General features: G+C 56.5%; 53 protein-coding genes and 1 pseudogene (1 of these 54 cut by a window edge). 22 read left to right on the plus strand and 32 right to left on the minus strand.

Annotated elements, in window-relative coordinates; genetic code table 11:
• Window positions 1-586: 586 nt before the first annotated feature.
• The 7 genes and pseudogenes from K7H21_RS29375 to tssB all read right to left on the minus strand — a co-directional run.
• Window positions 587-850, minus strand: a pseudogene (locus K7H21_RS29375) (Clp protease N-terminal domain-containing protein); the annotation flags it as partial.
• A gap of 165 nt (window positions 851-1,015) precedes the next feature.
• Window positions 1,016-1,507, minus strand: coding sequence for an Hcp family type VI secretion system effector (locus K7H21_RS15915; protein ID WP_001007312.1), 492 nt, complete (start codon window positions 1,505-1,507; stop codon window positions 1,016-1,018).
• Window positions 1,508-1,509: 2 nt separating this feature from the next.
• A complete protein-coding gene (locus tag K7H21_RS15920) occupies window positions 1,510-3,189 on the minus strand; it encodes an OmpA family protein (RefSeq protein ID WP_223035216.1) in 1,680 nt (559 codons plus the stop codon).
• Window positions 3,189-3,878, minus strand: a complete 690-nt coding sequence (gene tssL / locus K7H21_RS15925; RefSeq protein ID WP_142445356.1) for a type VI secretion system protein TssL, short form — start codon at window positions 3,876-3,878, stop codon at window positions 3,189-3,191. The genes K7H21_RS15920 and tssL overlap by 1 nt, the downstream gene beginning before the upstream one ends.
• Window positions 3,875-5,224 (minus strand): type VI secretion system baseplate subunit TssK, encoded by a 1,350-nt coding sequence (tssK, locus tag K7H21_RS15930; RefSeq protein ID WP_142473406.1) that lies wholly within the window; start codon window positions 5,222-5,224, stop codon window positions 3,875-3,877. The genes tssL and tssK overlap by 4 nt, the downstream gene beginning before the upstream one ends.
• A gap of 18 nt (window positions 5,225-5,242) precedes the next feature.
• Window positions 5,243-6,778: a type VI secretion system contractile sheath large subunit gene (tssC, locus tag K7H21_RS15935; RefSeq protein WP_223035217.1), complete on the minus strand. Its 1,536-nt coding sequence runs from the start codon at window positions 6,776-6,778 to the stop codon at window positions 5,243-5,245.
• A 40-nt stretch (window positions 6,779-6,818) separates the two neighbouring features.
• Window positions 6,819-7,310 (minus strand): type VI secretion system contractile sheath small subunit, encoded by a 492-nt coding sequence (tssB, locus tag K7H21_RS15940; RefSeq protein WP_142445359.1) that lies wholly within the window; start codon window positions 7,308-7,310, stop codon window positions 6,819-6,821.
• Between the two features lie 753 nt (window positions 7,311-8,063).
• On the opposite strand from tssB, the gene K7H21_RS15945 reads away from it, so the two are divergent.
• Window positions 8,064-8,627: a DJ-1/PfpI family protein gene (locus K7H21_RS15945; RefSeq protein ID WP_223035899.1), complete on the plus strand. Its 564-nt coding sequence runs from the start codon at window positions 8,064-8,066 to the stop codon at window positions 8,625-8,627.
• A gap of 92 nt (window positions 8,628-8,719) precedes the next feature.
• On the opposite strand, the gene K7H21_RS15950 is transcribed toward K7H21_RS15945, so the two are convergent.
• Window positions 8,720-10,336 carry a peptide ABC transporter substrate-binding protein gene (locus K7H21_RS15950; protein WP_223035218.1) on the minus strand — a complete coding sequence of 539 codons (1,617 nt, stop codon included), beginning with the start codon at window positions 10,334-10,336 and terminating at the stop codon, window positions 8,720-8,722.
• A gap of 189 nt (window positions 10,337-10,525) precedes the next feature.
• Here K7H21_RS15950 and mpaA point away from each other — a divergent pair, with 189 nt between their 5' ends.
• Entirely contained in the window at window positions 10,526-11,239 is a 714-nt protein-coding gene (gene mpaA / locus K7H21_RS15955; RefSeq protein ID WP_004121196.1) for a murein tripeptide amidase MpaA, read from the plus strand.
• On the opposite strand, the gene ycjG is transcribed toward mpaA, so the two are convergent.
• Entirely contained in the window at window positions 11,230-12,195 is a 966-nt protein-coding gene (gene ycjG, locus K7H21_RS15960; RefSeq protein ID WP_004121197.1) for an L-Ala-D/L-Glu epimerase, read from the minus strand. The two genes, mpaA and ycjG, sit on opposite strands and share 10 nt — an antisense overlap.
• 101 nt (window positions 12,196-12,296) lie before the next feature.
• Between ycjG and tpx the strand changes: the two genes are divergently transcribed.
• Entirely contained in the window at window positions 12,297-12,803 is a 507-nt protein-coding gene (gene tpx / locus K7H21_RS15965; RefSeq protein WP_004101479.1) for a thiol peroxidase, read from the plus strand.
• A gap of 43 nt (window positions 12,804-12,846) precedes the next feature.
• On the opposite strand, the gene K7H21_RS15970 is transcribed toward tpx, so the two are convergent.
• The 9 genes from K7H21_RS15970 to pspA all read right to left on the minus strand — a co-directional run bounded on the left by K7H21_RS15970 (window position 12,847) and on the right by pspA (window position 20,303).
• Window positions 12,847-13,902: an AbrB family transcriptional regulator gene (locus K7H21_RS15970; protein ID WP_049114321.1), complete on the minus strand. Its 1,056-nt coding sequence runs from the start codon at window positions 13,900-13,902 to the stop codon at window positions 12,847-12,849.
• A gap of 116 nt (window positions 13,903-14,018) precedes the next feature.
• The gene (tyrR, locus tag K7H21_RS15975) at window positions 14,019-15,560 is read right to left on the minus strand and encodes a transcriptional regulator TyrR (RefSeq protein WP_004121199.1); all 1,542 of its coding nucleotides are present in this window, start codon (window positions 15,558-15,560) and stop codon (window positions 14,019-14,021) included.
• A 285-nt stretch (window positions 15,561-15,845) separates the two neighbouring features.
• A complete protein-coding gene (locus K7H21_RS15980) occupies window positions 15,846-16,907 on the minus strand; it encodes a YcjF family protein (RefSeq protein WP_223035219.1) in 1,062 nt (353 codons plus the stop codon).
• Window positions 16,904-18,301, minus strand: a complete 1,398-nt coding sequence (locus tag K7H21_RS15985; RefSeq protein ID WP_004121201.1) for a YcjX family GTP-binding protein — start codon at window positions 18,299-18,301, stop codon at window positions 16,904-16,906. The genes K7H21_RS15980 and K7H21_RS15985 overlap by 4 nt, the downstream gene beginning before the upstream one ends.
• Before the next feature lie 100 nt (window positions 18,302-18,401).
• The gene (pspE, locus tag K7H21_RS15990) at window positions 18,402-18,716 is read right to left on the minus strand and encodes a thiosulfate sulfurtransferase PspE (protein ID WP_049114323.1); all 315 of its coding nucleotides are present in this window, start codon (window positions 18,714-18,716) and stop codon (window positions 18,402-18,404) included.
• Between the two features lie 33 nt (window positions 18,717-18,749).
• The gene (pspD, locus tag K7H21_RS15995; protein ID WP_004101464.1) at window positions 18,750-18,980 is read right to left on the minus strand and encodes a phage shock protein PspD; all 231 of its coding nucleotides are present in this window, start codon (window positions 18,978-18,980) and stop codon (window positions 18,750-18,752) included.
• A gap of 19 nt (window positions 18,981-18,999) precedes the next feature.
• Entirely contained in the window at window positions 19,000-19,359 is a 360-nt protein-coding gene (gene pspC / locus K7H21_RS16000) for an envelope stress response membrane protein PspC (RefSeq protein WP_004101461.1), read from the minus strand.
• A complete protein-coding gene (pspB, locus tag K7H21_RS16005; protein WP_004101459.1) occupies window positions 19,359-19,583 on the minus strand; it encodes an envelope stress response membrane protein PspB in 225 nt (74 codons plus the stop codon). The genes pspC and pspB overlap by 1 nt, the downstream gene beginning before the upstream one ends.
• 51 nt (window positions 19,584-19,634) lie before the next feature.
• The gene (gene pspA / locus K7H21_RS16010; RefSeq protein ID WP_004121203.1) at window positions 19,635-20,303 is read right to left on the minus strand and encodes a phage shock protein PspA; all 669 of its coding nucleotides are present in this window, start codon (window positions 20,301-20,303) and stop codon (window positions 19,635-19,637) included.
• Window positions 20,304-20,455: 152 nt separating this feature from the next.
• On the opposite strand from pspA, the gene pspF reads away from it, so the two are divergent.
• Window positions 20,456-21,445, plus strand: a complete 990-nt coding sequence (pspF, locus tag K7H21_RS16015) for a phage shock protein operon transcriptional activator (protein ID WP_195322500.1) — start codon at window positions 20,456-20,458, stop codon at window positions 21,443-21,445.
• Here the strand turns inward: pspF and K7H21_RS16020 are convergent.
• The gene (locus tag K7H21_RS16020) at window positions 21,436-22,827 is read right to left on the minus strand and encodes an MFS transporter (RefSeq protein ID WP_142473410.1); all 1,392 of its coding nucleotides are present in this window, start codon (window positions 22,825-22,827) and stop codon (window positions 21,436-21,438) included. The genes pspF and K7H21_RS16020 overlap by 10 nt on opposite strands.
• Before the next feature lie 25 nt (window positions 22,828-22,852).
• Window positions 22,853-24,022: a M20 aminoacylase family protein gene (locus K7H21_RS16025; RefSeq protein WP_004121206.1), complete on the minus strand. Its 1,170-nt coding sequence runs from the start codon at window positions 24,020-24,022 to the stop codon at window positions 22,853-22,855.
• Between the two features lie 169 nt (window positions 24,023-24,191).
• On the opposite strand from K7H21_RS16025, the gene K7H21_RS16030 reads away from it, so the two are divergent.
• The 14 genes from K7H21_RS16030 (at window position 24,192) to osmB (ending at window position 39,183) form a co-directional block, all read left to right on the plus strand.
• Window positions 24,192-26,498 carry a helix-turn-helix domain-containing protein gene (locus tag K7H21_RS16030; protein WP_112166413.1) on the plus strand — a complete coding sequence of 769 codons (2,307 nt, stop codon included), beginning with the start codon at window positions 24,192-24,194 and terminating at the stop codon, window positions 26,496-26,498.
• 169 nt (window positions 26,499-26,667) lie between these two features.
• Window positions 26,668-26,952: a hypothetical protein gene (locus tag K7H21_RS16035; RefSeq protein WP_049114326.1), complete on the plus strand. Its 285-nt coding sequence runs from the start codon at window positions 26,668-26,670 to the stop codon at window positions 26,950-26,952.
• Between the two features lie 364 nt (window positions 26,953-27,316).
• Complete coding sequence (gene sapA / locus K7H21_RS16040) at window positions 27,317-28,960, plus strand: ABC transporter substrate-binding protein SapA (RefSeq protein ID WP_004121213.1); 1,644 nt, start codon at window positions 27,317-27,319, stop codon at window positions 28,958-28,960.
• Window positions 28,957-29,922, plus strand: a complete 966-nt coding sequence (gene sapB, locus K7H21_RS16045; RefSeq protein ID WP_004121215.1) for a putrescine export ABC transporter permease SapB — start codon at window positions 28,957-28,959, stop codon at window positions 29,920-29,922. Before sapA ends, sapB begins: the two co-directional genes overlap by 4 nt.
• The gene (gene sapC / locus K7H21_RS16050) at window positions 29,909-30,799 is read left to right on the plus strand and encodes a putrescine export ABC transporter permease SapC (protein WP_004121217.1); all 891 of its coding nucleotides are present in this window, start codon (window positions 29,909-29,911) and stop codon (window positions 30,797-30,799) included. The genes sapB and sapC overlap by 14 nt, the downstream gene beginning before the upstream one ends.
• Window positions 30,799-31,791, plus strand: coding sequence for a putrescine export ABC transporter ATP-binding protein SapD (gene sapD / locus K7H21_RS16055; protein WP_004121219.1), 993 nt, complete (start codon window positions 30,799-30,801; stop codon window positions 31,789-31,791). Before sapC ends, sapD begins: the two co-directional genes overlap by 1 nt.
• 1 nt (window position 31,792) lies before the next feature.
• Complete coding sequence (gene sapF, locus K7H21_RS16060; RefSeq protein WP_004121221.1) at window positions 31,793-32,602, plus strand: putrescine export ABC transporter ATP-binding protein SapF; 810 nt, start codon at window positions 31,793-31,795, stop codon at window positions 32,600-32,602.
• A gap of 18 nt (window positions 32,603-32,620) precedes the next feature.
• Window positions 32,621-33,163, plus strand: coding sequence for a HutD/Ves family protein (locus tag K7H21_RS16065; RefSeq protein ID WP_049112426.1), 543 nt, complete (start codon window positions 32,621-32,623; stop codon window positions 33,161-33,163).
• A gap of 210 nt (window positions 33,164-33,373) precedes the next feature.
• A complete protein-coding gene (fabI, locus tag K7H21_RS16070) occupies window positions 33,374-34,162 on the plus strand; it encodes an enoyl-ACP reductase FabI (RefSeq protein ID WP_004121225.1) in 789 nt (262 codons plus the stop codon).
• A 182-nt stretch (window positions 34,163-34,344) separates the two neighbouring features.
• A complete protein-coding gene (locus tag K7H21_RS16075) occupies window positions 34,345-35,502 on the plus strand; it encodes a CMD domain-containing protein (protein WP_112166405.1) in 1,158 nt (385 codons plus the stop codon).
• Window positions 35,503-35,583: 81 nt separating this feature from the next.
• Complete coding sequence (locus K7H21_RS16080) at window positions 35,584-37,518, plus strand: exoribonuclease II (RefSeq protein WP_049112423.1); 1,935 nt, start codon at window positions 35,584-35,586, stop codon at window positions 37,516-37,518.
• A gap of 177 nt (window positions 37,519-37,695) precedes the next feature.
• Window positions 37,696-37,878, plus strand: coding sequence for a YciZ family protein (locus K7H21_RS16085; RefSeq protein WP_004121231.1), 183 nt, complete (start codon window positions 37,696-37,698; stop codon window positions 37,876-37,878).
• Between the two features lie 72 nt (window positions 37,879-37,950).
• Window positions 37,951-38,700 (plus strand): DNA-binding transcriptional regulator YciT, encoded by a 750-nt coding sequence (yciT, locus tag K7H21_RS16090; RefSeq protein WP_004121233.1) that lies wholly within the window; start codon window positions 37,951-37,953, stop codon window positions 38,698-38,700.
• 264 nt (window positions 38,701-38,964) lie between these two features.
• Window positions 38,965-39,183 (plus strand): osmotically-inducible lipoprotein OsmB, encoded by a 219-nt coding sequence (gene osmB / locus K7H21_RS16095; RefSeq protein WP_004139496.1) that lies wholly within the window; start codon window positions 38,965-38,967, stop codon window positions 39,181-39,183.
• Between the two features lie 97 nt (window positions 39,184-39,280).
• Here osmB and yciH read toward each other — a convergent pair whose 3' ends face one another.
• From yciH to pgpB, 5 genes are all read right to left on the minus strand, one after another.
• Entirely contained in the window at window positions 39,281-39,607 is a 327-nt protein-coding gene (gene yciH / locus K7H21_RS16100; protein ID WP_223035900.1) for a stress response translation initiation inhibitor YciH, read from the minus strand.
• Window positions 39,607-40,344 (minus strand): orotidine-5'-phosphate decarboxylase, encoded by a 738-nt coding sequence (gene pyrF / locus K7H21_RS16105; RefSeq protein WP_154902487.1) that lies wholly within the window; start codon window positions 40,342-40,344, stop codon window positions 39,607-39,609. Before pyrF ends, yciH begins: the two co-directional genes overlap by 1 nt.
• Window positions 40,345-40,534: 190 nt before the next feature.
• Window positions 40,535-41,704 carry a lipopolysaccharide assembly protein LapB gene (lapB, locus tag K7H21_RS16110; RefSeq protein ID WP_004121242.1) on the minus strand — a complete coding sequence of 390 codons (1,170 nt, stop codon included), beginning with the start codon at window positions 41,702-41,704 and terminating at the stop codon, window positions 40,535-40,537.
• Between the two features lie 6 nt (window positions 41,705-41,710).
• Window positions 41,711-42,019 carry a LapA family protein gene (locus K7H21_RS16115; RefSeq protein ID WP_014229014.1) on the minus strand — a complete coding sequence of 103 codons (309 nt, stop codon included), beginning with the start codon at window positions 42,017-42,019 and terminating at the stop codon, window positions 41,711-41,713.
• A 135-nt stretch (window positions 42,020-42,154) separates the two neighbouring features.
• Window positions 42,155-42,922, minus strand: coding sequence for a phosphatidylglycerophosphatase B (pgpB, locus tag K7H21_RS16120; RefSeq protein ID WP_087829252.1), 768 nt, complete (start codon window positions 42,920-42,922; stop codon window positions 42,155-42,157).
• Window positions 42,923-43,083: 161 nt separating this feature from the next.
• Here pgpB and ribA point away from each other — a divergent pair, with 161 nt between their 5' ends.
• A complete protein-coding gene (gene ribA / locus K7H21_RS16125; RefSeq protein WP_004121245.1) occupies window positions 43,084-43,674 on the plus strand; it encodes a GTP cyclohydrolase II in 591 nt (196 codons plus the stop codon).
• A gap of 57 nt (window positions 43,675-43,731) precedes the next feature.
• Here ribA and acnA read toward each other — a convergent pair whose 3' ends face one another.
• The 4 genes from acnA to topA form a co-directional block, all read right to left on the minus strand.
• The gene (acnA, locus tag K7H21_RS16130; RefSeq protein ID WP_004850158.1) at window positions 43,732-46,404 is read right to left on the minus strand and encodes an aconitate hydratase AcnA; all 2,673 of its coding nucleotides are present in this window, start codon (window positions 46,402-46,404) and stop codon (window positions 43,732-43,734) included.
• 395 nt (window positions 46,405-46,799) lie between these two features.
• Window positions 46,800-46,967: a YmiA family putative membrane protein gene (locus K7H21_RS16135; RefSeq protein ID WP_004121247.1), complete on the minus strand. Its 168-nt coding sequence runs from the start codon at window positions 46,965-46,967 to the stop codon at window positions 46,800-46,802.
• 245 nt (window positions 46,968-47,212) lie between these two features.
• Entirely contained in the window at window positions 47,213-48,187 is a 975-nt protein-coding gene (gene cysB, locus K7H21_RS16140) for an HTH-type transcriptional regulator CysB (RefSeq protein WP_004121248.1), read from the minus strand.
• Window positions 48,188-48,518: 331 nt separating this feature from the next.
• Window positions 48,519-51,116: a type I DNA topoisomerase gene (gene topA, locus K7H21_RS16145; protein WP_049112416.1), complete on the minus strand. Its 2,598-nt coding sequence runs from the start codon at window positions 51,114-51,116 to the stop codon at window positions 48,519-48,521.
• Window positions 51,117-51,526: 410 nt separating this feature from the next.
• Here topA and K7H21_RS16150 point away from each other — a divergent pair, with 410 nt between their 5' ends.
• A complete protein-coding gene (locus tag K7H21_RS16150; RefSeq protein WP_004101388.1) occupies window positions 51,527-51,778 on the plus strand; it encodes a YciN family protein in 252 nt (83 codons plus the stop codon).
• 56 nt (window positions 51,779-51,834) lie between these two features.
• On the opposite strand, the gene sohB is transcribed toward K7H21_RS16150, so the two are convergent.
• The gene (sohB, locus tag K7H21_RS16155) at window positions 51,835-52,881 is read right to left on the minus strand and encodes a protease SohB (protein ID WP_032741869.1); all 1,047 of its coding nucleotides are present in this window, start codon (window positions 52,879-52,881) and stop codon (window positions 51,835-51,837) included.
• Window positions 52,882-53,135: 254 nt separating this feature from the next.
• Here sohB and K7H21_RS16160 point away from each other — a divergent pair, with 254 nt between their 5' ends.
• Both K7H21_RS16160 and cobO read left to right on the plus strand, forming a co-directional pair.
• Window positions 53,136-53,897, plus strand: coding sequence for a YciK family oxidoreductase (locus K7H21_RS16160; protein WP_004121257.1), 762 nt, complete (start codon window positions 53,136-53,138; stop codon window positions 53,895-53,897).
• Window positions 53,894-54,484: a cob(I)yrinic acid a,c-diamide adenosyltransferase gene (cobO, locus tag K7H21_RS16165; RefSeq protein WP_004121259.1), complete on the plus strand. Its 591-nt coding sequence runs from the start codon at window positions 53,894-53,896 to the stop codon at window positions 54,482-54,484. Before K7H21_RS16160 ends, cobO begins: the two co-directional genes overlap by 4 nt.
• On the opposite strand, the gene K7H21_RS16170 is transcribed toward cobO, so the two are convergent.
• Both K7H21_RS16170 and K7H21_RS16175 read right to left on the minus strand, forming a co-directional pair.
• Window positions 54,456-55,430: a helix-turn-helix transcriptional regulator gene (locus K7H21_RS16170; RefSeq protein ID WP_142445369.1), complete on the minus strand. Its 975-nt coding sequence runs from the start codon at window positions 55,428-55,430 to the stop codon at window positions 54,456-54,458. The genes cobO and K7H21_RS16170 overlap by 29 nt on opposite strands.
• 16 nt (window positions 55,431-55,446) lie before the next feature.
• A protein-coding gene (locus K7H21_RS16175) for a beta-glucosidase family protein (RefSeq protein WP_004121262.1) crosses the window boundary here: on the minus strand, window positions 55,447-57,405 show its 3' portion. It continues 399 nt past the right edge of the window; only the last 1,959 of its 2,358 coding nucleotides appear in the window; the start codon falls outside the window, past its right edge; the stop codon is at window positions 55,447-55,449.

Raw genomic sequence — 57,405 nt, forward strand, 5'->3', positions numbered from 1 at the left:
ACAGGGCTTTTCCCTTTGCCGCCAGAATGGAGCGTTTATCACCTTCCACTTTTTCAGGGTTGGCTAAAAATCCCGGCATGTTCCGGTCTGTACTCAGCACCTCCAGATGCGCGAACCACTCTTTATCCAGCAGGTTATTTCCTTCACCAGGCGATTCCATACATCCCATAAATCCGACAGGCGTTCCGGCACTGGCCTTCCATTCTTCCGTTTCGCCCGTTAGCACTACAGAGTCAAAAACGCCTTTTTGTTTCGCTCTCTGCATCCACTCCGGCATCAGCCCCTGTATTTCACCATCCGGCTCCACCAGTTCCGGATCCAGCGTTACCCAGTACTGTTCTTTGCCCTGAACATCATCTTTCAGTAAACGGACCAGACCAAAGGTTGTCAGGGTGGCTATGCCATTCTGCGTGACGTAAAAACGCCCCGTCCGGGAGGATACAAAACGGTCGCCCGCCTTCAGGCTCTTTCTCGTTTTTGCCGGAGCAGGATATGTCCCGGACTCCCCTTTGTCCGGCGCCCCATCGGGTAACCCATTTTGCCCGTTTTTATACTGGCGTAACAGTATGCCACTGTGAAGGGACGCAGAGAGCTCTGGTCGGGTGCGAACTGAACGAGGCTGCGCATCCAGCCAGCTCAGGAGTGACTGCCAGACGGCATCCATGTCCCATTCATAGCGGCGAGCGAGAACGGTCAGATCACCTTCTCCCTGCTCCAGCAACTTTAACAACCAGTGCTCTGGCGTAATTTCTGCATGTGCTCGGGTCTGACATAAAGAAGCCGCCCCCTCCAGTGCTCTGGCGCAATAAGGGTTAAGTCGTCGTAGCAGGACTGCTGAATGATGTTCCATGTCGTTCCCTCTTGTTCAGGCACGCTACCGCCCCTGGCCGTCAACCAATGCCCATAAGGTTCATGCCGATAAATTGTGAGACTGTTCTGCAAAGAGTCCGTCTGACAGGCGCTGTGCGGAGCAAAACAAAAATGGCGGACAGAGAGGAGTCTGTCCGCCAGGGGCTTACGCCGTGGTACGTTCGTTCCAGGAATCGGAATGAATGATGTTGCCGTCTTTGTAGGTCCAGGTGATTTTTTCGTAGCGCAGCTCGATCTGCTCAAGGTGGTTATGCTTCTCGAAGGAAGCATCCTTGATGTCGTGCATTTTCGGTGCGACTTTCACCAGCTTGACGTTTTCCAGTTTGGTGTTGAAATATTCAACTTCCTGACCGGCGTCGTTGATTTTGTACCACTTGAACTCAGCAGACTTCAGGGTCTGACCGGTGGTCACCGCTTTGTACAAATACGGGCTGGAAGAGTCGATTTCTTTGGTAAACAGGAACGGCGTGTGTATACGGGTTCCGGTCAGTTTGCCAGTGTTGTTATCCGTCGGGATATACAGGGTGTGTTCCTGAGCAACAACTTCGATGCTTCCTTCGCGATCTTTCACATCTACGGAACCTTTGATGTCAGCGCCGCCGTCGTCTTTCAGCCACAGATAAACTGGGATTGCCATGTTTACTTCTCCATTTCTTGAGTTGAAACGTCACGTACATCCTGTGACGTGTGCTTTGCGCCTGGCAGACGACAGGCGTCAGCCTGCGGTACCAGGCTGATCTCGACACGCCGGTTATGCGCGCGACCATCAGGCGTATCGTTTGATGCAATCGGTCGGCTGTCACCGTAACCCTGCACGGCAAAGCAACTTTCCGATACGTCCCCGGTATCACGCATCCAGTTACGGACGGCCTCAGCCCGTTGTAAAGACAGGGTCTGGTTGAGCTGAATGCTACCGGTATTGTCTGTGTGGCCGCTGACCACGATCAGCCAACCTGGCTTGGTTTTGATCCCCACCAGTGCGTTGACGAGTATTTTGGTTGAGCCATCTTTGAGCGCCGATTTGCCGGAATCAAACAGCGACATGCTGTCGAGTCGTACAATTTTCGTTACCGGTTTCGGTTTAGGGGCGGGTGGAGGTGTCCAGGTATCGATAGCCTGCTGCAAGGCCAGCCACAGGCGTTGCCCCGGGTAATAACCCAGGCTGTAACGTAAAGGCTCTCCCTGACGCTGCCAGCGTTCAAGCAGGAGCGCATCCTGTTTCAGCGCGGCCAGTGATTCCGCTTTAGGCCGGTAATGATCCATGGGAATGGCATTCCAGCGCTGTAAATCGGTACTCACCTGACGGATAAGGTCACGATTATTGAGCGCAGAAATACCCAACGCCGTCAGAATGCACAGCAACATCAGCAGAACCAGATGACGGGTACGCTGCCCCCCCTGTACCATCGACGCAAACGGCGCCAGAAGGGGCAGAACAGAATCCGGGAAAAAACCTGTCGGAACTGAATGCCCGGATTCTCGGGAAAACTGCAAGCAGGTGCGGGAATAGAGCCAACCATACCAGACGGACTGAATCTCTGGATTGACTACGCCGAGGCGCATGGCCACGGAAAATGCGCGCACAGGCGGCATCAACCGGTCAGGTTTCTCCAGCTCATCAGTCAGGGTACTACGAACAAAGGCAAATGCCTGACTGACCGCTGGCAGCGCCAGGATATTGTCTTCCGCCTGCTGCCAGTCGATAAAAGCCTGCTGCGAATCATTTACCGGACAGACAATCGGCTTATCATCCCGAACGATTATCCAGGGCGTTTCAGGCCCGGAAAATTCTGCACTCAACACAACAGGCAGTGTGAAACCCGTCAGGGATTTAATCTGTTTACACTGCTGGCGGAGCGTTTTCAGTGTGGAACGAAGAACGGCGTCATCCTGATGATGATCTGGCAGGCAGCGGTACATCACCGAGAGCTGACCGACCTGGCGCGGGAATTGCGTCTGGATACTGCGGACAACGTCGGTTAACCGGTTGACGTCACCGGCCCGCAGCCACCATCCCTGGGCTGTTTTACGCAGAGGACTTCCCGGAAACAACGCTTCCAGCATGTCACCACACACCAGTACAACGGGTCCCCGGGTGTCGTGTAATGGCAGTTCAGCAGCCGGGAGGGTAACGTCGGATACTGGCTCCTCACGCCGAAGATTTTTAAAAACATACCAGCCTGCCAGAAGGAGAATCAGCAGAGTGATCAGGCCTTTAAAAACGTTGCCAGCCGGGATGAAATACCACAGCAACCACAGCACCGTGGCAACGGCTGCTAAGGTGTGCAGGGCTACCGGAATGATGACTGATCTACGCATTAGCCGTGCAGCTCCGGTATTTGTGCTGACAACAGAGCCTGAAGCCACAGATGGCCCCCCCACCAGATAACCCCGGTAAGAATGACGGCGAGCACTATCCAGAACCAGACTGAGCGTATCAGACTCCAGCGATGTTTCCCCATCCGGTGAACAACCAGAGACAGGTCTGCATCAGGCGGAGAAACCCGCTCGGAAAGGGCTTTCACTACCTCATCCCGCTGCGACTGGCTGACCGCCTTCAGGCTGTATAATCCTTGAAAGCCCAGCGCAATCACACGGTGATAGCAGGTTAAAACGGCCGGATTCGGTGAGGGCTGACGCAGAATCTCTGCAATGCGATCCCATAACGCTTCACCTGCCCGGAGTGAGCCAAAAAAACGGGCCTGCAGCGGAGCTTTACGCCAGGCCGCCTGGCCTTCATCAACTTTCGGCGCCTCCCCCTGTTCGCCTTGTTCGGGCTTGCGGCTCATCACCGTTTCGTCCAGCAGGGCACATTGTGCGTAGGAAATATGCTCCACACTGGCGTCGTCATAACCAGCACGCTCCAGCGCTTCCCGCACACTTTCAACCTGTTTAACGCATTTATTGTAAAGCGCAGTACCATCAAGCGTGACGGCGCCTTTCTTAAGCATGGTGACGGTGAGCCACGTCTCCGTCATCAGCTGGTCGATATCGATATCCTGTCTCATGAGCGCAATACCGCAAACAGTTCTAGTTCCAGGGCACCAAGTAACTCAGGCACATAGAACATACACACCCCCTGCTCCTGCATTTCATGCGCAGCGGGGCTTTCCATATCAAGGGCGAAGTACTGGTTTTCCATGCGTACAGGTAACGCTGCCGGGACCCTGCTCACCGGGATCAAAGGGATCCCCTTGAGTGCCACACCATAGATCTCGCGGACATCATCAGGTGAACCCGCCTGACAGAGTGCAGGGAATTTCTCGGCGACCTGCCAGGCCGGAATATCCGAGCGCACAGAGAGATAAAGGTCGGCCTCTTCACGCAGGCGGATATCGTGGAGGCTGGCCTTCCAGGTCTGTCCGTCCGGTCGGGACATTTCCAGAGCAATGACCCGGGATGGCAGACTCGCTTCCAGCAAACCCGTTATCAGGTCAAACAGCGGTGGAAATGCGTTGGCCGGTTCCTCGTGGTCATAGCCCGGTATGGCGTCAAGATCATGGTCCAGAGAAAAAGTCAGCATACTGCCTGCCAGACGAGCGAGCTCCGCCCACACCTGTTCTGGTGAACGGGAAGGAAAACGTTCGTATTCTGTCAGCACTCTGGCGTGAGAATTCAGTGCATTCAGCAACCAGAAAAGGGAAACATCGGCGACGGCAAAATCGGCGAGCCTTTCGTTGCTTTCACGACGCATAGTCATCAGACGCTGGCGTCGGGAGCGTAACTGGCGATTGAGCAACACCAGACGTTCGCGAAGGACCGGGCTTGCCCCAAATGAGGCGACTGGAGGAATAAAAGACGGATCCTGTCGCCACGCATTTTGCCCATCCCGGATCAGTCTTGCTACCGGGCAGACTTTCCAGGAATCATTGCTTTCATGGGCAAACCGGATGGTGAAATTAAACCGGGCAACGGCCATGGACTCTTCTTCAGAGCCAAAGGCATCCTGCAATGTCACCCACTCTTCGCGATAGCGAAGCGGCCGATCTGAATTGACGCCTTCCAGTTCAATGTTGATCACACCTGGCTGCATGTGAGGCAGGGCAATGACGACAGTTACCGCATCACGGCCAGCCAGCTGGCTGGCATCTAACTCACGCGGCGCCGGAGGCAGATCGCTCCTTTGCGCATCAATAAGAGTTCCATCTTCTAGCCAGAGGCGTAACTGCGTAATCTGGATCAGGCCGGACGAAAGAAGAGTGTCATTAAACTCAATCTTTTCCACACCCCAGGGGAATGGGGATGCCAGCGCTGATACGCCGGCACTGCGAAAAGACTCCCATTCAGCCTGCTGCTGGAACTGTTGAGGAGACAATAAAGCCCCCTCATTCCACAGTGGACGATAAATTTTCATCCCTGATTTCCCCTCGCCTTACGATTTGGCTTTCGGCATTTGAGAAACCAGCGACAGGTTGACGTCCATCCCTTCCACCTGGAAGTGCGGCACCGCGAACAGCTTCACGCGGAAGAATCCCGGGTTGTCCTCAATGTCTTCCACCACCACCTTCGCGTCGCGCAGCGGGTGAGAGGCCTGCAGCTCGTCGCCCGGGTCGGTCATCTCGGTGACCAGGCCGCGAACCCAGGTGTTGAGCTCCAGCTCCAGCAGACGACGATCCTTGGTGGTGCCGATATTTTCTCGCTGGATAAGCTTCAGGTAGTGCGCAATGCGCGACAGCAGGAAGATGTACGGCAGGCGGGCATTGATGTGGCTGTTGGCGGTGGCGTCGGCGGTGTCGTACCGCGCCGGCTTCTGGGTGGAGTTCGCCGAGAAGAAGCAGGCGTAGTCGCGATTCTTGTAGTACGACAGCGGGATAAAACCGAGGCTGGCGAACTCAAACTCGCGGGTTTCCGGGATCATCACCTCTGACGGGATCTTCACCTGGTTGCCGGTGCCCAGATCATAAAGGTGGATCGGCAGATCTTTCACCGCCCCGCCCGCCTGCGGGCCGCGGATCTGCACGCACCAGCCATTATTGATAAAGCTTTTCACCATGTTGGCGGCAAAGGAGAACGACGCGCTGGTCCACAGGTATTTCTCGTGGTCCGGGCCTTTCACCTGCTCGACGTAGTTGAAGCTACGCACCGGCACGGTGTCCGGACCATACGGCAGCCGGCCCAGCACGCGCGGCATCACCAGACCGATATAGCGCGCATCGTCAGTGTCGCGAAAGGATTTCCACTTGATGTATTCGGCGCGGTCGAAGTAGTTGACGATATCTTTGATGGCGGCGACCTCTTCCATGGAATCTTTCAGGAAGAAGGCCGGACCGACGGCGCCGATAAACGGCATATGCGCCGCGGCTGAGACTTTAGAGATGTTGCGCAGCAGCGCCACGTCCTGCGGGCTGGCGTCGAACTCGTAAGCGGAGATCACCGACCCAATGGGCTCGCCGCCGGGGGTGTCGTACTCTGCGGTGTAGGTGTGCCAGTAGAGGCCGCTCTGGATCAGCTCCGGCGCGTCTTCGAAGTCCTGACGTAGATCGTCTTTCGAGACGTCCAGAATTTCGGTTTTCACGTTCTGTCGGTAGTCGGTGCTGTCCACCAACTGCTTCAGACCGCGCCACTGGGATTCCACTTTCTGGAACGCTTCGTGGTGCATGACCGCATCCAGCTGGCGGCTAATCTGGTAGTCCAGTTCCGCGATATGGCGATCGATCAGGGTTTTGTCGAGCTTCTCCACCGGCTGGCCGGACTTGCGGATGCAGTCCATAAACACCTGCATCGCCGCCGTCAGACGTTCGCCCGCCGGGGCGTCAGACAGCGCGGCATCATCCAGAAAGTTGTTAATATCCCCCAGGCGGGACGCCGGGGTCAGGTTGATTTTTTCAAACAGGGAGGCGTAAACGCCCTCTTTTTCCAGTACAGCGGTCTGCCCATGCGTAGAGGCGGTTTCAGTATTTACAGACATCAGCATATTCCCGGTTAATCCATTAAATAACGCACGCCGTTTATTTCGGGGCCAGTGCACTCATTTCATCGCGTAATTCCTGAGACAGCGCCGGGTCTTTGAGTATCTTTTCGAGCTCTTTTCGGAAAGTGGCGTTATCCAGAAGGTTGGATTTGAGGTCACGTAATAAATTACGCATCGCCAGCATGGCGCGAAGCTGCGGAATTTGACGGGCAACCTGCTCAGGCTCGAAGTCTTTCATATCAGCAAAGTTCAGCTTAATGCTTTCCTCCGTGCCGTCTCCGGCCAGCGTGTTCTGCACGGTCAGGTTTATTTCCGGGTTGAATTCCGCAAGGACGCTGTTGAAGTTATTTTTGTTGATATTGATTTTTTCTCTGTCAGATAATGGTCGGTCCTCTTTACCATTACTGAAATCACCGAGGGTGAGAAGCTTCAGCGGCAGCTCGACTTTTTTCTGCGCGCCCCCTGTATGCAGAGCCAGCTTTAAATTAATGCGTGCCTTTGGCACTTCATTCTGGAAACTATCAGCCATAGCGGTCCCTTCCCTTGAGGAATATTTGTTAAAAATAACGACGTTTGATGACAAAGCCATAGTAGAGCAAAGCATCAGAAAATATCAACCCGTCAGTTCGAAAGTCCAATATAAGACTTCCCTTAAGGATTTTAATCAAAATGTAAAAACCAAAGTATCAGACGAACAAAACCAATATGAAATACCCAGCGTTTACTTACAATAAAGAAAGGATTTACGCCCGCCTTATGAATAGATAATGAATTCACATCTCAACACATCTGTTCAATTGATGAAAATCAATGTGTAACGGTAATAATTATTATTCCATCGCTGAAAATACGCCTGACAAAAGAAATAAAGATCGAATTCTTTTTTTATCGTTTGCAAGCCATGAATGTTCCCCTGAACCAGACGTTAATATAGTCATAAAAAATGTCAGACAGGATTGGTATAAAAACCACAAATAATCCCCCTCAAATATTCCCCTTTGATTATTAGACCTGACAAGGCATTAAGACTCAGTGAGCGCAATGAAATATTAGTAATCCATTCACCCGGTATATTTAAATACGGCAGACAATAATGCTCATCGCTCATTAATCCCTTCCCTGCGCCCGTTCGAAAGCGGCGCGCCCGCCTGCCGCCAGCCAGGTCGTAAAGGATTACAGCTGCGGATTCATTGTTTTGTTGTCCAGAGCCGAGTTGCGGTTCGCATTCCCTCTCCCGCCAGGCTATATCTTAGACACCTTTCTTCATACAGGAGTGAATATGATGGGCAAAAAGATTCTGATGCTGGTGGGCGATTACGCCGAAGATTACGAGACCATGGTGCCCTTTCAGGCACTACAAATGATTGGTCATCAGGTTGATGCGATCTGTCCTGACAAAATCAAAGGCGACTACATTATGACCGCCATCCATGACTTTGACGGCGCCCAGACTTACAGCGAGAAACCCGGCCACCGCTTTGTTCTCAACGCCGATTTTGCAAGCGCGAAAGAAGCGGATTATGACGCGCTGTTGATCCCCGGCGGACGGGCGCCAGAATATCTGCGCCTGAATGCGGAAGTACTTAAACTGGTGCAGGCATTTGACGCAGCGCGTAAACCTATTGCTGCCGTTTGCCACGGCCCTCAGCTGTTGGCGGCTGCGGGGGTATTAAAAGGCCGCACCTGCAGCGCCTATCCGGCCTGCGCGCCGGAAGTGCGGCTCAGCGGCGGACATTTTGCCGACATCGGTATCGATCAGGCGCATATTGACGACAATTTGGTGACCGCCCCTGCCTGGCCCGCCCATCCGCAATGGCTGGCGAAATTTGCCGAATTGCTGCGGTAAAAAAACAACCGGATAACTGCCTCGATGAAGATTATTTGAAGGAGGAGCTGGCGCTAAAATCGCGCCAGCTACGGGTTTAAATGTCAGTACCATCAGTGCTTCACGATATACATTGTGCGGCTATAGGCCACGTCCTCCGGATTGGCTATCGGATACCCTTTCAGCCATGGTTTAATCAGACGCCCGTTGGTGTACTGATAAACCGGCGCGATGGGCGCTTTCGCCATAATGATTTTTTCCGCCGCGTTGTAATCGTCATTGCGCGCTTTTTCCGACGTTTCCAGCGCCGCCTGGGTCAGAATTTTGTCGTAGGCCGGATCGTTGAAACGGGAGATATTGCCGCTATGGGTTGAGGTCAGCAGCGACAGGAAAGTCGACGGTTCGTTGTAATCCCCCACCCACGAGGCGCGGATCACATCGAAATTGCCGGTATTGCGGCTGTCGATATAGGTTTTCCACTCCTGGTTTTGCAGCTTCACGTCGACGCCCAGATTTTTCTTCCACATGGAAGCCACCGCAATCGCGATCTTCTGGTGGTTCTCCGAGGTGTTGTACAGCAGCGTCAGCTTCAGCGGACGGTTCGGACCGTAGCCCGCCGCCTGCAGCAGCGCTTTCGCCTGGGCATTCAGTTCGGCCTGGCTCATGCTTTCGATTTGCGTCGGCTGCGGAGTAAAGCCTGCGGTCACATCCGGAGTAAAGCGCCAGGCCGGTTTCTCGCCGGTACCCAGAATTTTCTCCGCCATCAGACGACGATCGATAGTCATGCTAAGCGCCAGGCGGACGCGCTCATCGGCGGTTGGCCCTTTCTGAGTGTTAAAGGCGTAATAATAAGTTCCCAGCTGCGGCGGAGTATAAACCTGCCCCGGTATATCCTTCAGCAGCTTCTGATACAGATTTTTCGGGAACGACTCGGTGATATCGATATCGCCGGCCAGATAACGTTTGGTGGCCGCTGATTCCTGGTTAATGGGCGTAAATGTGACCTGCTGGATCACCGTTTTGTCGTTATCCCAGTAGTGCGTATTGGGGACCACTACCAGCTTTTCATTCACCACGCGATCTTTTAGGACATACGCGCCGTTGCCAATCAGGCTTCCCGGACGCGTCCAGTTGTCGCCGCTCTCCACGTTAGCTTTTTGCACCGGATAGAAAGCAAAGCTGGCCGTCAGATTGCTGAACCACGGTAGCGGTTTATCCAGCTGCACGCGCAAGGTACGCGCGTCAACGGCGGTAACGCCGAGGGTATCCGGCGCGGCTTTACCATCAATAATATTTTGCGCATTAGCGATTCCGGCCAGCGCAGCAAACCAGGCAAACGGGGATGTGGTTTTGGGATCAACCAGCCGCCGCCAGCTATAAACAAAATCCTCTGCCGTTACCGGCGTTCCGTCGGACCAGCGGGCGTTATCGCGCAGGGTAAATGTCCAGACGCGATTATCATTGCTCTGCCAGCGAGTCGCCACGCCCGGGATCAGGTTGCCTTTCTCGTCCTGATTGACTAAACCTTCAAAAAGATCGCGGATAACCTGAATTTCAGGCAGACCGACGGCTTTCGCGGGATCTAAGGAGGCGGGCTCGTCTTTAATATGCCGCACCAGCACCTGGTTTTCGGCTAAAACAGTGCCCGGCGGGACATCAGCCGCCCAGGCAAGAGAAGAGACGCTGGCTAACCACAGCGCGCCGCATGTCAATGTGACAGGATACTTCATAAGATCCCCTTTAAAATAAAAAAACCAGAGCTGGCAGTGCGATAATTATTTGTTTCATCACCTGAAATTGCAAACGGCTTGTGAAAGAAAGTTGACGTCTATGCTGATTTCACTATCGCTGGAAACTATTTGATTCCGGGACGGTTTTACACAACACTGCTGAAAAATAACCTGATAACAGGATGCCCTATGCCCGTTTCTCGTCCTCGCCCTCAGCGCGGTGATTTTCCGCCAGGAACACAACGCTACGGCCAGTCTCACCTTGGCGCGCCGCTGCTGTGGTTCCCGGCGCCGCTGGCCGATAGCCGTAGCGGCCTGATCCTTGCCGGAACCCACGGCGATGAAGGCTCATCCATAGTCACGCTTTCCTGCGCGCTGCGTACGCTCAAACCCGAGCTGCGCCGTCATCATGTGGTGCTGGCGGTCAACCCGGACGGCTGCCAGCTGGGGCTGCGCGCTAACGCGCGCGGGATCGACCTGAACCGGAATTTTCCGGCGGCGAACTGGAAAGAAGGCGAAACGGTTTATCGCTGGAACAGCGCGGCGGAACAGCGCGATGTGGTTCTGCTCACCGGCGAAAAACCCGGCTCAGAACCGGAAACCCAGGCGCTGTGCCAGCTTATCCACCAGATCCACCCCGCGTGGGTGGTCTCGTTTCACGATCCGCTGGCCTGTATTGAAGATCCCGGCCATAGCGAACTGGGTCAATGGCTCGCCGATGCGTTTAGCCTGCCGCTGGTGGGCAGCGTCGGCTATGAAACGCCCGGCTCCTTTGGCAGCTGGTGCGCGGATATCGGCCTGCCCTGCATTACCGCCGAATTCCCGCCGATATCCGCCGACGAGGCGACGGATAAATACCTGGCGGCAATGACGGACCTGCTGCACTGGCACTCTCAAAGATGAAGCACGCCGGTGCTGAAATGCAGCGCCGGCTCGACGTCCACCGCCAGCCAGGTCGGGCCATCGAGGTCGGCAAAACGGACCTGTGGCGCCAGCGCTAGCGCCGCGCTGATGGCTCTGGAAGTACACAGCATACAGCCCAGCATCCGCGCAAATCCCAGGCGCTCCGCCTCCTGCGCCAACAGCAGCGCTTCGGTCAGGCCGCCGGTCTTATCAAGCTTGATATTGACCATCTCATAGCGGCCGCGCAGCGCCGCCAGGCTGTCGCGAGTATGGCAACTCTCATCGGCGCAAATGGGCAGCGGGTGGATAAAATTCTCCAGCGCCTCGTCGGCCCCAGCCGGGAGCGGCTGTTCCAGCATCGCCACGCCGATATCCGCCAGCAGCTGGCAACGCTCGGCCAGGCCATCGCCGCGCCAGGCTTCGTTAGCATCCACGATGAGCGTGGCCTGCGGAACCGCTTCACGAATGGCAATCAACCGCTCGCTAATCAGATGATCGTCAAGCTTCACTTTCAGCAACGTAGCCCCTTTTTCCCACAGCGCCGCCGCGCTGGCCGCCATCTGCTCCGGCGTGCCGATAACCACCGTTTGCGCCGTCACCACCCGGTTGGGCAGCGTCACGCCCAACAGCTGCGCGATGCTCTTACCCACGCTTCGCGCCTGCCAGTCCCAGAGCGCGCAGTCCACGGCGTTACGCGCGGCCCCTGGCGGCAGCAGGCGCTGGATCTCCTCGCGGGAAACGCCGCGCTCAATCTGTTCGCCAATTGCCATAATCTGCGCCATCACCGAAGCAATACTCTCCCCGTAACGAGGATAGGGCGTGCACTCGCCTGTACCCTTGACACCATTCTCTTCAATTTCCACCACCACGACTTTTGCCTCGCTGCGGCTGCCGCGGGCAATCACAAACGGGGTATGTAACGGCCAGGCTTCTTCATAGACTCGCAGATTTCGCATTCCCTGAACCTCGCAGGTAAGTATTAAAAGGATTTGCCGTGCTGCTGACGGATGTCATACACTAGCCGCGACGTTAACTATATGTAAACAGGAAGATAACCATGTCACAAACCGTGCATTTCCAGGGCAACCCCGTTTCTGTTCAAGGCACCATTCCGCAGGCAGGCGCTAAAGCGCAGCCGTTTACGCTGGTGGCCAAAGATCTCTCTGACGTCGCGCTGAGCCAGTTCGCAGGCTCCCGTAAAGTGCTGAATATTTTCCCAAGCATCGATACCGGCGTTTGCGCGGCATCGGTACGTAAATTCAACCAGCTGGCGTCTGAACTGAACAACACCGTCGTGCTGTGCATTTCCGCTGACCTGCCTTTCGCTCAGTCTCGCTTCTGCGGCGCTGAAGGCCTGAACAACGTTGTGACTCTGTCCACCCTGCGCGGCGCGCAGTTCCTGGCCGACTACGGCGTCGCTATCTCCGCGGGCCCGCTGGCCGGCCTGGCGGCGCGCGCTGTGGTCGTGATTGATGAAAACGACCAGGTTGTTTACAGCCAGCTGGTGAATGAAATCACCGAAGAGCCGGACTACGACGCCGCCCTGGCCGCGCTAAAAGCGTAATAACGCCACAGGCCACGTAAGCCCTCGTTAACCGGGGGCTTTTTTATTCCCGCGCCGCATAGCGGGAGATAAAGCGCGCAATCGCCGGCCCGGTCAGTAAGATGGTGAACAAGCGCAGCGTCTGCATCGCCATAATAAACGACATATCCGCTCGCGTACCGGCGGCGATAATCGCCACCGTGTCCAGCCCGCCCGGACTGGTCGCCAGATAGGCGGTCATAAAGTCCAGCGGCAAAACCTGCGTCAGCCCAAAAGCCATCAGCGCGCACAGCAGGATCAGGCCAATAATCGATGCGAGGATCTGCGGCAGAGTTTTGAGCGCCAGCAGGAAAATCTGTTTATTAAACTTTAGACCAACGCTCCAGCCAACGGCGGCATAAGCCAGCGCCAGCAGCCACTCAGGAAGTTCAAGCTGCAGCCAACCTTCCCCCTGCGCCAGCGCCCCGATCACCATCGGGAAGAGCATCGCGCCGGATGGAAAGCGCAGCCGCAGCCCCAACCACCCTGCTGCCGCCGTCAGCAGCAGCGTGAACGGTAGCTGCCAGCTTATCGGAGGAAACCAGGCGACCTGCTGAGTCATCTCCTGCGCTTCACCGCCGAGCGCGACGCGAACGACCAGCGCCGCGGCCCCCGCGACAAACAGCACCCGCAGATACTGCATCAACGCCACCAGCCGGACATCTGCGCCGTACTCCTGGGCCATAATCACCATCGCCGAAGCGCCGCCCGGCGAACTCCCCCACGCCCCGGTGGCGCCAGGCAGATCGCTGTAGCGCACCAGCAGCCATCCCGCCAGCGCGCTGATAGCGAGCGTAGAAAAGAGAATCAACAGCACCAGCGCCCAGTTCGCCAGCAGGACGCCGAAAATGGAGGGCGTCAGGCTGCGGGCGATCATGCAGCCGATAATCGCCTGGGCGGCGATAAAAAAGGGACGGGGTACACGAATTTCCGCGCCGCGCAGGCTGAGGATGATTCCGGCAATCATCGGCCCCAGCAGCAGTGCGGCGGGAAGATGAAACCAGAACAATATAAAAGAGAGCGCGCTGGAGAGTACCAGCAGTTTCATCCATTGAAAAAAATCACTACGCCAGATCCGCATGCGTATTCCTGCCAAAAAGAGGGTAAAGACGAAGTATATACAGAATCATTCTACACCTGGACCCCGCCCTTTTCTGGAAATACCAACCGCCTGCCCGGGCAGACGGTTGGTGAGCATTACTCGTCGCCTTTTTTCTGGCTCAGGCCATATTCGCGCAGCTTATTGGCGATCGCGGTGTGCGAGACGCCAAGACGCTTGGCCAGTTTACGCGTGCTGGGGAAGCTGCGATAAAGCTGGGTGAGCACCGAGCGTTCGAAACGGCGGGTAATGTCATCCAGAGACCCCTCCATCGCTTCTTCGCCAACCGCCAGCGAAGAAACGTCGTGGTCCGGCAGCAGGATATCCTGAGGGCGCAGCTCAAACCCGTCCAACTGAGTCAGCGCGCGATAGATCGCGTTTTTCAGCTGACGCACGTTGCCCGGCCAGCTGTAGCGCGTCAGTACGCTATTTAAATCGGCTGAGAGTTTTGGCCGCGGAATGCCCTGTTCATCGGCAAAGCGCGCCACGAACAGTTCGGTCAGCGGCATGATGTCCTGCGGACAGTCGCGCAGCGGCGGCAGATACAGCGTCAGCACGTTCAGGCGATAATAGAGGTCTTCGCGGAACAGCCCCTTTTGCACCAGCTCCACCAGGTTTTTCTGGGTCGCGCAGATCACCCGCACATCAACGTGGACCTCATGATCTTCACCGACGCGGCGGAAGGTGCCATCGTTGAGGAAACGCAGCAGTTTGGTCTGCATGCGCGGCGACATTTCGCCAATTTCATCCAGCAAAACCGACCCGCCGTTAGCCTGCTCGAAAAAGCCCTTTTTCCCCTGGATGGCGTCGCCGAACAGCTCGCTTTCCACCGCGTCTTCCGGGATAGAGCCGCAGTTCAGCGCCAGATAAGGTTTCCCCGCGCGCGGGCTCGCCAGATGGCAGGCGTGGGCCAGCAAATCTTTCCCTGTGCCAGTATCCCCGACGATCAGCAGCGGCGCGCTGAGCATGGCCAGCTTGCGTGCCTGCTCGACGACGTGGCGCATTTTCGGACCTACGGCGAGGATCTGGCTAAAGGCGCTGGTATCCTGAATGGTCATGGTTTGCAGCTGGCGCCCCATACGGACCGTCGAACGCAGCATCGCTACCGCGCCGGTTAGCACCTTCTCGCCGTGCTCGCCTTCCAGGTAGACCGGGGTGATCTCCAGCAGAAAGTTCTGTCCGTTGACCACCACGTGTTCCGCATGCGACTCCTGAGGATCGTTCTCCAGCCAGCGCTGGACGTTAAAATCGGTAATCAGCTGCGCGACCGGATGGCTGCGCAGCTTATCCTGGCTCTGGCCAAACAGCTGGCAGCTGGCTGGGTTAGCCAGTTCGACTTTTCCTTTGGTATCCAGAGACAGCACCGGCTCCGGCATCGCCACCAGCAGCGCGCTGAGCGCCAGGTGTTCCCGCTCTGACGGCATCCACGCTACGGTGCGCACGTCGGTGACGCCGGCGATACGACGAATTTCCGCCATCAGGCTGCTGAAGCTGGCGAACTCCAGCTCGGCGAAATTGAGATAAATTCGGCCAATAGGGTCAATGTCGATACCCCGCAGGTCGATACCGCGCAGCACCAGTAAATCGAGTAATTCACGAGTCAGACCAAGACGGTCTTCACAAAAGACTTCAAGACGCATAGGTGTTTTCACCCTAAAGAGGCCAATGACGGATGAATAATAGGACAGTTATTTGCTGGCGTGAAGCCAGCTGTCAACAATTATTGACAGTGTGGCGGAAAAATGGCCTTTCTGCCGTAAAGTTATGCGCTCAGACGAAAAATGGCGATGAGATGAGCGGCTATCATCGCTTCTGTTTTTCTCCCCGGCTTGCGCTACGCTTAGCCGGGCTACAGGTTACAGCCTTCTGTGAAACGGTAGCCCGGCTAAGGCGTTCACGCCGCAAGCCGGGAATGCTTAAGCGACTTATTTTTCCACGCCGCTTTTACTCTTCTGCAACGTCTCTTTTAGCTGGCCGATCAGCTCGTGGCGAAAATCCCCCAGCCGCGGTTTATCGTCGGCGATCCACGGCAGCGGACGGCAGAGTTCCATAGCTTTAATTCCCAGCCGCGCGGTCAGCAGACCGGCGCCAATCCCCTGCGCCGCGCGCGCCGATAGCCTGGCCGCCAGATCCTGCGACATCCAGTCCATCCCGACTTCCCGCACCAGTTCGCTGGCGCCGGCAAAAGCGATATTGAGCAGCACCAGACGAAACAGGCGCAGGCGGCTATAGTAGCCCAGCTCAATACCGTAGAGGGTGGCGATGCGGTTGATCAGCCGTAAATTGCGCCAGGCGATAAACGCCATATCCACCAGCGCCAGCGGACTGACGGCTATCATTAGCGTCGACTCTGCCGCCGAACGGCTGATTTCACGCCGCGCCTGCGCATCCAGTACCGGCTGCACGATCTGCGCATACAAGCTCACCACTTCACGATCGTTCTGCGTTTCGTGGATTGCCGCATACCAGCGCTGCAGGGCCGGGTGCGATTGATCGAGCCCCGCCTGCTGGGCCAGCTTCTCGCAAAAGGCGCGCCCTTTGCCGACCGCATGGCTGTGCATCAGATCCCGCGCCTCATCGCGCTCGTGGGCGCGCTGGCGTAGTCGCCACAGCCGGCGCCACTCGGTTGCCACCGAACCGACGCCCGCGCCGACGATCAAGGCGCCGGCAGCGCAGCCGCCAAGGGCTATCCAGTCCTGCGTTTGCCAGGCGGTCATCGTCCACTGCACGCCCTGCGCCACCACGCTGACGCCAAAAATAGCCAGCCCGGCGCTGACCATCTTTCGCCACAGGCTGCGCTTAGGTCGCAGCGCTGACTCCACTACCGCTTCCGCCGCCCCCTCTTCTTCTTGCAGAACGTCAAGCCGCGCAGGAGCGAATTTCGCCGCGTCGGCGCCGTCAAACGCGCGCGCGGACTTCAAAATTTGCGCCTTTTCCTCCTCCAGCGGGCCGTCGAAATCGATACGCGGTTTTAAGGGTTCGGTCATCGCAATTTATCTCCGATCAAAAATTCCAGCGCCGCATCGAGGCGAATATGCGGCAGCGGTTTATCAACGTCCATCACCTGCGGGCGGAAGTTTTCAAACTGAAAGCCCTGCTGTTCCCAGAAGGCCTGGCCCGGCAGGCGGGCTGGCACCTCGCCGGGGTAGACGGTTAGCGGCTGGCCGTCGCTCAGCCTGTGGCCTCGCAGCGCAGGGATCTTTTCGCCGTTCACCTCAATAAGCCCGCTCTGCGTCGCCTGAATCGACGCCAGTCCCAGACAATCCATACTGATACCTTCGAATGCCGCATTTTGCCAGGCATCCTGTATCAGCTGCTGCAGCAGCGACACCATATTGCTGTGCTGATCGACGGTCACATGATCCGCTTTGGTCGCGGCGAACAGCAGCTTATCGATAACCGGTGAGAACAGGCGACGAAACAGCGTACGCTGGCCATAGTGAAAACTTTGCATCAGCTGCGTCAGCGCCAGGCGCATATCGTTAAATGCCTGCGGCCCGCTGTTAAGCGGCTGAAGGCAGTCCACCAGTACGATTTGCCGATCGAAGCGCAGGAAATGATCTTTATAGAAGCCCTTTACCACTTTCTCGCAGTAGTATTTAAAACGCTCGCGCAGCATTCCGGCATTGGTATGTTTGCCCGCCTGCGCCAGCTTAGCCTCACCGGCGGCATCCACATCCGGCCAGGGAAAGAACTGCAGTGCCGGCGCGCCGGCCATTTCACCGGGCAGCACAAAGCGCCCTGGCTGAATAAAGTGCATCCCTTCGCGCTTACAGGTATGCAGATAGTCGGTCCATGCCGCAGCGATCTCCGCCAGACGGGTTTCATCGGCGGGCGCCAGCGGATCCAGACCTTCGCATAGCTGTCGCCAGCGTGCCGACCACTCCGCCCTCTGCCCCTGCAGTAGTCCGGTCATCTGCCGTGACCAGGTCAAATAGTCCTGGGCCAGCATCGGCAGATCCAGCAGCCACTCGCCGGGATAATCGACAATTTCCAGATACAGGGTTGAGGTTTCTTTAAAATGGCGCAGCAGCGAATCGTTAGAGCGATAGCGCAGAGCGAGGCGGATTTCGCTGACGCCACGGGTGGGCGTCGGCCAGACCGGCGGCTGACCGTAGAGCTGGGCCAGCCCTTCATCATAGGTGAAGCGCGGAATACCAAAATCCCGCTGCGGTACGCGCTTGACGCCCAGCAGGCGCTCTTCTCTGGCCGCGCTAAGCAGCGGTAGCCGCGCGCCGGCGTGAATATTCAGCAGTTGATTGACCAGCGCGGTGATAAAGGCGGTCTTGCCGCTGCGGCTAAGGCCGGTGACGGCCAGACGAAGATGCCGATCAACCCCACGATTGATCAGCGCGTTAAATTCTGTTTTGAGTCGCTTCATCGCCATCCTGTTGTGCCTGAAGAACGAGGGAAATAAACATGAGGGCTAAAGAGATAATTATCAATAGATTGCATTAGCCCCGCTGCGACGGGGCCGACGATTATTTGCTGGCGCTTTTCGGCCTGGCTATCCCACTGAGGCCGCCGGCGTTAACCACCTGCGTGTAGCCCATTTCGCTCAGCAACTGCTGAGCCTGTCCCGATTGCCGACCAACGTTACAATAAACGTGAATGGTATCGTTTTTATCCGGTACTTCCGCCGCAATCCGCGTTTTTAAATCCGCCAGCGGAATATTCACCGCCCCGACGACGTGCTCTTTTTGATACTGCTGCGGAACGCGGACGTCAATCCAGTGTTCCGCCGCGAAGACGGGTAAGGCCATCGCCAGCGCTAAACCCAGAAGGAGTTTTCGCATGTTATCATCCTGATAGTGTGAGTGTTTAGGCACTCATAACATACGCCATCCGCGACGTTTAGAAAACCGCTGCGCCGCCCGGCTGAGCATAGGTTCCAGAACAAGCATCAGCAGCATTTTCAGCGGCCGACGCGCGACGGATTTTACCGCCCAGCCTGCGACGCCCGCCGGGCCGTAGCGCAGCGCGGTGAGCAGCACCAGTTTGCCCGCGATTTTCAGACCCGGTTTGACTTTTTGCCCGGCCTGCTGCCATTTCATGTTCATCATTAACCTCAACTTTCAGTTATAGCTGGCGGAAACGACTGCGCAGCGAAAAGGTATCAGAGGTGACGTAGCGCTCCATTTCACGCAGACGACGCTCACCCGCTGCCAGTTCCTTATCCGCGGCGGCCAATAGTTCTCCGCTGCTCGGCGTTTTTTCACCATACAGCTCGCTTTCCGGCATCGGATCCAGCGCAAACGAGAGAATGATGTAAGCCACCACGACAAACAGGAACAGGCCAAATATCATTGCCAGTACGGTAATCAGGCGTACCAGCTTAACCGGCACGTCCAGATACTGCGCGATGCCGGCACAAACGCCTTTCACCATGCCCTGCTGCGGAATGCGCCACAGTTTTTTACTCAGATCCAGTCCGCCCATTATTTCTCTCTCCAGTTCGGGTGCTCAGCATCAAGAATGGCTTCCAGCGCCTGAATACGCTCGCGCATGCGCTTCGCGTCATCGGTCAGCTGCAGCAGGCGCTGCTGTTCATTCTGCGAAAGGCTGCCGCTGGCGGTGCGGTTGTTGTAATGCAGCCAGAGCCAGACCGGCAAAACAAACAGCACAAACAACGTCAAAGGGATGGCGAGAAAAAGCATGCTCATGTGAACTCCTTGCAGATGGCGGCGGCACGTCTTGGTGCCGCCCGAAGATGATTACTGGTTATTTTGATTCATTTTGGCTTTCAACGCCGCCAGCTGCTCGCTGATTTCATCGTCCGCTTTCAGATCGGCGAACTGCTGATCCAACGACTTATCTTTACCAAAGCGATGGCTTTCCGCTTCTGCTTCCATATGATCGATACGGCGTTCAAACGATTCAAAACGCGCCATCGCCTCGTCAATCTTGCCGCTGTCTAGCTGACGGCGAACGTCGCGGGAGGAGCTTGCGGCCTGATGACGCAGCATCAGCGCCTGCTGACGGGCGCGGGTTTCGCTGAGTTTGTTTTCCAGCTCGCCAATCTCTTTTTTCATCCGCGCCAGCGTTTCGTCCACCAGCTGCGCTTCGTTTTCCAGGCTACCGATCAGGTCGGTCAGCTTCTGCTTTTCGATTAGCGCCGCTCGGGCCAAATCCTCTTTCTCTTTACGCAGCGCCAGTTCGGCTTTTTCCTGCCATTCCGCCTGCTGGGCAACGGCCTGTTCAATACGACGGCTTAGCTGTTTCTTTTCAGCCAACGCCCGCGCCGAGGTCGAACGCACTTCAACCAGCGTGTCTTCCATCTCTTGGATCATCAGCCGAACCAGCTTCTGCGGATCTTCCGCTTTCTCCAGCAGAGAGTTAATGTTGGCGTTCACGATGTCGGCAAAACGAGAAAAAATACCCATAATTTCAATCCTCATAGTTCTGGTGTCAGGCACCGGCCTGTGCCATGACTAATACAAATGCCGTGCCAAGTTTTTATCTTATTGATTTTAATGGAAGTGGTTGTTATCTGGCCAGCGCATTGCTAAAGTGACCTGGTGAATCACACTACTAAATGGCGAAATTCATCATGGCGGATTACAAGGACAACCTGCTCGGCGAGGCCAATAGCTTTCTTGAAGTGCTGGAACAGGTCTCGAGACTGGCGCCGCTCGATAAACCGGTGCTGGTGATTGGCGAGCGCGGAACCGGCAAGGAGCTGATCGCCAGCCGCCTGCACTTTCTCTCATCCCGCTGGCAAGGGCCATTTATCTCGCTCAACTGCGCGGCGCTCAATGAAAATCTGCTCGATTCGGAGCTGTTCGGGCATGAGGCCGGCGCCTTTACGGGGGCCAGTAAACGTCACCCGGGGCGCTTCGAACGTGCCGACGGCGGTACCCTGTTTCTCGATGAGCTGGCCACCGCGCCGATGCTGGTGCAGGAAAAACTGCTGCGCGTGATTGAGTATGGCGAGCTGGAGCGCGTCGGCGGCAGCCAGCCGCTACAGGTTAACGTCCGTCTGGTGTGCGCGACCAACGCCGACCTGCCTCAAATGGTAGAAGACGGACTTTTTCGCGCCGACCTTCTCGACCGTCTGGCCTTTGATGTGGTGCAGCTGCCGCCGCTGCGCGAACGGCAGAGCGACATCATGCTGCTCGCCACCCAGTTTGCCATCCAGATGTGTCGCGAACTCGGATTACCGCTGTTTCCCGGCTTTAGCGAACGCGCCGCCGAAACGCTGCAAAACTACCGCTGGCCGGGGAATATCCGTGAATTAAAAAACGTGGTTGAACGTTCGGTCTACCGCCACGGCAGCAGCGAGTGCGAGCTGGATAATATTATTATTAACCCCTTCCGCCAGCAGCACACGGCGGCGCTCGTCGAAGTGGAGAAGACGCCAGGCCCCACGCTGCCGCTCGATTTACGCGCTTTCCAGCAGGAGCAAGAAAAAAGCCTGCTCGAGAGAAGCCTCGAACAGGCGAAGTACAATCAAAAACAGGCGGCCGAACTGCTGGGGCTAACCTACCACCAGCTGCGGGCGCTGCTGAAAAAGCATCAGCTTTGACCTGTATGCGGAAGCAGCAGCGCGCTCACCGCCATTGAACCAAGGCAGAGCGCGGCGTTAAACCACAGCGCATACTGCGCCGCGCTGGCCATTCCGAGCGGTAAAAACAGCGCAAAAAGTGACGCTGTCACCGCAATGCCCATCGCCCCGCCCAGCGAACTGCCCATCTTATAGATCCCCGAGGCCACGCCGACCTTATTCTCGGGAGCGTTAACCACCGCGGTGTCCGTTGAAGGGGTGGCGTAGCAGCCCAGGCCGAAGCCAAACAGCACGTTGCTGAAAAAGACCGTGACGATATAGGTCGATTTATCGAGAAAGGTGCAGGAGATAAGAAGAATACCGACCGCGGTAAAGACCGGGCCGGTCATCATCGGCAAACGCGCGCCGTAGCGTTGCAGCAGTTTCTCGCCCACCCGAATCATCGCCAGCACGGTAACCAGGTAGCCAAGCGTCATCATTCCGCTCTCCAGCGGGCTCAGATGATGCCCCTGCTGGAGCCAGATGCTGGCAATCATCATCGTACCGATGGCGCCGTTAAGCATAAAGTTCGACAACACCGCGGCGCTGTAGGCACGGTTGCGAAACAGCGCGAAATCAATCAGCGCCGCGTCGCCTTTACGCTGGCCGCTACGGATAAAAAATAGCCCCGAGGCCAGCGCGCCGGCCAGCATCGCCAGCGAGGTTGCGCTGGTCCAGCCCCAACCGTGGCCTTTGCTGATAAAAAGATTTAACAGTACCAGCGCCAGGATCAGGCTGAGCAGGCCGCTGATGTCCAGCTTATGCTGCTGCGCGCTGGCGCTACGGCTTTCCGGCGTACCGCGCAGCAAAAACAGCGCCGCCAGCGCTACCGCGATGGAGAAAACAAAGATCCAACGCCAGCCCAGCCCGGTGGCGATCGCCCCGCCGACAAACGAGCACAGCCCGCTGCCGCCCCAGGAGCCGATGACCCAGAAGCTGACCGCTCGCTGGCGCGCTTTGCCTTCATACCAAGTTTTTATTAACGCCAGCGTCGCCGGCATGATGCAGGCGGCCGACAGCCCCTGTAAAACGCGCCCGGCCAGAAACAACGCGGGCCCCTGCGACAGCACCAACATCGCGCTGCCGACAATGCTGAGGATCAGGCCGAGCGAGGTCATACGCATGCGGCCAAATTTATCCGCCAGACCACCGCTGGCGACCACGAAGCAGCCGCTGAATAAGGCGCTCAGGCTCACCGCCAGAGTCAGGGTCTCCAGCGAAATATCGAGGCTGCTTTTCATTGCCGGAACCACGTTGATCACCGACTGGGCAAACAGCCAGAAGGTCAGAACGCTCAATACAATACCCGCCAGCAGACGATCGGTGCCGACGAACTGCGCTTCGCTTAGCGATACAGAACTCATAGCAGGGTCCTCTTCGTTGCGGAGATTAACGCAAATAGTGTTCCGTCAGGGCGCACCACAGCGCGGCGCCTTTCAGCAATAGCGCATCGTTGAAGTCGTATCCGGGGTTATGCACCATGCAACGATCCGCCTCGTCTCCGGCGCCGAGGGTGAAATAGCAGCCGTGTGGGTTGCGCTCAAGCATAAAAGCAAAATCTTCGCTGCCCATAAACGGCTTCACCTCGCCGACCTGCTCCGCTCCAAATAGCGCGGTTGCCACCGTGCGAACCATCTCATTGGCAGCCGGATCGTTCCTTAAAACCGGGCTGCCGTTAACGTGGGTTAAGGCGGCGCTGGCGTTAAAGCTCTCGGCCTGAGCGACGGCGATATCGTGAATGCGCTGCAGGACCGTCTCGCGAACCTGTTCGTTTAAGGTGCGCACCGTGAGCTTCATTAACACCTTGTCGTTGATAATGTTCGGCGCGTGACCGGCCTGAATGCTGCCCACGGTCACCACCGCCGGTTCAAACGGCGTGATGTTGCGGGAAACAATGGATTGCAGCGCCAGGGTGATATGACAGGCAACCAGCGTGGCGTCGACAGTATGCTCCGGTACCGCGCCGTGTCCGCCCACCCCTTTGACTTCAATATGGAGAGTGTCTGAGGAGGCCATCATCGCCCCATCGCGCAGGCCAATTCTGCCTAACGGCTGCCCCGGCATATTATGCAGGCCAAAAATGGCATCGCAGGGAAACTGGTCAAACAGGCCGTCTTCGAGCATGACCCGCCCGCCGTAGAGCAACTCTTCTGCGGGCTGAAAAATAAGCTGCAGCGTACCGTTAAACTGTCGGGTGCGCGCCAGATATTCCGCGGCGTACAGTAAGGTAGTGGTATGGCCGTCATGGCCGCAGCCGTGAAAACGTCCATCGACCCGGCTGGCCCACGCCTTGCCGCTCATCTCCTGCATCGGCAGCGCGTCCATATCCGCCCTTAGCCCCAGTCGTTTTTTGCCGTCGCCCGCGCTTAAGGTCGCGACCACGCCGGTGCCCGCCAGACCGCGGTGAACCTGATAGCCCCATTCGCCGAGCAGGCGGGCAACCTCTTCACTGGTTTTATGCTCTTCAAAACCGATTTCCGGCTGCTGATGGAAACGGCGGCGAAGCGCGACAAATTGCGCCTCGTTAACCTGTAATGCCTCAATAATCGGGTGTGTCATTTTTATTATTCCTGTGTTGTGTTTGCACGACACTTTCGAGTTTATGCATCTTTGTTGGCTTTAAAATGCGATTTTTTGTTTTATAGTGACGGATTATTAATGAGTGCTTTTCATACAAAACGGTTATGACAAAAAATAACATGCTGTTTTTTGTCTTCAGGAGGCGACGGTGGAGCATCATTCAGGCGACTTTCAGGTTGTGGTTCGCGATATCCGACAGTGGAGCCAGCAGGAAAACGATGCTCTGACACTGATATGGCTGCTTGAGGGCAGCGTAGAACTCCGCGATGGCGAAACGGGTCGCTATCTACAGGCTGATGAACTGGCGATAGTGAATCGTCATCGCCGCTGGAGTCTCAACAGCAAGACGGCGAACGTTGTGATGACGCTGTCGCTGAACGCCGGGTGGCTGACCCGCCTCGACGGTGATTTTTTTTCCTCCGCCTACCAGAGCAGCAGCGAAACGCGCGATGCCGAAGACACCCTGCGTTACCTGATGCGCCAGCTGCTGGTCCTTGGTCTGGTCAATCCCCAGGCACACTACCGGCTGGAGGCCAACCGCTGGCTTAGCGAAATTGCGCTCCTGCTGGCGTCACGCTTCAGCCGTCCCCTCACTGCCCAGGCGCCTCGCGGCTCGGAACGCTGGAGCCAACGAATTAACCGAGTAGTGGCGCGAATCGATGCCAATTATCAACGGCGCCTGTCGCTGCAGGAGATTGCCGCCGCGGAATTTGTTTCCGAAGCCTGGCTATCACGTCTATTCCGCAAAGAGGTGGGCGTCAGCTTTATGCAGTACATCACCGGGCTGCGCCTGCGCAAGGCCGCCGAGCAGCTGACGGCCACGCGCAGGTCGGTGCAGCAGATCGCCCAGCAGCATGGCTTCGCCAGCAGCCGGGTGATGAGCGACCTGTTTAAACGCGAGCACGGCCTGACGCCGCGCCAGTTCCGCCAGCAGCATCCGCAGACGGCGATCGAATCCCCTCGTCCGCGCCCTCAGCAAGCCGAGCTGTGGCAGCCTGTATCAATCGACCGGCTTTACTCCCGGCTCAATGCGCCGCAAACCAACGGCCTGGACAGCCCGCCGCTGCGGCTCAATCCCCAGCAAACCCGCCATCTCGATGTGCGTGAACTGCCGACGCGGGCCGCGCCGCTGCGCCACACCCGCATGGTCGTTACCGTTCGTGAACTGGACGATCTGCTGCGCGAGGATGTCCGCCGCGAGCTGGAACAGCTGCACGGCGCACTGCCGATATTCGCCATCGATATTCACGATCCGTTTCTCAGCAGCCGTCTGTTCAGCGCCGGCTGGGACGATCCGCAAATGGCCGGCTACGCCTGCTGGTATAATCTGCAGCGCATATTTAGCTGGCTGGCGACTATGGGCTGGGCGGTGATACTCCATACCGGGCTCACCACCCGCGGCGATCTGTTGCAACGCTTTCTGCGCCTCTCCGCCAACCATTTTCCGCCGACAACCCTGGCCAGCTGGCGCTTCGTCTGGCACTGGTCTCCCCAGGCCAGCGACGAGGCGCGCCAGCACGCCTGGCGGCAACAAAAAGCGATCCTGCAGAGGCTATCGCCGCAGTCGGCGCTGGGGATCTGGCACCGTTTTCCGCAACAGGTAGAGGACGATCCCCTTCTGCGCTCACCGCTGCTTGCCGAGGCGGATTTTCTTGCCTGCCAGGCCGATGCCAACGAACTGCTGGATCTGGCGCAGATTGACAGCCAGAAGCTGGCCGCCAGCGAAAACTATCCGGTACATAAATTACGCAAACTCCATAGCGCCCTGCGCCAGCGGCATCACCTGCTGCCGCTTTGGCTGCTCTCGTGGAATACCCTCACCGGCGATACCCGCGATACCAACGGCCGTTTCTTTCGCGGCGCGCTGCTGATGGACAATCTGCTGGGACTGGCGGATCAGGTGTGGCTCGCGGGGTTCTGGCTGAATTCCGGATTGCAGGGAGAAGCCCGGGCCAACGGCAAGCTGGATACCTCCAGCCTGGCACTGCACTATCTCCACGGTCTGCCGCGACCGGTCTACTGGGTATTGTGGCTATGGCGCAGGCTACGGGGCGAGGTGTTAATCAACGACAAAAATCTGCTGCTGCTACGCCATCACGGTCATTATCAGCTACTGCTGCGCAATACGGTGGTGTTCAACCCCTGGCTCTCCAGCGAGGAGGCGTTTACGCAGCGCTTCAGTCAGCCCTGGAGCGTGCGGCTCCTCGGACTTGAGGGACGCTGGCGAATCAAACATCATCTGTTCGATCAGCACCATGGCGCGCTCTTCCCGCTATTCGAGGCCTTTCGCAGCCAAAGCGGGCCGGACGATGAGGACTATCGCTGGCTGATGCACCGGGCGCGCCCGGCGCTGCGCGTCAGTGAAGAGACGCCGGATAGCGACCGCTGGCAGCTGGTAGAGACGCTGGAAAGCAACGCGCTGGCGCTTTATGAATTCACGCCGCTCGCGGACTAAAAGTGACAGCGTCACCATGCGATAACGTCCCACAAGCGGCCTGTGCCGCGAAAAATGGCGTTTGATTGCGCGGGAGTCGGTTCACATGCAGTTAAAAAAATGTAACTAGCAAGATATCTTCATGTGAACTATCATCTGCGCATAATGATTCAATGGACTGAAAGTAAAGATGATTCCGGTCAATCCTTCAACGCTTGGCCGCTATGCGGCGCACGTCAGCCTGGTCCATACTATGAAAAACCACCGCGCGCCGGCGCTCTCGGTTATGATGATCTTTTCGGACCTGCTTATCCGCTCAACCGAAGATTCATATCGTCAACAGGGCTGGACAATCACACCGCAAAACAGCGGCCTGGTACTGCGTAACTATGTTGCCCTCCATCACAACGGCGGAAAGCTGGAAATAAATCCCAAAGATTATATCGCCCGCTATAACCGACTTCTTCCCCTGTAGCGCCTCAACATCCAGCGAGCCGTGCGGATACGGCTCGCTGGAGAAACCGCAAATAAAAAGATACCATGTGGCGGATATCGGGGCTGCGATGCAAAATAAGCGCCGTGCTCAATACCCATAGCATCCTCAAGCCGTGCAGCATATGAATCGAAAATACGCTTTACTCAACCCCTTGCTTGCCTGATGCCAAACGTCAGGTGATTTACGAGGTATACTCGAAGTTCATAAGCGGTATGAATTTGAATCCGTTGGTCAAATAGCCGACGCAACCATCGCTTATATTATCTTCAGAGGCAATAAGGTGGTGGTAAATGTTATTTAATATTAATAAGATAGAGCCTTGCTCTATAATCAAAAAGAAATTATGCGCCTGAAATTGTCTTCTCTCCTGGCAGCGGCATCTATGCTGTGCGGGCAAGCTTTCGCCGCGCCCGCGCTGCCTGCGCACGCCGACATTCGCGATAGCGGCTTTGTGTATTGCGTCAGCGGTCAGGTCAACACCTTTAACCCACAAAAGGTCAGCAGCGGCCTGATCGTCGATACCCTGGCCGCCCAGCTCTACGACCGCCTGCTTGATGTCGATCCTTATACCTATCGTCTGGTCCCCGAACTGGCTGAAAGCTGGGAGGTGCTGGACAACGGCGCAACCTACCGCTTCCATCTGCGCAGCAACGTGCCTTTCCAGACCACTGCCTGGTTCAAACCGACCCGCAATTTTAATGCCGATGACGTGATTTTCACCTTTGGTCGTATTTTTAATCGCGACCACCCGTGGCACAACGTCAACGGCAGCAGCTTCCCCTATTTCGATAGCCTACAGTTTGCCGACAGCGTGGAAAGCGTGCGTAAACTGGATAGTCATACCGTCGAGTTTCGCCTCAAACGCCCGGACGCCTCATTCCTCTGGCACCTGGCCACCCACTACGCTTCGGTAATGTCGGCAGAATATGCCGCGAAGCTGGCGCAGAGCGATCGTCAGGAAATGATCGATCGGCAACCGGTTGGCACCGGTCCGTTCCAGTTGGAGGAGTATCGCAGCGGTCAGTACATTCGCCTGCAGCGCCATCCGGCCTACTGGCGCGGTAAACCGCTGATGCCGCAAGTGGTGGTCGATCTTGGCTCCGGCGGCACCGGTCGCTTGTCGAAACTGCTGACCGGCGAGTGCGACGTACTGGCCTGGCCCGCCGCAAGCCAGCTCTCTATTCTGCGCGACGACCCGCGCCTGCGCCTGACCCTGCGTCCGGGGATGAATATCGCCTGGCTGGCGTTTAATACCGCTAAGCCGCCGCTCGATAATCCGGAGGTACGCCACGCGCTGGCGTTGGCCATCAACAACCAGCGCCTGATGCAGTCGATCTACTACGGCACGGCGGAAACCGCGGCGTCCATGCTGCCTCGCGCTTCATGGGCCTACGATAACGAGGCCAGGATCACCGAATATAACCCTACTGAAGCCCGCGCCCGGCTGAAAGCCCTGGGGCTGGAAAAGCTAACGCTTAAGCTGTGGGTACCCACCAGCTCGCAGGCCTGGAACCCCAGCCCGCTGAAAACCGCCGAGCTTATTCAGGCAGATATGGCGCAGATTGGCGTGAAGGTGATTATTGTGCCGGTCGAAGGCCGGTTCCAGGAGGCCAGATTAATGGATATGAGTCATGACCTGACGCTGTCCGGCTGGGCAACGGACAGTAACGATCCGGACAGTTTTTTCCGTCCGCTTTTGAGCTGCGCGGCGATTGCCTCGCAAACCAACTATGCTCACTGGTGTCATCGCGAATTCGACGAGGTGCTGCAAAAAGCGCTCACTTCGCAGCAGCTGGCATCGCGCATCGAGGCCTATAAAGAGGCGCAGCGCATTCTTGCCGATGAACTACCGGTGCTGCCGCTGGCCTCCTCCCTGCGTTTACAGGCCTACCGTTACGATATGAAAGGCCTGGTGCTGAGCCCGTTTGGCAACGCCTCTTTTGCGGGCGTCTCGCGGGAAAAAGAAGACAAGGTGAAAAAACCATGATTATTTTTACCCTGCGTCGCCTGCTGCTGCTGCTGATTACCCTCTTCCTGCTGACCTTTGTCGGTTTTAGCCTGAGTTACTTTACGCCCCATGCGCCGCTGCAGGGTGCCTCGCTGTGGAACGCCTGGCTCTTCTGGTTTGAGGGGGTGCTGCACTGGGATTTCGGCGTTTCCAGCATCAACGGGCAGCTGATTTCCGAGCAGCTTAAAGAGGTCTTTCCCGCCACCATGGAGCTCTGTATCCTCGCCTTCGGCTTTGCGCTGGTGATCGGGATCCCCGTCGGTATGCTGGCGGGGATCATGCGGAATAAGTGGCCAGATACCCTGATCAGCGCCCTGGCGCTGCTGGGCTTTTCAATTCCCGTCTTCTGGCTGGCGCTGCTGCTGACCCTGTTCTTCTCCCTCACCCTGGGCTGGTTTCCGGTTTCCGGGCGTTTCGACCTGCTCTATGAAGTTAAATCGGTCACCGGCTTTGCGCTGATCGACGCGTGGCTCTCTGATTCGCCGTGGCGTCACGAAATGATCGTCAGCGCGGCGCGCCACATGGTGCTGCCGGTACTGACCCTGGCGGTGGCGCCGACGACAGAAGTGATCCGTCTGATGCGCATCAGCACCAGCGAAGTGTACGACACCAACTATGTCAAAGCCGCCGCCACCCGCGGCGTATCGCGGCGGACAATTTTACACCGCCACGTCCTGCACAACGCCCTGCCGCCGGTGATCCCGCGCCTGGGGCTGCAGTTCTCCACCATGCTAACGCTGGCGATGATTACCGAAATGGTCTTTAGCTGGCCGGGGCTCGGCCGCTGGCTTATAAACGCCATTCGCCAACAGGACTACGCCGCGATCTCGGCGGGCGTGATGGTCATCGGCGCGCTGGTGATTATTGTGAACGTGATATCCGATATTTTGGGTGCGATGGCAAACCCACTGAAACATAAGGAATGGTATGCCCTACGATAGCGTCTATCTGGAGAAGCGCCCGCCGGGTGCGCTGCGCACCGTATGGCGAAAATTCTACGGTGATACAACCGCGATGATTGGCCTGTACGGCTGCGCGGCGCTGATTCTGTTGTGCGTTTTCGGCGGCTGGTTCGCCCCTTACGGCATCGACCAACAGTTCCTCGGCTATCAGCTGCTGCCGCCGTCATGGTCGCGGTACGGCGAAGTGTCGTTCTTTCTCGGTACTGACGATCTCGGTCGCGACGTCCTGAGCCGCCTGCTGAGCGGCGCGGCGCCAACGGTCGGCGGCGCATTTGTAGTGACGCTCGGCGCCGCCCTCCTGGGGCTGGTGCTCGGCGTGATTGCCGGGTCCACTCACGGCCTGCGGTCGGCGGTGATGAACCATATTCTTGACACGCTGCTGTCGATCCCATCCCTGCTGCTGGCCATTATCGTGGTCGCCTTCGCCGGGCCGCACCTTAGCCACGCGATGTTCGCCGTCTGGCTGGCGCTTTTGCCGCGGATGGTGCGTTCGGTTTACAGCATGGTGCATGACGAGCTGGAAAAAGAGTACGTTATCGCCGCCCGCCTTGACGGTGCCTCGACGCTGAATATTTTATGGTTCGCGGTACTGCCGAACATTACCTCTGGTCTGGTCACGGAGATCACCCGCGCGCTGTCGATGGCGATCCTCGATATCGCCGCGCTGGGCTTCCTCGACCTCGGCGCTCAGCTACCTTCGCCGGAGTGGGGAGCGATGCTCGGCGACGCGCTGGAGCTGATTTACGTTGCGCCGTGGACGGTGATGCTACCGGGCGCGGCCATTATGATTAGCGTCCTGCTGGTTAACCTGCTGGGCGACGGTATCCGCCGCGCAATTATCGCCGGGGTGGAATAATGCCGTTACTCGATATCCGTAATTTAACCATTGAGTTCAAGACCAGCGAAGGCTGGGTAAAAGCCGTCGATCGCGTCAGCCTGACCCTCGCTGAGGGGGAAATTCGTGGCCTGGTCGGAGAGTCAGGCTCGGGTAAAAGCTTAATTGCCAAAGCAATTTGCGGCGTCACCAAAGACAACTGGCGGGTGACCGCCGACCGTATGCGTTTCGACGATATCGATCTGCTGCGTCTCTCAGTACGCGAGCGGCGTAAACTGGTGGGCCACAACGTCTCGATGATTTTTCAGGAGCCGCAATCCTGTCTCGACCCTTCCGAACGGATCGGCCAGCAGCTGACGCAGAATATCCCCGGCTGGACCTTTAAAGGACGCTGGTGGCAGCGCCTGGGCTGGCGCAAGCGGCGCGCCATCGAGCTCCTGCACCGCGTGGGGATTAAAGACCATAAAGATGCGATGCGCAGCTTTCCCTATGAGCTGACGGACGGAGAGTGCCAGAAGGTCATGATCGCCATCGCGCTGGCTAACCAACCGCGGCTGCTGATCGCCGACGAGCCGACCAACGCCATGGAGCCCACGACGCAGGCGCAAATTATCCGCCTGCTGACGCGGTTAAACCAAAACAACAACACCACCATTTTGCTGATCAGTCACGATATGCAGATGCTCAGTAAATGGGCGGACAAAATCAACGTGATGTACTGCGGACAGACGGTGGAAACCGCGCCGAGCGAAGAGCTGGTGACGATTCCTCATCACCCTTACACGCAGGCGCTGATTCGGGCGATTCCCGATTTCGGTAGCGCCATGCCGCACAAGAGTCGGCTCAATACCTTGCCGGGGGCGATCCCACTGCTCGAACAGCTGCCCATCGGCTGCCGGCTCGGGCCGCGCTGCCCTTATGCCCAGCGCGAATGTATCGAAACGCCCCGGCTGGTGGGCGCACGTAACCACCTCTATGCCTGTCATTTCCCGCTGAACATGGAGAAAGAGTGAAATGGTCGAAACATTGCTTGAAGTGCGCAATCTGAGTAAGACCTTTCGCTACCGCACCGGCTGGTTCCATCGGCAAACGGTGGAAGCGGTCAAGCCGCTAAGCTTTACCCTGCGCGAGCGCCAGACTCTGGCAATTATCGGCGAGAACGGATCCGGCAAATCGACGCTGGCGAAAATGCTCGCTGGAATGGTTGAACCCAGCACCGGCGAACTGCTGATTGACGATCGCCCGCTGACGTTTGGCGATTACTCTTTCCGCAGCCAGAAGATTCGCATGATCTTTCAGGATCCGTCGACCTCGCTCAATCCCCGGCAGCGTATTTCGCAAATCCTCGATTTTCCGCTGCGCCTGAATACCGACCTCGAACCCGAAGCGCGGCAGAAGCAGATTATCGAAACGTTGCGAATGGTCGGCCTGCTGCCGGACCACGTCAGCTACTACCCGCATATGCTGGCGCCGGGACAGAAACAACGTCTGGGCCTGGCGCGCGCGCTGATCCTGCGTCCGAAGGTCATCGTCTGCGATGAAGCGCTGGCGTCGCTGGATATGTCAATGCGCTCGCAGCTGATTAACCTGATGCTGGAGCTGCAGGAAAAACAGGGTATCTCCTATATTTACGTGACTCAGCATCTGGGCATGATGAAGCACATCAGCGATCAGGTGCTGGTGATGCATCAAGGAGAAGTGGTCGAACGCGGCAGCACCGCCGACGTTCTGGCGTCTCCGCTGCACGAGCTAACAAAACGCCTGATTGCCGGTCATTTCGGCGAAGCGCTTACTGCCGATGCCTGGCGTAAAGACGGTAAATAATCCGAGGCGTAAATTGCGATGATTGTTCCGGTTCAATTTTCTACCCTCCCCGTGACGCCGTGGAAAAATGGCGGCGGGGAAACGCGCGAAATCGTCAGCGTCGCTTCGCCGGACGCGCCGTTTCTCTGGCGCGCCAGCATCGCCACGCTGGAAAATGACGGTCCGTTCTCCCTTTTTCCCGGCGTTGACCGGGTCATCACCCTGCTTGAGGGACAGCCGCTGTGGCTACGAGGCGATGATATCGCCCAGCGCCTTGAGCTCTGGCAGCCGTGGGCATTTGCCGGCGAGTGGCCCCTCGCCAGCGAAGGTATCTCCGGACGCGGCCTGGACTTCAATATTATGACCCAGCGCTCGCGCGCCGCAGCGCGCGTGAACGTCGTCGCGGAAGGACAGCGGCCCGGCGCGGAGGGCATCGCATGGATTCTCCAGGGTAGCTGGCAGTTGGCTGACGCGGTTTATCAGGCCGGCTCCGGGATCTGGTGGCAGAACCAATCGCCCGGCGAGCTGTTACCGCGGTCTGCGGACGCCCGACTTTTACTGGCGGAAATCGTTCGCCGCTAGCGCCATATCGCCACAATTTCAGATGGTATACTCTTGTATACACGGTAGCCAAAGCGCGATATGACGTGGCGGATGGCAGAAAAATATCGTGACACAAGGGGTCGTCAGTGGGATATAATTCCCGGCTAAATTTGAGTTATTTTGAAATGACAACGCTAACTAAATGATTGTTAAAGTAAAAATACGCAATAACGATAAGGATTAAAAGCTATGGGTTTTCTTTCCGGTAAGCGCATTCTGTTGACTGGCCTTGCCAGCAAACTGTCCATCGCCTACGGCATCGCGCAAGCCATGCACCGTGAAGGGGCTGAACTGGCGTTCACCTATCAGAACGAAAAACTGAAAGGTCGTGTGGAAGAATTTGCCGCCGCGCTGGGCTCTAATATCGTCCTGCCGTGCGATGTCGCGGAAGATGAGAGCATCGAATCTCTGTTCACCGAGCTGGCAAAAGTGTGGCCGAAGTTTGACGGTTTCGTCCACTCTATCGGCTTTGCGCCGGCAGACCAGCTGGACGGCGACTACGTTAACGCGGTAACTCGTGAAGGTTTCAAAATCGCTCACGATATCAGCGCCTACAGCTTTGTGGCGATGGCGAAAGCCTGCCGCGGGATGCTGAACCCGGGTTCCGCCCTGCTGACGCTCTCCTACCTGGGCGCAGAGCGCGCCATTCCGAACTACAACGTGATGGGCCTGGCCAAAGCCTCTCTTGAAGCTAACGTGCGCTACATGGCGAACGCCATGGGCCCGGAAGGCGTTCGCGTTAACGCCATCTCTGCCGGTCCGATCCGTACCCTGGCGGCTTCCGGTATTAAAGATTTCCGTAAGATGCTGGCGCACTGCGAAGCGGTCACCCCGATCCGTCGCACCGTCACCACTGAAGACGTGGGCAACAGCGCAGCATTCCTGTGCTCCGACCTGTCTGCCGGTATCTCCGGCGAAGTCGTTCACGTTGACGGCGGCTTCAGCATCGCGGCGATGAACGAGCTGGAACTGAAATAAGTTCTTCACCCTCCTCGCATCCGTGAGGAGGGTTCTTTCCCCTATACTTTCCTGCTGTTATTCCAATCCGCTATTTGTTAGCACGTATCAATATTTTCTCCCGCTCCAGGGTTAAGCCAGGATAGTTCCGCATAGCATGACCGCGAAACGGCGGTTTGCCACATACCGAACAAGGAACGCCCATGGAGCAACGCCGCGTTTACGGCAAAAACCACTGGTATCATGAGACCCAGTCAACAATCTGCCCGGTGGATGTATTGCCGCTCGTCCCAGAAGCTGCCCACGTTGAAGATCGTTTCCTGCTCGATCTGACGCTCCCCGAAGAGCTGCTCAAGGCGCATGCGCGCTGGCTTACGCCGGCCCGGCGACTGGCAGATGCCCTCTTCCCCACGACAGTGACGGTTAATCGCCTGCAGACGTTTAGCGCCTATGATCGGCTGAGTACTGCGCTGACCGTTGCCCAGGTTTATGGCGTACAACGCCTGTGCAATCACTACGCCGCCCGGCTGGCGCCGCTTCCCGGCCCGGACTCCTCGCGCGAGAGCAATCGTCGTCTGGCGCAGATTACCCAGTACGCACGCCAGCTCGCGAGCTCTCCTTCGCTGATTAACTCGCTCTCCCGCAGCCAGCTGGACGAAGTCGGGCTGACCAGTCGCGATATTATCCTCATCAACCAGATCATTGGTTTTATCAGCTTCCAGGCCCGCGCTATCGCCGTATTCCATGCCGCGCTGGGCTACCCGGTGCGCTGGATCCCCGGCATGCTGCAGCAAGAAGATGCTCCAGAAGCGCTTTTTGACGCGAGGGAGAGTGACTGGCAGCCAGGTCTTGACGATTCCGACTTACGCTATGCCGACGATGAGCGCCAGTCGCTTTTAGCGAACTGGCAAAAACATCCGGGCCTGTTCGAACTGGCTCCGCTGCTGGCGGCCCAGGAGCCTCCACTGGCGCTTCAGGAACAGCTTCTGACCCATCTCAGCGGCCAACAGCCGTTCGCTGCGCAGGTGGCGCTGATAGCCGCGCGGATTAATGGCAGCGTCAGCTGCTTTAACGCCTGGGCTTCGCGATGTCCAGATTTAGCCGTTCTTACGGACGCTTTGCGCGGTAATGAATCCGGCGTCCAGGCATGGGGAGACACCCCGTCAATTGAGCGCCAGCTTTTGCAATCCGTACAGCTTTTGACCCGCGCGCCCGACCGTTTCAGCGCCGCCCAGCTAACTCCCCTCACTGAATACGGGCTTTCCCGCAGCGCGGCTATCGATCTGCTCGCCTGGTGCGGGCTGTGCGGTTGGATGAATCGGCTGAAAATCGCCCTCGGGAATGTAGGTCAGGAGACGTAAATTGCTGAAACAGCGCTTGCTGCGGCAGGCATATTCGCGTAAAAATGTCAGCCGCTCTTTTAGCCACGAAAATACGAAATTATGTTTCAGGACAACCCGCTGCTAGCGCAGCTTAAACAGCAACTGCATTCCCAGACTCCGCGCGTTGAAGGGGTCGTTAAGGGGACGGAAAAAGGGTTTGGCTTCCTCGAAGTCGACTCGCAGAAAAGCTATTTCATTCCGCCGCCGCAAATGAAAAAAGTGATGCATGGCGATCGTATTATCGCCGTGGTCAATACTGAAAAAGAACGCGAAAGCGCTGAACCGGAAGAACTGGTTGAGCCGTTCCTGACGCGTTTTGTCGGCAAAGTTCATAAAAAAGACGATCGTCTTTCTATCGTTCCTGACCATCCGCTGCTGAAAGATGCCATTCCCTGCCGCGCCGCGCGCGGCGTAGAGCATGATTTTAAAGAGGGTGACTGGGCCGTTGCCGAAATGCGCCGTCATCCGCTGAAAGGCGACCGCGGTTTCTACGCTGAGCTCACCCAGTACATTACCTTTGGCGATGATCATTTCGTTCCGTGGTGGGTCACCCTGGCGCGTCATAATCTGGAAAAAGAAGCGCCGGACGGCGTGGCGACCGAGATGCTTGATGAAGGTCTGGAACGCCGTGATTTAACGGCCCTGGCTTTCGTGACCATCGATAGCGCCAGCACCGAAGATATGGATGATGCGCTGTACGTCGAGCAGAACGCTGACGGTAAACTGCACCTGACCGTCGCTATCGCCGATCCAACCGCCTGGATTGCCGAAGGCAGCAAGCTGGACAACACGGCGAAAATTCGCGCCTTTACCAACTATCTGCCGGGCTTCAACATTCCGATGTTGCCACGCGAGCTCTCTGACGACCTCTGCTCCCTGCGCCCCAACGCGGTTCGTCCGGTGCTGGCCTGCCGCATGATCCTCGCTGATGACGGAACCATCGAAGACGATATTGAGTTCTTCGCGGCGACCATCGAGTCGAAAGCGAAGCTGGCCTACGATGATGTTTCCAACTGGCTGGAAAACAGCGGTAGCTGGCAGCCGGACAGCGAGATTATCGCCCGGCAAATTAAACTGCTGCAGGAGGCCTGCCTGCGTCGTAGCGAATGGCGTAAAAACCACGCGCTGGTGTTCAAAGACCGCCCGGATTATCGCTTTGTGTTGGGCGACAAAGGCGAAGTGCTGAATATCGTTGCCGAACCTCGCCGCATCGCCAACCGTATCGTTGAAGAGTCAATGATCGCCGCCAACATCTGCGCCGCCCGCGTCCTGCGCGATAAGCTCGGTTTCGGCGTTTATAACGTGCATACCGGATTCGATCCGGCCAACACCGAGCAGCTCGCGGCCTTACTGAAGACACACGACGTACACGTTGACCCGGTGGAAGTGCTGACGCTTGAGGGCTTCTGCAAGCTGCGTCGCGAGTTGGACGCGCAGCCGTCCGGTTTCCTCGACAGCCGTATTCGCCGCTTCCAGTCGTTTGCGGAAATCAGCACCGAGCCGGGCCCGCACTTCGGGCTGGGTCTTGAAGCCTATGCGACCTGGACCTCCCCGATCCGTAAGTACGGCGATATGATTAACCATCGTCTGCTGAAAGCGATTATCAAAGGGGAAGCGATCTCTCGTCCGCAGGATGATGTGGCGATCCAAATGGCTGAACGCCGTCGCCTCAACCGCATGGCGGAGCGCGATGTCGGAGACTGGCTGTACGCCCGCTATCTGAATCCGCAGGCCGGTACCACTACCCGCTTTGCTGCTGAGATTATCGATGTCAGCCGCGGCGGCATGCGCGTGCGTCTGGTTGATAACGGCGCGGTTGCCTTTATCCCGGCGCCGTTCCTTCACGCCGTGCGCGATGAGCTGGTGTGCAGCCAGGAAAACGGCACCGTGCAGATTAAAGGCGAAGTCGTCTACAAAGTCACGGATGTGATTGATGTGACAATTGCCGAAGTCCGTATGGAAACCCGTAGCGTGATTGCGCGTCCTGCCGCCTGATAACTGCCCTGTGCGGCTCCCTTAAACGGAGCCGCATTTTTATCCCTTCCAGCTGTTTTTCCGCGCGTTGCCCACGAATCATCGTAGATGGGTTAGTTTGTGCGTTTTTTTCGCTTCTCTTTTTCATCCGTTTTTAGCATCATTGATTTTATTCACATTTGTAACCAGGATAACGCCATGTCAGATCTGAATGCCCGTCTGCTCGCCCAACGAATCGATACCGTGCTGGATATTCTGGTTGCCGGGGATTATCACTCCGCGATTCATAATCTGGAAATCCTCAAAGCTGAGCTGCAGGCGCTTTCCAGCGACGAGCAGGAAAATAAACCCGGCCAGCCTAAAGCGCCGTGGGAAATTTGATAATCTACATCACCGCAATCGGCCACCCAGGGCCGATCGCTCGCCCAAATAGCCCTTAACTGCGAAGTTGCTATGAACGCCCGACAACAAAGTATTTTGCAAATGGTCATCGACAAAGGCCGTATTAGCGTGGCCGATCTCGCGAAGATGACCGGTGTCTCTGAAGTCACCATTCGCCAGGATTTGAATTCACTCGAGAAGCAGAGCTACCTGCGTCGTACTCACGGCTTCGCCGTTCCGCTGGACAGCGAAGATGTGGAAACCCGCATGATGACCAACTTCGCCATTAAGCGAGAGCTGGCTGCGCGGGCCGCAACGCGCGTTTCGGCCGGAGAGACGGTGTTTATCGAGAACGGGAGCTGCAACGCCCTGCTCGCCCGCACGCTGGCCGAGCGCGGCGATATCACCATCATCACCGTCAGCAGCTATATTGCGCATCTGCTGAAAGAGACGCCTGGAGAAGTGATCCTGCTGGGCGGGATCTATCAAAAGCGCAGCGAAAGTATGGTTGGCCCACTGACCCGCCAGTTTATTCAGCAAGTCCACTTCAGCAAGGCCTTTATCGGCATTGACGGCTGGCAGGCTGAAACCGGATTTACCGGACGGGATATGATGCGTGCCGACGTGGTTAACGCGGTGCTGGAAAAGGGCTGTGAGGCGATTGTGCTGAGCGATAGCTCTAAATTCAACGTGGTTCACCCCTATCCCCTTGGGCCGATAGAACGGTTTAACCGTATTATCACCGACGATAATCTCAATGATGCCGTGCACAGCCAGTTAATCGAATGCGGTTTAGCCGTCGATATCGTCAACCATCCCTGATCCTGTCCTTACTTTGCCGGGGCTGCCCGGCATCGCCATCGTCTGAGACTTTTCTGACATCTGAATTCAGACTTTTTACCTGCCTGAAAAATTTATAGAAAGTAGAATTAATGTTAGCGATATAACAGGGAGTAACTATCACCTGCGTGATTAGAGTAACACCTGCGCAACTAAAGCTTCATGGAATAACCCCTGAGCAAGAGTAACAAGCTATGCTTAAGGGAAGTTGTATCCGTGAATAGATTATTCAGGAGAAAAAAAATGATGACTTCAATGAACAAAAAAATGGCCGCGGTAGTTCTGGCCGTCACTGTTGCAATGTCTCTGAGCGCTTGTTCTAACTGGTCTAAACGCGATCGCAACACCGCAATCGGCGCAGGCGCCGGTGCATTGGGTGGTGCGGTATTAACTGACGGTAGCACCCTGGGTACCCTGGGCGGCGCGGCAGTCGGCGGTATTATCGGCCACCAGGTGGGTAAATAATATTAACCACGAACAATAATATGAAAGTTTATATTAGCTGACGAGTACACCAGCACAAAAATGAAGGCCACGATATTTATCGTGGCCTTATTATTGATTAACCGCCTGCCAGCTTAACTTTCATGCCTTTGGCTTCGAGAAGCAATTTGAGCAAGTCACGCTTATCGCCCTGAATCTCAATCACGCCATCCTTAACCGCTCCGCCGCAGCCGCATTTCTTTTTCAGCTCGGCAGCGAGTTTCGTCAGCGCGTCGTCACTTTCATCAATACCGCTAATCAGGCACACGCCCTTACCCTTACGCCCGCTGGTCTGCCGCTGAATACGTACGATACCGTCCCCTTTCGGGCGCGCTTGTGCCGGTTTGGGTTCATCAATACGGCCGCTGTCCGTTGAATACACCAGACGGCTGTTGGAATCGCTCATCATACCCCCTTGTTCAACGATGCGTTAATGCCGCGCAGGGTGGCGGCAGGATCGGCAGACTGCGTTACCGGACGACCAATCACCATGTAATCTACGCCCGCCGCCTGTGCCTGTTCCGGCGTCATAATGCGCCGCTGGTCACCCGCATCGCTACCTTGCGGACGAATGCCCGGCGTCACCAGCCTGAACGCCTGGCCCAGCTCTAGCTTAAAGCGAACCGCTTCCTGCGCCGAGCAGACTACACCATCCAGCCCGCAGCGCTGGGTCAGCGCCGCCAGCTTCGCGGCGTAGTCAGCCGGAGAAAGCGTAATGCCCAGATCCTGCAGATCGCTGGCTTCCATGCTGGTTAATACCGTGACCGCAATCAGCAGCGGCGCCTCTTTTCCGAATGGTTGCAGGGCTTCACGTGCAGCGGTCATCATACGCGCGCCGCCGGAGGCATGAACGTTGACCATCCAGACGCCCAGCTCTGCCGCAGCGGCGACCGCACGCGCCGTGGTATTCGGGATATCGTGGAACTTCAGATCGAGGAAAACCTCAAAACCACGCTGGTGCAGGTCGCGAACAAACTGCGGCCCCAGCAGGGTAAACATCTCTTTGCCCACCTTCAGGCGGCAGTCGCGCGGGTCGATACGGTCGACAAATGCCAGCGCTTTATCACGGTTATCATAATCGAGAGCAACGACGATGGGAGAGGATGTGACAACGCGGGAAGAAGATGTAGCAGTAGACGTCATGACCGGACCTTAATTGTTGATGAGCGCCGGTTTGGCGCAAAAAAGGTAAACGGGCAGCATTCTACCTGCGATAAGCCGAAAATAACAGGCTGCATTTCCCTTCCTGCCGGACGACGGGTGCGCCGTAGCCGGAGGATATGACGTAAAAAACCTTTAAGTATGTTGTAACTAAAGTGCGTTTTTTTTTAATTTATTGCCCGTCCAGTCCGCGAATAGGCTTAATCGATGACCACGACCGGCAGGACGGACAGTGCCAGTACAGCGTATGGGCGGTAAAACCACATTTCTGGCAGCGGTAGCGCGGTTTGCTGCGGACCTGCTCGCCCACCATATGGCGCAGAACGCCCAGGCTCTCCTTCGCGCGCCCCTCTTCGGCTTCATTGATATGGTAGTCGATGAGCTTATGGAACACGCGCATCGTTGGATGTCGCTCCAGCTGGCGAGTCACGTAGTTTTGCGCGGACTCGGCACCTTCCCGCTGTTCAAGGATCTGCGCCAGCATCAGGTCGGCTGTCGCGCCGGTGTTTTCCTCTGCGCAGCGGCGTAAAAAGGCTTCCCATTCGTCGGTTTTACCCAACTGCTGGTAACAGGTTTGCAGCATTTCCAGGGTTTCGCCCACCAGCTCTTTATCCTGCTCAATCACTCGCTCAAGGCTCTCTACGGCTTTCGCATAGTCGCCCTTTTCCATCCAGACTCGGCCCATCATGATGGAAACGCGAGCGCTATTGCGGTCCGCGGCGGCGCCCTTCCTCAGCAGCGCCATCGCTTTGTCGAGATCGTTGCCCGCCATTTGCTGTAGCGCCAGTTCACACCAGAAATTGGCGATTTCACCGCGATGTTTATCTTTCCCCAGCTTAACCAGACGTTCGGCCACTTCTATCGCCGACTGCCAGTCGCTGGTCGCCTGATAAATTTGCAGCAGCTGCTGTAGCGCGCTCAGGCGAAAATCCGTCTCGTCCACCAGTTGTTTAAACATCCCCTCAGCCCGGTCATAAAGCCCGGCGGCCATATAATCTCGCCCCAGCTGCTGCACGGCTAGCAGGCGCTGATCGTAGGTTAACGAGGCGCTTTCCATTAAGCTCTGATGGATGCGAATCGCGCGGTCAACCTCACCGCGCGAGCGGAACAGATTGCCCAACGTAAGGTGGGCTTCGACGGTGCCGGTATCCTCTTTCAGCATATCGAGGAACAGATCGACGGCTTTATCCTGCTGATTGCTCAGCAGAAAGTTAACCCCTGTAACGTAGTCACGCGACAGACGGCTCGCATCGTCCTGTTTGGACTGTTGTGCACTTCTGCGCCCCATATACCAGCCATAGGCTGCGGCCACGGGCAAAAGCAGAAACAACAACTCCAGCATAAATGATTATTCCTTCACCGCAGGAACGCCAGCTTCGGCAGGCGTTGCGCTGGCTGGCGCGATCTGGTGCTCCAGACGTTTAATTTTACGCTCGGCGCGCGCCAGAGAGACGCGAACGCGCAACCAGAAAAGGCCGCAGATCAGCCAGCCGATAGCAAAACCAGCGGCAAAAAGCACGGCAAGCAGCGTCGAAATACGGAACTCACCCTGCGCGAGGAGATAGTTGAACGTGACCACCTGGTCATTCTGCGCGCCCAGCGTCACTGAAATGACGAAGATAGCTAACACCAATAAGAAAATAAGAAAATATTTCACATGACTTCCCGTTCTGTGGGTTGCGCGAAAAAATCCCGCGTTCAGCCCTATAAAGTATCATTTTCGCCGCAGCGGTGAAATGGAAATGCATGACACCCGTTAAGGATATGCGGCCTGATACGGCTAATATCAACATTATTCCGGCGCGGCCGCCCTTTTTTTAATATCCTGCGCCTCTTCTCCCGGCGGCGATAGCGGCCCGCAGAACCGCTGGGCAAGCCAGGTCGCCAGGGTCACCAGCAGCCAGGAAATCAGCGTCGCGACGATCAGGTCCTGCGGCCAATGCATGCCCAGCGCCAGGCGGCTTCCCATTACCGCCGTCGCCCACGTCAGCAGCAGCGCAATGGTGACCCAGCGACGACGCGGCCACAGTAAGCCCACGCCGAGCAATGCCCAGCTAGCGGCAAACATCGTATGGCCAGAAGGGAAAGCGAAGCCGGTTTCTTTTTGCCAGTGCTTACGCAAAAATTTAGGAATCTGCTGCTCTTGCGCCAGCTGTTCATGCACCAGTTTAGCGCGATCTTTGCGTTTCAACGCGTAGAATTGCGTGACTGGCACCTGCCGCGTCTGTTCCAGCCAGATGACAAAGGGACGAGGCTCCTGTACGCGGTCTTTGAGCCACGACTTCATCCCCTGCCCAACAAGTATCGCTGCGCCCAGAATAAGAAACAGCACTATCGCCGCTCGCAGACGAAAACGCAGGCACCACAGAAACCAGGCACACAGGATAACGTGCGTGATGATCCCCCAGGGTTGCGTCACCGTTTCAGTTATCCAGTACAGCAGCTTCATCGCCCCTGCCGACAGCCCCGGATGCCATTTCCAGCCGGTAATCCAGATCACAGCAGGCATGATTAATAACAGGGCCGCGCCAACGGCGGTTCGTCTGGCAATCAACAGCATCTCGTCTCCTTTTCATTGACCTCAATATCATAACGGAAAGTAGTTCGTTTGTGCGCTTTGCGCGCAGGTGACCGTACGCAATTAGGAGAACGTCGCGCCATTGTGGCAAAATAGCGGCAAACAGAAGCACAGTCAGGTGCTGATAGAATCTGGAGAATCACATGCAGCTTAAACGTGTGGCAGAAGCCAAACTGCCAACCCCATGGGGCGATTTTCTCATGGTGGGTTTTGAAGAACTGGCAACCGGGCAGGATCACGTCGCGCTGGTATTTGGCGATATTTCGGGGCAATCCCCGGTTCTGGCTCGCGTACACTCTGAGTGTTTAACGGGCGACGCCCTTTTTAGCCTGCGCTGTGATTGCGGATTTCAACTGGAAGCGGCGTTGTCGCATATTGCCGAAGAGGGGCGCGGCATTCTGCTCTACCACCGTCAGGAAGGGCGCAATATCGGCCTGCTGAATAAAATCCGCGCCTACGCGTTACAGGATCAAGGCTATGATACCGTGGAAGCCAACCATCAGCTGGGTTTCGCCGCAGATGAACGCGACTTCACGCTGTGCGCAGATATGTTTAAGCTGCTGAACGTCGACCAGGTACGCCTGTTGACCAACAACCCGAAGAAGGTCGAAATTCTGACTGAAGCGGGAATTAACATTGTGGAACGCGTGCCGCTAATCGTGGGACGCAACCCGAAAAATGCCCACTATCTGGATACTAAGGCTGCCAAAATGGGGCACCTGCTGAGTAAGTAATGCTGTAGAAAAATGAAGGGCCAGCCTATGCTGGCCCTTTTTATATCAGACGCGGGTTTAGAGCATATTGCGGATCACATAGTGCAAAATACCGTCGTTCTGATAGTAGGTCAGCTCAGTCGCGGTATCGATACGGCAGCGGCAATCAATCACTTCCTGCCGACCATCCGCGCGGGTCAGCGTGACCGGCACGGTCATACCGGGCTGCAGAGCCTGCAGGTTGCTGATATCTATCCGCTCCTCGCCGCTCAGTCCCAGCGTTTTACGCGTCACCCCCTGCGGGAATTCCAGCGGTAAGATCCCCATGCCAATCAGGTTGGAGCGGTGGATACGCTCGAAAGACTCGGCAATCACCACCCTGACGCCGAGCAAACGCGGTCCTTTAGCCGCCCAGTCGCGGCTGGAGCCGGAACCGTACTCTTTGCCTGCGATCACCGCTAGCGGCGTGCCCTCTGCTTTGTAGAGCATCGCGGCATCGTAAATAGCGATAGGTTGGCTATCCGGAAGATGTCGGGTCATCCCCCCTTCCACGCCGGGGACCATTTCGTTACGAATACGAATATTGGCAAACGTTCCGCGCATCATTACCTCATGGTTGCCGCGACGGGAGCCGTAGGAGTTAAAATCAATGCGTTCGACGCCGTGATTTTGCAGATAACGGCCCGCGGGGCTATCGGCTTTAATACTGCCCGCCGGGGAGATATGATCGGTGGTAACCGAGTCGCCCAACATGGCGAGAATGCGCGCGCCGTGGATATCCTCTACCGGTTTAGGTTCAACGCCCATTTCATCAAAGAATGGCGACAGGCGAATATAGGTGGAATCATCCTGCCAGTCGTAGGTATCAGAGCGATCCACTTTTATCGCCTTCCACTCGGCGGTCCCTTCAAACACTTCGGCGTACTCTTTACGGAACATCTCCGTTGAGACTTGCTCAACCGCCTGCGCGACTTCGATTCCGCTCGGCCAGATATCCTTCAGATACACCGGCTGACCATCTTTACCCGTCCCTAACGGCTCACGGGTCAGGTCGAGATTCATATTCCCCGCCAGAGCGTAGGCGACCACCAGCGGCGGCGAAGCTAGCCAGTTGGTTTTTACCAGCGGATGAATACGTCCTTCAAAGTTGCGGTTCCCGGAGAGCACCGCCCCGACGGTCAGATCGCCCTGCTTGATGGCGCGCTCGATCGGGTCCGGCAGCGGTCCAGAGTTACCGATACAGGTGGTACAGCCGTAACCGACCAGATTGAAGCCCAGTTCATCCAGATAGGGCGTCAGCTTTGCGTGGGCCAGATAGTCGGAAACAACCTTCGACCCGGGAGCCAGCGACGCTTTAACCCACGGCTGCGGTTTCAGACCCCGCTCAACGGCTTTTTTGGCCAGCAAGCCGGCGGCCATCAGGACGCTGGGGTTTGACGTGTTAGTACAGGAGGTAATAGCGGCAATCACTACCGCCCCGTCAGGCAGCGAATACTGCTGTCCGTTCAGGGTGTAGTCAATTGGCCGTTTATCTTTCTGCGCGTGGTTGACTTCCAGCTCGGTGCTGGCGGCAAAGGCCTGAGGGACATCGCCGAGCGCTACGCGGTCCTGAGGGCGCTTCGGTCCGGCCAGGCTCGCTTCGACGGTTCCCATATCCAACGCCAGGGTGCTGGTGAATACCGGCTCATCTCCGGGCTGACGCCACATGCCCTGCGCTTTCGCATAGGCTTCCACCAGCGCCACCTGCTCTTCGCTGCGCCCGGTAAGGCGCATATAGTCAAGCGTAACGGCATCGATCGGAAAGAAGCCGCAGGTCGCGCCATACTCCGGCGACATATTGGCGATAGTCGCGCGGTCCGCCAGCGGCAGAGAATCGAGTCCATCGCCGTAGAATTCAACAAACTTACCCACAACGCCGTGTTTACGCAGCATTTGGGTGACCGTCAGGACCAGGTCCGTCGCGGTAATGCCTTCACGCAGCTTGCCGCTCAGCTTGAAGCCAACAACGTCTGGGATCAGCATGGAAACCGGCTGCCCGAGCATGGCGGCTTCCGCTTCGATACCGCCGACACCCCAGCCCAGAACGCCTAAACCGTTAATCATCGTTGTGTGCGAGTCGGTGCCGACAAGTGTGTCGGGAAAAGCCACCCACTCGCCGTTTTGCTGTTCGCTCCACACTGCCCGGCCAAGGTATTCGAGGTTTACCTGGTGGCAAATACCGGTACCCGGCGGTACTACGCTGAAGCGGCTGAATGCCTGCTGCCCCCAGCGCAAAAAGACGTAGCGCTCATGGTTGCGCTCCATCTCCAGACGGACGTTCTCTTCAAAAGCATCATCGTCGCCAAAGCGGTCGACGGTGACCGAATGGTCAATCACCAGGTCGACGGGCGAAAGCGGGTTCACTTTGGCGGTGTCCCCGCCCAGGCGTTTGACCGCCTCGCGCATCGCCGCCAGGTCCACCACGGCGGGGACCCCGGTAAAGTCCTGCATGAGGACGCGCGCCGGACGGTAGGCAATCTCCCTGTCGGCATGGGCATGCTTCAGCCATCCGGCCAGGGCATGAATATCTTCGGCGGTCACTGAATCACCGTCTTGCCAGCGCAGTAGGTTTTCCAGTAGCACTTTGAGTGATTTGGGCAAGCGCGAGAGATCGCCCAGTTGTTTGGCGGCCAGCGGTAAGCTGTAGTAATGCCAGGTTTTATCTTTAACCTGAAGCGTATCCTTGCTGGCTGCTCGTAGGGTTGACGACATAGCTCCTCCTTTACCTTAGGGATAGCATCCCCTGATCCTCCTCAGGGTCATTATTAAAGATAACACATCTTTGATGTAACATTTTGATAACAACCCAAATTGCTAAAATAGGCGTAACACATTAAGACAGGAAATTTGAATAATGCGGGCAGATATATTGAGAAGGATTGAAGAAGTCAGGTTTACGTCGGCGACCGTGGCGTATTAGTACATGAGTACAAAGAAAGACTAATCGCCATTATTCTGGCGATTAGTCCAATAGAGAAAATTTATCGAGCGAGTCTAAAAAGGGAAAAATTATATCCTCCTTATTACCGCTATTTTATCAGATAGAAATAATTCTCAATAATTCACTTGTCATAAAACTGACACAACCACTGTGACTGGAAGGTGCTCTAGCTTAGTAACCAAACGTTGCAGACAACCAGAGCAATGACGCTCCAGAACATCGCAAGCCCAAGGATAACGGCGCTCCAGGCCTTACTTCTCAAAACCGGATCTATCTCGGTCTTGTCACGTTCCTGTGACATCGCAAACTTCATATAATCGATATCACTAATCATTTTTTCACCACCAATCGCTAAGAATTACTAACCACAGATAAATCTTAATTATGGATGGACTATTAATCCAGTGAATTCGCTTTTCAGAAGATATCTTTCATCATTAATTTGATCACGGCAGGTATATTTGCAAATGTGGTACGAGGAGTTAACGAAAATTGTGATTCAGACGAGGTTTAGATATTCCATTTCAGGCCATTATAGATTTTGGCATCCCCGTAAGGATGCCATTATTTTTTCTACGGTTATTTTTCCGGTAATTTAATATCTTTGAACATCGCTTCGATATCTTCATTTGAGCGCAAAGCGACGGCGGTATCGACCACATCCCGGGTCAGATGCGGAGCAAATCGTTGAATAAAATCATACATATAGCTTCGCAAGAAGGTACTGCGTCGGAAACCTATTTTTGTGGTGCTATGGCTGAAGATACCGTTGGCGTCGAGTTTGACCAGATCCGGGTCGGAAACCGGATCCACCGCCATACTGGCAATCACCCCTACCCCAAGACCCAGACGCACGTAGGTTTTAATCACATCGGCGTCGGTGGCGGTGAAAACGATGCGCGGCGTCAAGCCGGCGCGATTAAAGGCGGTATCCAGCTCGGAACGACCGGTGAAGCCGAAGGTGTAAGTCACCAGCGGATACTGCGCCAGCTCCTCAATCGATACTGACTCGCGCGAAGCCAGCGGGTGCTCTGGCGTGACGACCACGGAGCGGTTCCAGTGATAGCACGGCAGCATCACCAAATCATCATAAAGATGAAGCGCTTCGGTCGCGATAGCGAAGTCAGCATTGCCTTTCGACACCGCCTCGGCGATTTGCGTTGGCGACCCCTGATGCATGTGCAAGGAGACGCGGGGATAGCGTTCGATAAAGCCTTTGATAACGCCCGGTAGCGCATAACGGGCCTGAGTGTGGGTGGTGGCAACGTACAGTGAGCCCTTGTCTGGCCAGGTATGCTCCCCCGCCACCGACTTGATCGCATCGACCTTCGATAAGACCTCGCGAGCGATGCGTATGATCTCCTGACCTGCGGGAGTGACCTGCGTGAGATGTTTGCCGCTGCGGGCGAAAATCTGAATTCCCAGCTCATCCTCCAGCATGCGAACCTGCTTGCTGATGCCCGGCTGTGAGGTGTACAGGCCTTCGGCAGTCGAGGAGACGTTCAGATTATGGTTAACAACCTCAACGATATAGCGGAGCTGCTGTAGTTTCATGGCTGATATCCGATAGCACGTAAAATAAACCCGCTTAATACATTTTACGCTCAGGTCACTTGCTGTCGGGTGGGTTGCCCCGCCCATACCTGCGACTCGCCGTGTCGGCGCCACAACGTATCCTGAAGACGATGATGTATAAGACGATAAGATAATAAAAAAGAGATTAGCTATAACCACTATATCATTTATATCTACAGTGTATAGATACTAACAAAAAATAATAAGTCGGTTATAAGGCGAGAGAGGATACAGTATAAAATCTTGGATATCAGCAACATGCGGTGTTAAAAAAGGGCCGCGGCGCGGCCCTTTTATCCGGTTAGAGCAGTTACTTCTTCGCTTCAGTCCATTTGCCGTCAATATAGAAAGCTGACCAGCCGGTGGCTTTACCGTCTTTCTCTGACGCAACGTACTGCTGCTTAGTTTTACGGCTAAAACGCACCATCGTTTTGTTGCCTTCCGGATCCTGCTGCGGCGCATCGGCCAGATAGCGCAGCTTTTCTGCCAGGCGGTCGCGGAAGCGGTACAGCTCTTCCACCAGCGGCGCACGGGTTTCGCGCGATTTCGGGAAGGTGTTCGCGGCCAGGAAAACGCCCGCCGCGCCATCGCGCAGAACAAAGTAGGCGTCCGATTTCTCACACGGCAGCTCCGGCAGCGGCACAGGATCTTCTTTCGGCGGCGCCACTTCTCCGTTACGCAGGATCTTACGGGTGTTTTTACACTCGTCGTTGGTGCAGGCCATATACTTACCAAAACGCCCCATCTTCAGGTGCATTTCAGAACCACATTTTTCACACTCAACGATCGGACCGTCATAGCCCTTAATGCGGAACTCGCCCTCTTCAATCTCGTAGCCATCGCAGGTCGGGTTATTACCGCAGACGTGCAGCTTGCGCTTCGGATCGATGAGGTAGCTGTCCATCGCCGTGCCGCATTTTTTACAGCGGCGTTTGGCGCGCAGCGCGTTGGTTTCAGCGTCATCGCCTTCCAGCACGTTAAGCACTTCGTTTTCCGGCACCAGGTTTATGGTGGTTTTGCAGCGCTCTTTTGGCGACAGCGCATAACCCGAACAGCCAAGGAATACGCCGGTGCTGGCGGTACGGATCCCCATCTTGCGCCCGCAGGTTGGGCAGTCGATGGTGGTCAGGACCATGGGGTTCGGCTGCATGCCGCCCTCTTCCGGATCTTTCTCCGCCGTTTGCAGCTGCGAGGTGAAGTCTCCGAAGAAGTTATCGAGAACCTGTTTCCATTCGGCCTGATGGTTGGCCACCTGATCGAGACGGTCCTCCATCTGCGCGGTGAAATCGTAGTTCATCAGATCGCGGAAGTTCTCTTCCAGACGATCGGTGACGATCTCGCCCATTTTTTCCGCATAAAAACGACGGTTTTCTACCCGCACATAGCCGCGGTCCTGAATGGTCGAAATGATCGACGCATAGGTGGAAGGACGGCCGATGCCGCGTTTTTCCAGCTCTTTAACCAGCGAGGCTTCGCTAAAACGCGCCGGCGGCTTGGTAAAGTGCTGCGCGGGCGTCAGTTCGACCAGGCTCAGGCTTTCGCCCTTGTTGACCAGCGGTAAAGTACGATCTTCATCGCCTTTACGCAGGGCTGGCATCACTTTGGTCCAGCCGTCAAAGCGCAGCGTACGCCCGCGGGCTTTCAGTTTGAAATCGCCGGCTTTCACCGTCAGGGTGGTGGAGTCGTACTGCGCTGGCGTCATCTGACAGGCAACAAACTGGCGCCAGATCAGCTGATACAGTTTCTGCGCATCAGATTCCATATCTTTTAACGTTTCGGCCAGCACGTTGACGTCGGAAGGACGAATCGCTTCGTGCGCTTCCTGAGAGTTTTCTTTGCTGGCGTACTGATTAGCGCTTTCCGGCAGATATTTCTTACCGAAGTTATCGCCAATATAGCCGCGCACCATATTCAGCGCGTCCTGGCTCAGGTTCGTGGAATCGGTACGCATATAGGTAATATGCCCCGCTTCGTAGAGACGCTGCGCCATCATCATGGTTTTCTTCACGCCGAAGCCAAGACGCGTACTGGCGGCCTGCTGGAGCGTGGAGGTGATAAACGGCGCGCCCGGCTTGCTGCTGGTCGGCTTGTCTTCACGCTCCAGCACGCTGTAGCTGGCTTTCTCAAGCAGCGCAACCGCTGCCATGGTCTCTTCACGGCTCACCGGACGGAACGGCTTATCGCCGCTGTGAGTCACCTGCAGCGGTAACGCATCGCCGCCTGGCGTCGTGGTGCTGGCGTCAACTTCCCAGTACTCTTCCGGAACAAACGCCTTAATCTCACGCTCGCGTTCAACCACCAGACGTACGGCAACCGACTGGACGCGGCCTGCGGACAGACCACGGGCAATTTTTTTCCACAGCAGTGGAGACACCATGTAACCCACCACGCGATCCATAAAACGGCGCGCCTGCTGAGCGTTAACACGGTCAATATTCAGTTCGCCCGGCTTTTCGAAAGCCTGACGGATAGCATTCTTAGTGATCTCATTGAACACTACGCGGCTATAGCGCTGTTCATCACCGCCGATAACTTCCCGCAGGTGCCATGCGATGGCCTCCCCTTCGCGGTCAAGGTCGGTTGCGAGATAGATGTGGTCAGCTTTTTCCGCCAACTGTTTGAGTTCGGAAACAACCTTTTCTTTACCCGGAAGTATTTCGTAGTGCGCATCCCAGTCATGCCATGGGTCCACGCCCATACGGTTGACCAGAGCGCCGCGTTCATCCTTCTTAGGCTTTTTAGCCCCTTTGGTGGAGGTAGAGTCGGCGCTCTTTTTGGAAGCTGAGCCACTGGTCGGCAAATCGCGGATATGACCGACGCTGGACTTAACCACGTAGTCATTACCCAGATACTTATTGATCGTTTTGGCTTTTGCCGGGGACTCAACGATAACGAGAGCTTTACCCATATTCACCTTTACCTAATTTGATTCATCCAGGAATACATCGCACATTGATTCACCATCCACTGGCGACACGTCACAACCTATGTTGCGTCGTTATCGATGGATATCAACCCTTTGCACCGGTTTCACGTCCATAAAACCAGATAGCTGAGTTTGCTGGCTTTTTCTTGCCAGGCGACATAGCACGAATAATTTTTGGCCGAATGTCAAGCAAATCTGTTGCCAGATCGCTGAAAGCGTCACACTGTACCTGATAAAATTCGTTACGCAACTTTATTAGCATGCAAAAGCAAATCCCGCCACTAAACTGATGTTTATTAAGCTCCTGCGATTACCCCTGTAAGATCCATGGAAAATTTGCCCCTTGTCGTCGCGCGGCGTAGACTAGCCGCGAAGAATCACAGGAGGCATTTATGCAAGGTACAACCCAACCCATCGATCGCCAGACGCTTCTGGAAAAAGCCAACAAACTCATTCGCGAACATGAAGATACGTTAGCCGGGATCGAGGCCACCGACGTCGTTCAGCGTAACGGCGTGCTGGTGTTCAGCGGCGAGTTTTATCTTGATGAACAGGGACTGCCAACGGCGAAGAGTACGGCGGTATTCAATATGTTTAAATATCTCGCGCACGAGCTGTCTGATAAGTATCACCTGGCGGATTAACCGCTGCGCGCAGGGCCAATACGACAACGCGAGGCCGGTGCCTCGCGTTGTTTTGTTTACATTAGCGGCTTTTGCCCACGCTGCCACCAGCGCAGCAGCAGTTTATCGGCGCTTTCCGCCGCACTGCCGGTAAACCGGTCGAGCATTTTCTTACGCTGCTGGTAGCGCACGCTGATAACCTCATGCTTGTCCATCAGGCCCAGCAGAAGTTCATCGCTGGTTTCCACCGCGTCAACAAGGCCTTTTTCCAGCGCCTGAACGCCATACCAGTGTTCACCCGTCGCTACCTGCTCGATATCCAGACCAGGGCGCATCCGGTGGACAAAGTCTTTGAAGAGTCGGTGGGTATCGTTCAGATCTTCGCGGAATTTCTGCCGCCCTTCTTCGGTATTTTCGCCCAGCATCGTCAGGGTACGTTTGTACTGCCCGGCCGTATGTAGCTCAATGTCGATGTCCTTGTTCTTCAGGAAACGATTGATGTTGGGGATCTGCGCCACAACGCCAATAGAGCCAAGGATAGCGAACGGTGCACTGACGATTCTGTTCGCCACGCAGGCCATCATATAGCCGCCGCTGGCCGCAACTTTATCTACCGCGACCGTTAACGGGATCTGTTTGTCGCGCAGACGCTGCAGCTGCGAAGCGGCAAGGCCGTAGCCGTGGACCACGCCGCCGGGGCTTTCAAGGCGAATCACCACCTGGTCGCGCGCTTTTGCCGCCGCCAGAACGGCGGTGATCTCTTCGCGCAGGCTGCTGACTTCGTGGGCATCCATGCTGCCTTTAAAATCCAGCACCCAGGCGCGCGGTTTCGCGTCCGGCTCGGGAGTTCCCAGCTTTGCCCGCGCCTTTGCCGCTTTTGCTTCCTGCTTAAGCTTTTTCTTTTGCGCTTTATGCCACAGCTTCTGCTGCGGCCCATCGAGCAATGAAGCCGCCAGCTCTTCCTTCATCTCCTTATATTGCTCGCTAAGATTGGTTACCCGCAGCTCGCCGCGCTGTTTTTTGCGCTGAGTCAGGTTAACAATAATGGCGACGATAACCGCAATTGCGACAACGATGGTCGCGATTTTGGCCAAAAACAGGCCATATTGAGCAAGTAATTCCACGTTTTCACCTTGTGTAAACCGCTGACGTTGGCGCACAGTGTACATCAGCCATCGGCGAGAAGTCTTTGTGCTTTGTGTCGCGTGCGAGGCGCCTTCCTGTTTTTTTCAGCGACGATGAAATCGTTGCAAGATATTAATTCCGCGAAGAGTTTCCGTTTCGCCGATTGCAATAGCGGGCGCTTTCAGGCATAAAGCGCAAAAGTGAAATACCGAATAGCAAGCGCGATCGCCTGCAGATCGCCCGAGGAGTCGCCGTGCACTATCAACCGCAACGTCACCTGTTACAGGATCGCATCATCCTGGTTACCGGCGCCAGCGACGGCATAGGCCGTGAAGCCGCCCTGACCTATTCCCGCTATAGCGCCAGCGTTATCCTGGTCGGCCGTAATGAAGAGAAGCTGCGCAGCGTTGCGCACGAGATTCAGCAAGCGGGCGGCATCCCCGCCCGTTGGTTTACTCTGGATCTGTTAACCTGCACGCCGCAGGAGTGTCAACAGCTGGCGCAGAAGATCGCCATCCACTACCCGCGCCTCGACGGGGTGCTACACAACGCGGGTCTGCTGGGCGATGTCTGCCCGATGGATCGGCAAAAGCCGGAGGTATGGCAGCAGGTGATGCAGGTGAACGTTAACGGCACCTTTATGCTCACCCAGGCGCTGCTTCCTTTATTACTCAAATCCGAATCGGGTTCGCTGGTCTTTACCTCCTCCAGCGTCGGCCGTCAGGGGCGCGCCAACTGGGGCGCTTACGCCGCATCTAAATTTGCCACCGAAGGCATGATGCAGGTGCTAGCCGAGGAGTATCAGAGCCGTCATCTGCGGGTTAATTGCATCAACCCCGGCGGCACGCGCACCAAAATGCGCGCCAATGCGTTTCCAACGGAAGATCCGCAAAAATTGAAAACCCCCGCTGATATCATGCCGGTTTATCTGTGGCTGATGGGCGACGACAGCCGCCGTAAGACGGGAATGACTTTTGACGCCCAGCCGGGCCGCAAACCAGGAATCGCACAATGAGTGATGAACGCCACCGCGAACGCCAGCAGCGGGTGAAAGATAAAGTTGACGCTCGCGTCGCCGCCGCGCAGGAAGAGCGCGGCATCGTGATCGTCTTTACCGGCAACGGTAAAGGCAAAACCACCGCCGCTTTCGGCACCGTCACCCGCGCCGTCGGGCACGGTAAAAAAGCCGCCGTCGTGCAGTTTATTAAAGGTACCTGGCCAAACGGCGAGCGCAACCTGCTTGAGCCGCACGGCGTTGAGTTTCAGGTGATGGCGACCGGTTTTACCTGGAATACTCAGGATCGCGAAAGCGACACTGCCGCCTGCCTGGCGGTCTGGGAGCACGGGCGCCGCATGCTAGCTGATGAAAGTCTCGACCTCGTTTTGCTGGACGAGCTCACCTATATGGTGGCCTACGACTACCTGCCGCTGGAAGAGGTGCTTACCGCGCTGCGCAACCGCCCGGCCCACCAGACGGTCATTATCACCGGCCGCGGCTGCCACCGTGAAATTAGCGAACTGGCCGATACCGTTAGCGAACTGCGTCCGGTTAAGCACGCCTTTGATGCCGGGATCAAGGCGCAGATAGGGATCGACTACTAGCCGCTAGCCGTTCGAGCAACCCATGATTGAGCGGCAGGCACAGACAGTCCTCCCCCAGCGCCAGCTCGCTTTCGGGAATATTTAGCCGTGAGACGAAGCGCTTGCGGTATTCGGTTGGCGTGACGCCGCAGTATTTATTAAAGGCGGCAATCAGATACTTGTGCTCCTGAAAGCCGCAGCTGTGGCTAATCTCAGTGATTGGCGTGCGGGTATCGCGCAGCAGGGTGCGGGCTTTGTTTAGCCGCACCAGCGTCAAATACTCTTTAAAATTATAGCGGCTCACCTTTTTGAACAGCCGCGAGAACCAGGAGTAGCTCATCCCGCTATGGCAGGCTACCTCGCTCAGGGTCAGCGGCTGATCAAAGTGTTGATTAATAAAATCAATGCCTCTTTTGATCATCGCCTCGTCACGCAGCGAGCTTTCGGCGCGCCGCGTCGGCTTTCCGGCGCAGACGACTGCATCCAGCAGCAGGTAAATCGCCGCGATGCGCTGAAACGGCGCGTGGTTGTCAATTAGCTGTTCCAGTAGCCTCGCCAACCGTAGGTGCACCTCACTGTCTGCCGTAGAGTATGGCCGTCCGCAAGTACTCCAGTCCAGCTGCGGCGAGGGATGAAGCTCATCAAACAGGCCGGGTGAAAACTGGACGGTGACCAATTGACTGCCCGCCATCTCCGCGCTAAGCGAATGGACCTCTTCGGCATTGATGTACAGCATATCCCCCTGCGCCAGCTCCAGGCTCTGCTGACCGACAGAGAGCGTAAATCGCCCCGCCAGCACGGTAATCAGCTCCGGAGCCGGATGCCAGTGAGGCTCGCAGTAGCGAACCTCCGCGGCAAACACGTTCAGCTTCTCGGCATCAAAGGCAATCAGCTCATAGCCGCTGTTCGCCGTTTGTCGTCCGGTCTGGGTGACCGAACGAGGATGAGTCACTGAAAAAGGGAACATGCGCACTCTCCTGTCATTAGCAATGATTAGCGCCCGCCAACACCGCGTTAAGCTCGTCGCGCTCAATATCCAGCGCCAGGAATTCGGTCAGCGCAATCAGCAGTCCGCAGAACAGATCCGGCGCCAGGCGAATCAGTTTTTCACGCACCTGCTCCGCTGGCATCTGACTCTTATCGGCTATCAGCATTACGACGCGGGCAAAGGCCTCCGGCTGCTGGATAAGCTGTTGTAGAGAGTTATCATCGCGCAGCGGTACGTACCGCTGCGGACAATCTACCTCCATTTCCGCGATTAACGGCAGATCCCGGGATGAGGCGCCGACGCGAACCTGCCAGATTCCCGGCGTCACCACCCAATCGCCCAGGCCCGGATGGTAGCAGGCTAGTTCGGCAATGGGCAGCTGCAGGCTTACGCGCCGGGATTCTCCGGCAGCCAGCACCACTTTGCTGAACGCTTTTAATGACTGCACTTCGCGAATCAGTTCCCCCTTCGGCGCGCTGACGTACAGTTGGACGATCTCTTTGCCCGCATACTCTCCGCAGTTGGTCAGGTCGAACGACACGGTAAGCGTCTCGTCTGCGCCTAATCGGGAGGCTGATAGCGCGATATTATCGTACGCAAACCGGGTATAGCTTAAGCCAAAGCCAAACGGAAACTGTGGCGTCAGGCGACGTTTGTCATAATAGCGATAGCCGACAAAAAGCCCTTCTCCGTAGTAGTGGCACAGGTTTTCGCCCGGATAGTGCAGCCAGGCCGGCGTTTCCTCCAGGGAATTAGGCACCGTTACCGTCAGTTTGCCGCAGGGGTTACGCTGGCCGAAAAGGATTTCCGCCACCGCGCGCCCCATCCCTTGCCCGGCAAAGAACGTTTCCAGCAGCGCTTTGCACTCGCCGAGCCACGGCATCACCACCGCATCGCTATTCGCCAGCACCACCACGATATTCGGCTGGACCGTCGCCACTTCGCGAATTAACCGTTCGTGCACCGGCAGAATATGCAGATCCTGACGATCGCCATTTTCGCCATCTTCGCCTACGGCAGTACTGACGAAGAGTACCGCCACGTCTGCCTCTTTTGCCACGCGGCAGGCCTGCGCCAGCGCCTGTTCGTCATCGCGCAGATCGTCCGGCGCGCCTACGGCCGAGGTGACGCTAAAATCGTCCCCGGCGAGATCGAAAATTTCATCCAGCGGGCGATCGAGAAGATACGGTACCGTGGTCGCACATCCGGATCCCTGAATCACCGGCTCCTGCGCCGGTTTACCCAGCACCGCGATGCGCGGCGTTTTCTCCGGACGCAGCGGCAACAGACCCTCTTCATTTTTCAGCAGGACGATGGATTCACCGGCAAGCCGCTGCGCCAGCGCGTGGTGCGCCGTAAAATCGGCTCGCGTTTGCGGGCGGCGATGGCGCTGAACCTTGTCGAGCAGTTCCAACATGCGTAGACAAGCGCGGTCCACCACCGCCATCGGAACTTCTCCGCCTTCGATAGCCGCCAGCAAGCTTTGTTTATCACGGCGGGTTTCCGGCATCGCCAGGTCGTTGCCCGCCATCAACGAAGCGGGACGATCTTTAATACCATACCAGTCGGACATGACCAGGCCGTCATATCCCCACTCATCGCGCAATACCTGAGTGAGTAAAAATGGATCCTGCGAAGTTTGTACGCCGTTAAGACGATTGTAGGAGGACATCACCGTCCACGGCTGGGATTTTGCAATCGCCCGCTGGAAACCTGCCAGGTAGATTTCCCGTAGCGCACGCTCTTCAATGATCGAATCCATTTCCGTGCGGCGATATTCCGAGTTATTGGCCGCAAAATGCTTCAGGCTGGCTCCGACGCCCTCCTGCTGCAGGCCGTTGATCAGCGCAGCGGCAATATCGCCGCTGACCACCGGATCTTCGGCGTAATATTCATAGCCGCGCCCGGCCAGCGGCGTGCGGCGAATATTAATGCCGGGCCCGAGCAGGATCCC

The organism is Klebsiella sp. CTHL.F3a, assembly GCF_019890895.1.
In the GTDB taxonomy this organism is placed as follows: Bacteria; Pseudomonadota; Gammaproteobacteria; order Enterobacterales; family Enterobacteriaceae; genus Klebsiella; species Klebsiella grimontii.

Excerpts from the sequence above, each read along its gene's own strand:
- fabI (WP_004121225.1), top strand. The coding sequence starts at position 33,374 with ATGGGTTTTCTTTCCGGTAAGCGCATTCTGTTGACTGGCCTTGCCAGC.
- pspE (WP_049114323.1), bottom strand. The coding sequence starts at position 18,716 with ATGCGAAAACTCCTTCTGGGTTTAGCGCTGGCGATGGCCTTACCCGTC.
- pspC (WP_004101461.1), bottom strand. The coding sequence starts at position 19,359 with ATGGGCGGACTGGATCTGAGTAAAAAACTGTGGCGCATTCCGCAGCAG.
- pyrF (WP_154902487.1), bottom strand. The coding sequence starts at position 40,344 with ATGACGTCTACTGCTACATCTTCTTCCCGCGTTGTCACATCCTCTCCC.
- K7H21_RS16075 (WP_112166405.1), top strand. The coding sequence starts at position 34,345 with ATGGAGCAACGCCGCGTTTACGGCAAAAACCACTGGTATCATGAGACC.
- K7H21_RS15980 (WP_223035219.1), bottom strand. The coding sequence starts at position 16,907 with ATGACCGAACCCTTAAAACCGCGTATCGATTTCGACGGCCCGCTGGAG.
- osmB (WP_004139496.1), top strand. The coding sequence starts at position 38,965 with ATGACTTCAATGAACAAAAAAATGGCCGCGGTAGTTCTGGCCGTCACT.
- tyrR (WP_004121199.1), bottom strand. The coding sequence starts at position 15,560 with ATGCGTCTTGAAGTCTTTTGTGAAGACCGTCTTGGTCTGACTCGTGAA.
- pspD (WP_004101464.1), bottom strand. The coding sequence starts at position 18,980 with ATGAACATGAAATGGCAGCAGGCCGGGCAAAAAGTCAAACCGGGTCTG.
- K7H21_RS16020 (WP_142473410.1), bottom strand. The coding sequence starts at position 22,827 with ATGAGTTCTGTATCGCTAAGCGAAGCGCAGTTCGTCGGCACCGATCGT.
- K7H21_RS16025 (WP_004121206.1), bottom strand. The coding sequence starts at position 24,022 with ATGACACACCCGATTATTGAGGCATTACAGGTTAACGAGGCGCAATTT.
- K7H21_RS16080 (WP_049112423.1), top strand. The coding sequence starts at position 35,584 with ATGTTTCAGGACAACCCGCTGCTAGCGCAGCTTAAACAGCAACTGCAT.
- K7H21_RS16170 (WP_142445369.1), bottom strand. The coding sequence starts at position 55,430 with ATGTTCCCTTTTTCAGTGACTCATCCTCGTTCGGTCACCCAGACCGGA.
- K7H21_RS16085 (WP_004121231.1), top strand. The coding sequence starts at position 37,696 with ATGTCAGATCTGAATGCCCGTCTGCTCGCCCAACGAATCGATACCGTG.
- K7H21_RS15985 (WP_004121201.1), bottom strand. The coding sequence starts at position 18,301 with ATGAAGCGACTCAAAACAGAATTTAACGCGCTGATCAATCGTGGGGTT.
- cysB (WP_004121248.1), bottom strand. The coding sequence starts at position 48,187 with ATGAAACTACAGCAGCTCCGCTATATCGTTGAGGTTGTTAACCATAAT.
- tssB (WP_142445359.1), bottom strand. The coding sequence starts at position 7,310 with ATGGCTGATAGTTTCCAGAATGAAGTGCCAAAGGCACGCATTAATTTA.
- K7H21_RS15915 (WP_001007312.1), bottom strand. The coding sequence starts at position 1,507 with ATGGCAATCCCAGTTTATCTGTGGCTGAAAGACGACGGCGGCGCTGAC.
- K7H21_RS16150 (WP_004101388.1), top strand. The coding sequence starts at position 51,527 with ATGCAAGGTACAACCCAACCCATCGATCGCCAGACGCTTCTGGAAAAA.
- tssL (WP_142445356.1), bottom strand. The coding sequence starts at position 3,878 with ATGAGACAGGATATCGATATCGACCAGCTGATGACGGAGACGTGGCTC.
- K7H21_RS16135 (WP_004121247.1), bottom strand. The coding sequence starts at position 46,967 with ATGATTAGTGATATCGATTATATGAAGTTTGCGATGTCACAGGAACGT.
- tpx (WP_004101479.1), top strand. The coding sequence starts at position 12,297 with ATGTCACAAACCGTGCATTTCCAGGGCAACCCCGTTTCTGTTCAAGGC.
- K7H21_RS15945 (WP_223035899.1), top strand. The coding sequence starts at position 8,064 with ATGGGCAAAAAGATTCTGATGCTGGTGGGCGATTACGCCGAAGATTAC.
- yciT (WP_004121233.1), top strand. The coding sequence starts at position 37,951 with ATGAACGCCCGACAACAAAGTATTTTGCAAATGGTCATCGACAAAGGC.
- ribA (WP_004121245.1), top strand. The coding sequence starts at position 43,084 with ATGCAGCTTAAACGTGTGGCAGAAGCCAAACTGCCAACCCCATGGGGC.
- tssC (WP_223035217.1), bottom strand. The coding sequence starts at position 6,778 with ATGTCTGTAAATACTGAAACCGCCTCTACGCATGGGCAGACCGCTGTA.
- sapD (WP_004121219.1), top strand. The coding sequence starts at position 30,799 with ATGCCGTTACTCGATATCCGTAATTTAACCATTGAGTTCAAGACCAGC.
- mpaA (WP_004121196.1), top strand. The coding sequence starts at position 10,526 with ATGCCCGTTTCTCGTCCTCGCCCTCAGCGCGGTGATTTTCCGCCAGGA.
- sapB (WP_004121215.1), top strand. The coding sequence starts at position 28,957 with ATGATTATTTTTACCCTGCGTCGCCTGCTGCTGCTGCTGATTACCCTC.
- sapA (WP_004121213.1), top strand. The coding sequence starts at position 27,317 with ATGCGCCTGAAATTGTCTTCTCTCCTGGCAGCGGCATCTATGCTGTGC.
- ycjG (WP_004121197.1), bottom strand. The coding sequence starts at position 12,195 with ATGCGAAATCTGCGAGTCTATGAAGAAGCCTGGCCGTTACATACCCCG.
- pspA (WP_004121203.1), bottom strand. The coding sequence starts at position 20,303 with ATGGGTATTTTTTCTCGTTTTGCCGACATCGTGAACGCCAACATTAAC.
- cobO (WP_004121259.1), top strand. The coding sequence starts at position 53,894 with ATGAGTGATGAACGCCACCGCGAACGCCAGCAGCGGGTGAAAGATAAA.
- lapB (WP_004121242.1), bottom strand. The coding sequence starts at position 41,704 with ATGCTGGAGTTGTTGTTTCTGCTTTTGCCCGTGGCCGCAGCCTATGGC.
- pgpB (WP_087829252.1), bottom strand. The coding sequence starts at position 42,922 with ATGCTGTTGATTGCCAGACGAACCGCCGTTGGCGCGGCCCTGTTATTA.
- pspB (WP_004101459.1), bottom strand. The coding sequence starts at position 19,583 with ATGAGCATGCTTTTTCTCGCCATCCCTTTGACGTTGTTTGTGCTGTTT.
- topA (WP_049112416.1), bottom strand. The coding sequence starts at position 51,116 with ATGGGTAAAGCTCTCGTTATCGTTGAGTCCCCGGCAAAAGCCAAAACG.
- tssK (WP_142473406.1), bottom strand. The coding sequence starts at position 5,224 with ATGAAAATTTATCGTCCACTGTGGAATGAGGGGGCTTTATTGTCTCCT.
- K7H21_RS15950 (WP_223035218.1), bottom strand. The coding sequence starts at position 10,336 with ATGAAGTATCCTGTCACATTGACATGCGGCGCGCTGTGGTTAGCCAGC.
- sapC (WP_004121217.1), top strand. The coding sequence starts at position 29,909 with ATGCCCTACGATAGCGTCTATCTGGAGAAGCGCCCGCCGGGTGCGCTG.
- sapF (WP_004121221.1), top strand. The coding sequence starts at position 31,793 with ATGGTCGAAACATTGCTTGAAGTGCGCAATCTGAGTAAGACCTTTCGC.
- K7H21_RS15970 (WP_049114321.1), bottom strand. The coding sequence starts at position 13,902 with ATGCGGATCTGGCGTAGTGATTTTTTTCAATGGATGAAACTGCTGGTA.
- yciH (WP_223035900.1), bottom strand. The coding sequence starts at position 39,607 with ATGAGCGATTCCAACAGCCGTCTGGTGTATTCAACGGACAGCGGCCGT.
- acnA (WP_004850158.1), bottom strand. The coding sequence starts at position 46,404 with ATGTCGTCAACCCTACGAGCAGCCAGCAAGGATACGCTTCAGGTTAAA.
- K7H21_RS15920 (WP_223035216.1), bottom strand. The coding sequence starts at position 3,189 with ATGCGTAGATCAGTCATCATTCCGGTAGCCCTGCACACCTTAGCAGCC.
- pspF (WP_195322500.1), top strand. The coding sequence starts at position 20,456 with ATGGCGAAATTCATCATGGCGGATTACAAGGACAACCTGCTCGGCGAG.
- K7H21_RS16035 (WP_049114326.1), top strand. The coding sequence starts at position 26,668 with ATGATTCCGGTCAATCCTTCAACGCTTGGCCGCTATGCGGCGCACGTC.
- K7H21_RS16065 (WP_049112426.1), top strand. The coding sequence starts at position 32,621 with ATGATTGTTCCGGTTCAATTTTCTACCCTCCCCGTGACGCCGTGGAAA.